This window comes from Pseudoflavonifractor phocaeensis, from assembly GCF_016901735.1.
In the GTDB taxonomy this organism is placed as follows: domain Bacteria; phylum Bacillota; class Clostridia; order Oscillospirales; family Oscillospiraceae; genus Pseudoflavonifractor_A.
The window spans coordinates 1-43,277 of the sequence record NZ_JACLZC010000020.1; the positions used below are offsets into that span (position 1 = coordinate 1).

A 43,277-nucleotide genomic window follows, 5' to 3' on the forward strand; every position below is an offset into this window, starting at 1 on the left:
GCCCACCCCCAGCGGCGTTTATGACGCCAGCGACTACGGCCTCACCCAGCACACCGCCACCCCCGCGCCGGTGCAGACGCCCGTCCCCAATCGGGGTAACTCCCCCTACACCGATTACGGCACGTCTCCGTATACCGACTATGGGACCTCGCCCTATACGGATTACGGCAACAGCGGGTACAGCCCCTATACGGACTACGGCAACAGCGGGTACAGCCCCTATACCGACTACGGCAACAGCGGATACAGTCCCTACACCGATTACGGAAGATAATGAGACGGGAGGAACGCCATGCGCGCCGTTCTGCCAGAGGCAAGGGCCATGCGCCATGAGTGGAAGCACCAGATCCATCTGGGAGAGGATCTGGTGCTGTCCCGGCGGCTGCGGCGGCTGTTTCCCCACGACAGCCACGCCGGGCCGGATGGGAGCTACCGGGTGACCAGCCTTTATTTTGATACGCCCTACGACCAGGCGCTGCGGGAAAAGCTGGACGGCGTGGACCGGCGGGAGAAGTTCCGTCTGCGCTATTACGGCTGTGACACCGGCTTTCTCCGCTTGGAAAAGAAGTATAAGGTCAACGGCCTGTGCGGCAAGCGGAGCGTCTCCATAACGGCGGAGGAGGCGCGGCTACTGCTGGCCGGCGAGGACGATTTTTTGCTGGCCTCCGGTGAGCCCCTGCGGATGGAGTTATACAGCAAGATACGGGGCAAGGGGCTGCGGCCCAGGACCATCGTCCGCTATGACCGGGAGGCCTTTTGCTACGGACCGGGCAATGTGCGCCTGACGCTGGACCGGCGGGTCCGCACCGGCCTGTGCAGTACGGCCTTTCTGGACCCTGACCGCTTCTGCCTGCCGGTTTTGGAGGGGATTACGGTGCTGGAGGTCAAATACGACGCCTTTTTGCCCGATCTGGTCCGCATGGCGGTGCAGGTGCCCGGCAGACAGGCGGCGGCCTGCTCCAAATACGCCCTTTGCCGGATGGGACTCTTTCTCTTTTTCGTCTACAAGAGGAGTTACAGCGGGGTGATGTACTCCCCCAGCTTTGGGGTGACCCTGGTGGCCCTGTGCCTCATCACCACGCTGCTCATCATGACGGTCATCAGCAACGTGGTCCTCTCTTTGGGCATGGTGGGCGCGCTGTCCATCGTGCGCTTCCGTACTGCCATCAAGGAGCCCATGGACATCGCCTTTCTCTTCTGGGCCATTGCGGTGGGGATCGTGCTGGCGGCGGGATTTTTGCCCCTGGCCGTGCTGGGCAGTCTCTTTATCGGCGGAGTATTGCTCCTCTTTTCCCGGCGGAAGGCGGTGGATTTTCCCTACATCCTGGTGGTCCACTGCCAGGACGCTCAGACAGAGGAGGAGGTGCGCGCCGTGGTGGAGACGCAGGTCCGGCGGATGGTACTCAAGAGCAAGAGCGTGGACAGCCAGTGTGTGGAGCTCAACTATGAGGTCCGGCTGCGGGAGGGCGAGAGCGGCTTTGTCAATGAGCTGGCCGGGATGGAGGGAGTCAGCCATGTGACGCTGGTCTCCTACAACGGCGACTATATGGGATGAGAGTATGATCCAGCATAAATACATCGACGGGATATGTCTGGGCGGCGGGATCGGGGCGGCGGCGCTGGTGATATGGCTCCTTCTCTTCGGACGGCAGGTGATTCCCGCCGCCACCGCCGCGCCGGGCTATGTGAGCCGCCTTTTTGACGAGAGCCGGGTCCACACCATTGACATCCGGGTGGAGGACTGGGGGGCCTTTGTGGCCCGGGCGGAGGAAAAGGAATATGTACCCTGTACGGTGGAGATCGACGGGACGGAGTTTTACCAGGTGGGGCTCCGGGCCAAGGGGAGCAATTCCCTCCGGCTGATCGGGGAGTATGGTCTGAGCCGTTACAGCATGGTGCTGGAATTTGACCACTATCTGGAGGGCGGAAACTATTATGGCCTGGACAAGCTGTCCCTGGATACCTCCTTTCAGGACAACAGCTATCTCAAGGCCTATCTCGCCTACGATATGATGGACTTTATGGGGGTGCCCGCGCCGCTGTGCAGCTATACCTGGGTGACGGTCAACGGGACGGACTGGGGTCTGTTTCTGGCCACCGAGGAGCCGGAGGAGGCCTTTGCCCGCCGGAATTTCGGGGCGGAGTACGGACAGCTCTACAAGCCGGACTACCGCTCCCTCAGCGCGGAAAACGCCGACGTGGCCCTGCGCTACATCGACGACGACCCGGACAGCTACCCAAATCTCTTTGATAACGCCCGCTTTTCTCCCACCGAAGAGGACAAAAAACGGCTGATCGCCGCATTGAAAACCCTTTCCACCGGAGAAAACCTGGAAACGGCGGTGGATGTGGACCAGGTACTGCGCTATTTTACGGTACAGGTCTTTGTAATGAACTGGGACAGCTATCTGGGCCATACGGGACACAATTATTTTTTGTATGAACAGGACGGGATCATTAGCATCCTGCCCTGGGACTATAATCTGGCCTTTGGGACCTATGCGCTGGGGATGCCCAACCCCATCCGGGACCCCAACATCATCATCAACTACCCCATCAACACGCCGGCGGAGGGGAGCGTCATGCTCAACCGGCCGCTTTACCATAACCTCATGCAGAACGAAACCTATTTTCAGCGGTATCACGCCTATTTTGACCAGCTGCTTTCCGACTATTTTGAGAGCGGACGGTTTGAGACGCTGGTCCGGCAGGTGGAAAAAAGGATCGCGCCCTATGCGGAACAGGACCCCACGGCCTTTTGCTCGGCGCAGGACCACCGGCAGGCGGTGGACACCCTGGTGGAGCTGTGCCTGCTGCGGGCCGACAGCATCCGGGGACAGCTGGACGGGACCATACCGGCCACCCTCCGGGAACAGGAGGAGCGGCCGGGCGTGGGGGTGGACGCCTCGGCGGTGGCGCTGGAGGATCTGGGGGATTTCGACGACCTGCGGGCCGCCAGGGAAAAGCAGGAGGCGGCTTTGGAGGCGGTGCTGTCCGAGGCCGGGAATTGAATAAGGAACGGGAAGTCAGGCGTAGCAATACCCTGACTTCTTTTTTGCCCAGAATGGGGAAATGTTTGAGAAATCTTTAGAATTAGGACCATATATTCTTAAAAACGGCATTGCATACTAAGCTTAAGAATCGTTAAGGACCTCTCCCATAAACCGTTAAGAAAGGCAAGGTAGAATCATAGCCATCAGGAACACCTCCCATCCCCGGTCAGGGCGGAAGGAAAGGCTTCCCTGAAAATTGCTTAACGGAAGGAAGTACTTAAACGATGAAACCGACAGTAAAAAACAAGCTGAAAAGCGTGGCGGCCCTGGCTTTGGCGCTGGTGATGTCCGTTTCGGCCATGACAGGCTGCGCCGCCCAAAAAAGCCACGGGAAGGACAGCCCCCGTACCGCCCAGACCCAAAGCAAAGACGCCGGAGCCAAGGAGATTTCCCTGAAGAAAAATACCGGCAGAAAGAGCGCCGGTAAGAAGAGTACCGGCAGAAAGAATACTGGTAAGCAGGGCGCCAGCAAGAAGGAAACCGGCAAGAAGAACACCGGTAAGCAGGGCGCCAGCAAGAAGGAAACCGGCAAGAAGAACACCGGTAAGCAGGGCGCCAGCAAGAAGGAAACCGGCAAGAAAAACACCGGCAAGCAGGGCGCCAGCAAGAAGGAAACCGGCAAAAAAAACACCGGCAAGAAGAATACCGGCAGAAAGAACACCACCGGCCGGAAAACCACGCCTGGCAAAAAGCACACCATGCCCAGAAAGCGTCTGCCCGGTAAAAAGAGCACCATGCCCAAGCAGAACGTCCCCACCCGGAAGAGCGCCGCGCCCCAAGGCGGCACGATGAAAAAGACCGCTTGACGGCATAAAAAACCGAGGTCCCTCCCGCAAACCGGCGCGGGAGGGACTCGGAGCAGAAAAAGGAGGCTGGAAACTGTGGATGTGCAGACCATTTTGATCGTCGATGACGACGCCGACATCCGGGAAGGACTTCGCATTTTGCTGAGCGGCGAGCATTATATGATCCTGGAGGCCGACAGCGGCGCACAGGCGCTGGCGCGTATGTCCGATACGGTGGATCTGGTGATTTTGGATATCATGATGCCGGGGATGTCCGGCCTCCACGTCTGCGAGGAGATCCGCAAGCGGTCCGCCGTCCCCATCCTGTTTCTCACCGCCAAGGCCCAGGAATCAGATAAGCTGGTGGGGCTTGTGGCCGGCGGGGACGACTATCTGGCCAAGCCCTTCTCGTACGCCGAATTGATGGGGCGGGTCAAGGCCCTGCTGCGCCGCTACTGCGTTTACCGGGGCAAGGCCCAGGCCGGCGCCCTCAGCCGGGACAATATGCTCTCCGCCCGCGGAATCAAGATCAGTCTGGACTATAATCAGGTGTGGGTCCGGGGAAAGGAGGTGGAGCTGACCGACCTGGAATATAAGATCCTGCGCCTGCTGATGCAAAACCCCCAGCGTATTTTTTCCACCCAGAACATCTATGAAAGCGTATGGGGAGAGCCCTATTTCTATATTTCCAACGGCACCGTAATGGTGCACATCCGGAAGCTGCGGGTCAAGATCGAAGCGGACCCCCAGAATCCGCGCTGCCTGAAAACGGTATGGGGAAAGGGGTATCGCTTTGAGATCAACGGAACGGAAGACGCGCAGGCATAGTCTGACCACCCAATTCAGCGCCTTGCTCTGTCTGGCGGGTCTGGCCAGCGCCGCCCTCTTTCTGACGCTTCAGATAGGGGGCGGGATGCTGCTCAATCTCTATCTGGACACGTCGGATTTTGAAACCCGATACATTGAGAAAAAGCTCCGGTCCCTCCAGGACTATGTGACCCAGCATCACCTTTCCACCCAGGATACCGGGGCGCTCAGCGGCTGGCTGGAGAAAAATCCCCTTGTGCTGGTGGAGCTTTACCGCGCCAACCGGCTGATCTATACCTCTCTCGCGCCGGAAGAATCCGGGGAAAACCGGGAAGAGGCCCCCTATTACGACTGGGTGACCTACTATTCCCTGTCTTTTTCCGACGGAGAGGTCCAGGCGGTTTTATATACCGCAGAGAGCTATCAGTGGTTTGCAGGTCTGATGATTGTCAGCCTGCTGCTGTCAGCCCTGCTGTTCCTTCTTGTCTTTCTCCTGGGAAGCCGGCGGATGGTGGACTATATTTGCCGGCTCAGCGGGCAGATCCAGGCCATGGAGGGGGGAGACCTGGACCAGCCCATCCTGGTGGAGGGGAACAACGAGCTGTCCCGGCTGGCTCAGGGGCTGGACGCCATGCGCCTCTCCTTTCGGGAGCAGCGCAGGCGGGAGAGCGCGCTGTTCCGGGCCAACCAGACCATGATTACCCAGATGTCCCACGATTTGCGCACCCCTCTGACGGCGCTGCAGATCTATACCGACATCCTCCGCTACCGGAAATTTGAGGATGCCCGGCAGGCCGAGCTCTATTTGAGCCGGATTGACGCCAAGGTGGCCCAGATCAAGCAGCTTTCCGAGCATATTTTTCAATATTCCCTGATTTCCGGAGAGCAGCCGGTCCGGCTGGAGCCGCCCAGACCGGCCCGGGAGGTGTTCCACGACGCCCTTTCCGAGTTGACCGGATATCTGGAGCAGCAGGGCTTTTCCTGCGTGCCGGCGCTCTGCTGGCCGGAAGCCGGCATCGAGGTCTCCACCCCCTACATCAACCGCCTTCTGGACAATGTGGGCTCCAATCTCCTCAAATACGCCGACCCGTCCGCCCCCGTGCGGGTGGGCCTTCGGACCGAGGGGGAAGCCCTCCTCCTGACCTTCTGCAACGCCGTCCGGCCGGACCGGGCAAGGCGGGACAGCAGCGGCGTGGGGCTTTCCAACATGGAAGCCATGATGTCCAAAATGGGGGGCCGACTTTTGGTGGAAAGTACCCCGGAGGAGTTCCGGGTGACCCTGGCCTTTCCCCTTGCCGACCAGGGCGCTTAGCGCCCGCCGCGATTGACAGGCAGACAGTTTGTGATAAAATAAGATCACATACTGTCTGCTTTTTTGCGGAGCATAAGGAGGGGAAAGGATGGGGTTCTTTGATTTTTTTCGTAAAAAGAAGCTGAGCCACACGGAAAAAGCCGCTGCCGCCTGTCAGAGCTGCGGCCCTGAAGCGGCGGAGCGCTGGTTCCCGGGCGGACCGGAAGAGGCGGCGGACATCCTTTCCTCCCTGGCAAATATCTGCCAGGTGGATCTGGACCGGTGCGGCGTCCGGGAATACGGTCAGCTTTTGCGCGCGTACACGGACCTTGCCGACCGAGAGACGGAAGGGAAGCCGGAGGACGGCGGGACGGCCAAGGAGCCGGCGGAGTTCTCAAATCCCTTCGTGCGCACCCCCAAGACGGCCCGGGAGGTACTGGAATATACCGCCATCCACCTGCGGGACCGGAGCTTTTCGGTATCCGGCGAGGAGGAGCTGCGTTTTCTGCGGGGGCGGGTCGCGGCGGCGGAGAAACAGTCCCGCCCCGGCGAACATCTGGAGCTGTGCTTTTATTTTGAAACCGCGGCGGAATGGCTCACCTGCTGGCGTCTGCTGGGCGAGCGGCCCATCAGCTGGCAGCAGGGGGACGCCTATCTGGAGCGGTACCGGCGGGGACGCCGGTTTATGGAGGAGGGCCGGTTCCGGTGGGCGATTCAGACCTTACGGGGCAGCTTGTGCCTCAATCCCGTGGGGATCAGCGCCAGATTTGCCCTGTGTGAGTGCTATTTCCGCCTTAAGGAATGCTCGTCGGCCCGGCGGTGTTTGAATGAAACGGCCCGGTTTCTGACGGCGTCCGGGGAGATCGCCAGATTTTACAGACAGATGGGCCATATTGAGTATGAGGGAGGCAATTACCTGGGGGCCATGGCCTGCTATGCGTACAGTCTGAAATTTGCCGATGACTCGGCGGTGGAGGGGACTCTGGAGCAGATCCGGGTCCATATGGGAGAGGCCGGCGACCAGGTGTGTCGGGACCCGGTCTCGGTGCTGAAGCGGCGTAACATTACCGTGCTGAAAACAGATAAAAGAGGATAAAAAACCGGTTATCCAAAAGGATAACCGGTTTTTTTGAATAAAAGGGAGAAATTACACGCCGGAATAGGCGGAGAAGCCCGCGTCGATGGGCAGGACCACGCCGGTGATGGCGCTGGCGGCCTTGTCATCGCACAGGAAGAAGAGACCGCCCAGCAGCTCCTCGCTGTCCACAAAGCGGCCGGTGGGGGTGCCGCCCAGGATCTTGGCGGTACGGGCGGTGGGGGTGCCGTCCTCGTTGAAGAGGAGCTTCCGGTTCTGGTTGGACACCAGGAAGCCGGGGGCGATGGCGTTGCAGCGGATGCCGGTGCCGGCAAAGTGGGTGGCCAGCCACTGGGTGAAGTTGGAGATGGCGGCCTTGGCGCCGGAGTAGGCGGGGATCTTGGTCAGCGGGATGTAGGCGTTCATGGAGGAGATGTTCAGGATGCAGCCGGACTTGCGGGCCACCATGTCCTTGGCAAAGGTCTGGGTGGGCAGCAGGGTGCCCTGGAAATTCAGGCGGAAAACGAAGTCCACGCCGCTGGCATCCAGATCAAAGAAGGTTTTCTGACCCTCCTTGGCCTCATGCTGGTACTCGTTGTCGGTGGTGGCTCTGGGGTTGTTGCCGCCGGCACCGTTCACCAGGATGTCGCAGGGGCCCAGATCCTTCAGCACCTGCTGATGGACCTCTTCCAGGGCCTCGGGCTCCAGCACGTTGGCCTTGTAGCCCTCACAGATGAAGCCCTCGGCCTTGCACTCCTCGGCCAGAGCCTTGACGGCCTCCTCGTTCAGGTCCAGCGCGGCCACCTTGGCGCCCGCCTGGGCAAAGGCACGGGCCATGGTGCTGCACAGCACGCCGCCGGCGCCGGTCACCACGACGACTTTACCGGTAAAATCTACATTCAAAGGCAGATCGATCATGATTGGTTCCTCCTAATTACTTTTGCTCCAGTTTGTCCATCATTTCCCAGGCGCCCAGCATGTACATGATGCCCAGGGCGCGGTCGTAAAGGCCGTAGCCCGGACGGACGGTGCCGGGGCCCTCGCCCCACAGATGACGGCCGTGGTCGGGGCGGATGTAGCCCTCGTAGCCGCAGTCGTGATAAGCTCTCAGGATCTCCAGGATGCCGGTCTCGCCGTCGCAGTCCCGGTGGCTGGCCTCGGAGAAGTCGCCGTTGGGGAAGTGCTTGATGTTGCGGATGTGGGCGAAGGCGATGCGGTCGCAGTGCTTGCGCACGATGTCGGCCACGTTGTTGTCGGGGTTGGCGTTGAGGCTGCCGGAGCAGAGAGTCAGGCAGTTATAGGGATCGTCCACCATGGAGAGGAACCGGTCAATGGAGGCCTCGTCCACCATCAGGCGGGGCAGGCCGAAGATATCCCAGGGGGGATCGTCCATGTGGATGGCCATTTTGATGTCGCACTCCCGGCAGGTGGGCATGATGGCTTCCAGGAAGTACTTGAGGTTCTCCCACAGCTTCTCCTTGGTGACGGGGGCATAGGCCTTGAAGAGCTCGTCCAGCTTGGCCATGCGCTCCGGCTCCCAGCCGGGGAAAGTCATATTGTACTTTTCGGTAAAGGACATGATGTACTCGGCCATGGCCTTGTAATCGCTCTGGATCATGTCCTTCTGATAATAGAGGGCGGTGGAGCCGTCTCCCACGGGGTGGAAAAGGTCGCTGCGGGTCCAGTCAAAGATGGGCATGAAGTTGTAGCAGATGACCTTTACGCCAAAGGGGGCCAGGTTGCGGATGGTCTGCTTGTAGTTTTCGATGTACTGGTCCCGGGTGGGCAGGCCGATCTTGATGTCGTCGTGGACGTTGACCGACTCCACCACGTCCATGTTGAAGCCGTAGGGCTCCAGCTGCTTTTGGACGTTGGCGATCTCCTCGGGCTGCCAGATTTCGCCGGGCAGCTTATCGTGGAGGGCCCAGACGATGCCCTCCACGCCGGGGATCTGCTTGATGTCGGAGAGCTTGATGTGATCGTTGCCCTCACCGTACCAGCGCCAAGTCATTTTCATAGATGCTTCGCCTCCAGATGATTATTTTTCAGCCAGGGAGACACCCTCCCGGCGCAAAATGGCCAGGATCTGCTCGCTTTGCTCCTTGGAGGCTTCCTCCATGGGGAAGGTGCAGGTTCCGGAGGAGACAAAGCCGCGCAGACGGGCGGCTTCCTTGATGATGGGAATAAAAAGCGGGCTCACGGCATAGATGGACATGAGCCGGTCAATGGTCTGCTGTCCGGCGGCAATGCCGGGCAGATCGTCGGACCGCATGGCCTGTGCCCAGGCGGCGCAGAGTTCAGGCACCACGTTGGAAAGCCCGCCGATACAGCCGTCCCCGCCGGCCAGCACGTTGTGGGCGGCGTTCTCGTCGAAGCCGGAATAGACTTCAAAGTTGGGGAAAGCGCTTTTGACCACGGTAATGAGTTCCCGTGTGTGGTCCATACCGGAGATGGTATCCTTGATACCCGCCAGATTGGAGTGGCGGCTGGCCAGCTTCAGGACCAGAGACGGGGGAATGGTGTAGCCGGTGCGGTCCGGGAAGTTATAGAGATAGACAGGGCCGTGAATCCGCTCCAAGAGATTGTCATAAAAACGCTCCAGTGCCTCGCCCTCCATCCGAAAATAGTAGGGCGGCACGATCATGACCGCGTCGGCCCCCCATTTGAGGCACTGGTTGGAGAAGGGGACGATCTCCTCCGGGAGCATACTGGCCGTACCGATGATGGTTTTGACCCGGTGCCCGATGGAGCGAATGGAAAATTCCGCCAGAGTGCGGCGGCGCTCGGTGGTGAGGGCAAAAAATTCCCCGATGCTGCCCTGCACCAGGATACCGTCCACACCGCCGCGGATCAGGTGTTCGTAAAGACGCCCCTGGCTGTCAAAATCGAACATGCCGTCCGGCCGGAACAACGTAAGGGCGGGGGTAATATAAGATGCGTTCATTTGGGTTTTTCCTCCTGGGAAACCTCCATCTGACGCCGAATGGCTTCCAGCTTTTGCTGATTGTGCTCGATGTGCTCCCGCATCACCGTTTCGGAGCGCGCCCCGTCGCCGTCGGCGATGGCCTCGGCAATGAGGCGGTGCTCTTTGATGGTATAGGAGCGAAGGCTTCTCCTGGTGAGGGAGCCGAAGAGACTGACAGAGTGGAGAATGAGGGGCATCAGCTTGGGCACCGCCTGGTTATGGGTACACTTGGCAATGCTGAGATGAAACTCCATATCCAGGGGCAGGTGGTCCCGGCCGGCTTCAATCTCCTGCTCCACCAGAACGCGGTACGCCTGTACCCGTTCCAGCTCTTCAGAAGTGCGCCGCTGGGCGGCCAGCTTGGCCACCCAGGGCTCCACCTGCAGCCGGACCTCCATCAGATCGAAGGCCAGCTGGATCTGGTCCGGAACAAAGGCAAAACCCAGAGGGTCCTCCATCTCACCGGGATTGTTGGCGATGTAGGTCCCCTTGCCCCGGCGGATGACCAGGACGTTGCGGGCCACCAGAAGCTTGACCGCCTCCCGGACCGTACCGCGGCCCACATTGAGTTGGCTGGCCAGTTCAAATTCATTGGGCAGCTTGTCCTCGCTGGTCAGATGTTGGTCAATGATCAATTGGGCGATCTGGTCCGCCACCCGGTCGGGAAGGGAGGCGGTTTTGGTCTTGACAGATTCAAATTGGGAAGAGTCCATGGTTTTCCTTCCTTTCTGCCTGGGCGACGGACCAGATGAATGGACTTAGAGCAGACCTGGCAGGACGCCCTGGAAGAGACTCAAGATACAGACAAAGATCAGGATGGCAACGCCGGCCACAAAGCCGCCCAGCGTCCAACCACGGATGGTGTCGGTAACATCGATGTGGAAGAAACGGGAGATGGCCCAGAAACCGGAGTCATTGGGCAGGGACAGGCCGATGCCGCCGGCGCAGATGGCGATGGCGCACAGGATGGGAGAAACGCCGGAGGAGGCGGCGGCGGAGGCCATGATGGCGGAGGTGGTGGTCAGGGCCACGGTGGTGGAGCCCTGGGCGCAGCGCAGCACCTGGGAGATGACGAAGCAGAGCACCAGGATGGGAATGTTGAAGTTGCCGAAGAAGCCAGTGATAAAGTCGGCGATGCCGGAGGCCTGGAGGATACCGCCGTAAGCGCCGCCGGCGCCGGTGATGAGAAGGATCAGGCCGACCTTGTCAGCGCCGTCAGACATGATGTCGGTGATGGAGCGGGGCAGATAACGGCGGGAGATGATGGCGCCGTAGAGCACGCCGATGGTCATGGACACGTTCTTGGAGCCCAGGAAGCTCAGAAGATCCAGGACGAAGCCCTCACCCATAAAGAGGGGCGCGAAGCTGCCCAGCAGGATGAGGATGATGGGGACCAGCAGGATGGACAGGGCCTTCATGGCGCCCATCTTGGGACGGTCGTTCTTGCCGGTCTCTTCCGCGGCGGCCTTGATCTCAGCGTCCATGTCGGAGAAGTCCCAGGTCTTGCCTCTCTTGTGGTCGATCTTATTGAGGATGCCGCCGTAGATGATGCCGCCCACGATCATGCCCACAAAGGCGGAGATGAGGGCGTAGAAGAAAAAGATACCAACGGAGATGCCCATGTTTTCCGCCACGGCCAGAGGAGGCGCGGTGGGCAGCACCAGGGCGAAGGTACAGGTGGTGGCCACGGAGATGGCACAGGCATAGCCGGTCATGGAGTAGCCGGTGCGCTTGGAGAGCACCCGGAGCATGGGGGCGAACATGATGTACACCACGTCGCCGAACACGGGGATGCCGGTGATAAAGCCGGAGACGGCCACGGCGAACTGGGAACGGTTGTCGCCCAGCTTCTTGAGGATGCCGTTGGCGATGTTGTCGATACCGCCGGACTCATACATAAACATACCCAGCATGACGCCCAGGCCGGTGACGATACCGATGCCGCCCAGGGTGCTGCCGAATTTGTCTGTGACTACGTTCGTTACGTCGAGAAGGGACATCTGGCACAGGATACCGGTGCCGTAGGCGGTGACCAGCAGGGCCACGAAGGCGTTGAGCTTGAGCTTGATGATACAGAACAGCAGAACCGCGATGGAGAGAAGGAAGATGAACATCAACATAAATGTTGGCCTCCTAGTTTTGATTTCTCCCGCCGTCCGCCGGCGTCCCGACGGACGGCGGGAGCATTGCGGCCGGTACGGTTCCCGACATACCGGGCCGCTGTCTCCCCACGCATTCAGCATAACAAATAGGACGTCTGATGTCAAAGGGGGAAATCCCGTTTCGGATATTTTTGGATAGGTGTACAGAATGGTTTATAGTTTTTTGTGTAAAAGTCAAAAATAGACTGGAAAAGGTGGAATGCACCGAGGAATGTTGCACAAGAAGAACGGGCGAAAATCGGCGGTTCTGTCAATTTACAACGTACGACGTATGATGTATGATGTTTTAAGCGAGCGGAACGGGCCACCCAGCGCCCCACATCGTCTCCCCACGGTTCCCGACGCGGCTCCACGTTCCCGGAGGCCGCCCCCGTGCCGCTTCTTCGGTCCATACGTTAATTTTTGTGAAGAAATGAAAAGGGGAACATTATTATGAAAGCGATCAAACTGGACGAGCCCTGGAAGGTAGCATGCATCGAAGCCGAAAAGCCCGTACCCGGCCCCGGCGAGGCCCTCATCCGTATCATCACCGCCGGCATCTGCGGCAGCGACATCGGCGCGTTCCGCGGCACCAACGGCCTGGTCTCCTACCCCCGTGTCATCGGCCATGAGCTGGCCGGCATCGTGGAGTCCATCCCGGAGGACAACCCCAAGGGCATCAAAGTGGGAGACAAGGTCATCATTGACCCCTACCTCTACTGCGGACACTGCTACCCCTGCTCCATCGGCCGTACCAACTGCTGCACCGATCTGCACGTCCTGGGCGTTCATGTGGACGGCGGCATGGCCGAGTACTTCTGCCATCCGGCCGACATGCTGGTGAAGATGCCGGAGAACATGGACTGGGTCCTGGCCGCCATGGCCGAGCCCCTCACCATCTCCCTCCACGGTGTCCACCGCGGCGGCCTGAAGGCCGGGGAGTATGTGGCCATCTACGGCGCCGGCCCCATCGGCCTGCTGGCCGGCATGGTGGCCGAGGCCTACGGCGCCCACGCCATCGTCATCGACCTGGTCCAGGAGCGGCTGGACTTCGCCAAGAGCGTGGGCATTGAGTATGTCATCAACTCCGGCAAGGAGGACGTGGTGGCCGAGGTGGCCAAGATCACCGACGGCAACATGGCTCAGCTGGTCATGGAGTGCACCGGCGCCAACGTCTGCATCCGCAACTCTCTGGACCTGGTGTCCAACGCCGGCCGCATCACCTTTACCGGCTGGCCCAAGACCGAGACCTCTCTTCCCACTGACCTGTTTACCAAGAAGGAGATCGACATCCGCGGCGCCCGCACCAGCGCCGGCGAGTTTGAGGAGGCCATCGACCTCATCTGCTCCGGCAAGGTGGACGTCAAGCGCATCCTGACCAAGCTGGTCTCCATGGACGAGGCCGCCGACACCATCATCGACATCGAGAAGAACCCCGGCAACTACATGAAGGTGGTCGTGCAGGTAGGGGAAGCGTAATGGAAGAACTGTATTTGACCGAAGAACAGCGGGGAATCTCCTCCGCACAGCTGGAAGCGCAGCTGGACGGCCTGCTGCGCCAGTGGCCGGGTGTGAAAAAGGTCCTCATCATTCCCCCGGACTACACCCGCTGCTATTCCTATGCCGGTGAGATCACCCAGATCCTCTACCGGAAGCTCAGCCCCGCCGCCACGGTCCATGTGATGCCCGCCCTGGGCACCCATATGGCCATGGACGAGGAGGAACTGGACAAGTTTTTTGGCGACGTGGTGCCCCGGGAGGCCATCCTGGTCCATCACTGGCAGAGCGACACGGTGCGCCTGGGCTACGTCCCGGCGGAGGTCTGCGCCGAGATCAGTAACGGGCTCTTCCCCGAGCAGATCGACGTGGAGGTGAACCACCTGCTGGTGGACGGCGGCTATGACCTCATCCTCTCGGTGGGCCAGGTGGTCCCCCACGAGGTGGTGGGCATGGCCAACTACTCCAAAAACATTTTCGTGGGCACCGGCGGCCGGGAGATGATCAACAAATCCCATATGCTCAGCGCCATCTGCGGCATGGAGAAAGCGCTGGGTGTCATTGACAGCCCCGCCCGCAAGGTTTATGATTACGCCCAGAAGCACTTTATTGACGGCAAGCTGCCGCTGGTCTACCTCCAGACCGTCACCACCCGGGAGGGCGAGGAGGTCAAGCTTCACGGCCTGTACATCGGCCAGTCCCGCCGGCCCTTCGAGCTGGCGGCCCAGCTGTCCCAGAAGCTGAACATCTGCCACGTGGAGCGCCGGGCCAAAAAAGTGGTGACCTATCTGGAGCCCACCGAGCTCAAGACCACCTGGGTGGGCAACAAGGGCATCTACCGCACCCGCATGACGGTGGCCGACGGCGGCGAGCTGCTCATTCTGGCCCCCGGCGTCAAGGCCTTTGGCGAGAACGAAGAGATGGACGCCATGACCCGAAAGTATGGCTACACCGGTACGGAGCATATCCTGGACCTCTACCGCCAGGGGGCCTTTGAGGGCCGCCTCATGAGCGCGGCGCACCTGATCCAGGGCTCCAGCGACGGCCGCTTCCGCATCACCTACGCCACCCGTCCCGAAAACCTCTCCAAGGAGGAGATCGAGAGCGTGGGCTACCAGTGGGCCGACTATGAGGAGACCGCCCGCCGTTATGACCCCCACGCCTTGAAGGAAGGGTGGAACACCCTGCCCGACGGGGAAGAGATCTACTTTGTGGGCACCCCTGCGCTGGGGCTCTGGAAGGTAGACGAGGAATAGAAAGGACGATTTGATATGTTGATCAGCCAGGAAATGCGCAAACTCGCGCCCGAGATGGACCCCCTGCGTCTGGGTACCGGCTGGACGGTGGAGGATCTGGCCAAGCCTCAGATCTTCGTGGAGAGCACCTTCGGCGACAGCCACCCCGGCTCCGGACACCTGGACAAGCTGGTGGCGGCGGCCTGTGAGGGCATCGCGGCGGCCGGCGGCCATGGCGCCCGCTATTTCTGCACCGATATGTGCGACGGCGAAAGCCAGGGTACCGACGGCATCAACTACTCCCTGGTGAGCCGCGAGATGATCGCCAACATGATCGAGATCCAGGCCAACGCCACCCCCTTTGACGCCGGCGTCTATATGGCCAGCTGCGACAAGGGTCTGCCCGGCAACCTGATGGGCCTGGCCCGTGTGAACATCCCCGCGGTGGTGGTGACCGGCGGCACCATGGCGGCCGGCCCCAACATGCTGACCCTGGAGCAGCTGGGCATGTACTCCGCCCAGTATGAGCGCGGCGAGATCGACGAGGCCAAGCTCCAGTGGGCCAAGCAGAACGCCTGCCCCAGCTGCGGCGCCTGTTCCTTCATCGGCACCGCCTCCACCATGCAGATCATGGCCGAGGCCCTGGGCCTCAGCCTGCCCGGCAGCGCCCTGCTGCCCGCCACCAGCCCCGACCTCATCGACTACGCCAGAAGAGCCGGCGAGCAGGCCGTGAAGCTGGCCCATATGGAGGGGATGCGTCCCCGGGACATCGTGACCCTCAAGAGCTTTGAGAACGCCATTTTGGTCCATGCCGCCGTGTCCGGCTCCACCAACTGCCTGCTCCACCTGCCCGCCATCGCCCATGAGTACGGCATCGAGATCACCGGCGAGACCTTCGACCGCCTCCATCGCGGCGCCCGCTACCTGCTGGACGTCCGGCCCGCCGGCCGCTGGCCCGCGGAGTTCTTCTACTATGCCGGCGGCGTCCCCGCCATCATGGAGGAGATCAAGGAGCACCTCCACCTGGATGTGATGACCATTACCGGCAAGACTCTGGGCGAGAACCTGGAGGAGCTCAAGCGCAACGGCTTCTATGAGCGCTGCCAGCACTGGCTGGACCAGGCCAACCAGCGCTGCGGCACCCACATCACCAAAGAGGACATCATCCGGCCCTATGACAAGGCCATCGGCACCGACGGCTCCATCGCCATCCTGAAGGGCAATCTGGCCCCCGAGGGCGCGGTCATCAAGCACACCGCCTGCCCCAAGGAGATGTTCTCCGCCGTCCTCAACGCCCGTCCCTTCGACAGCGAGGAGGCGTGCATCGACGCGGTGCTCCACCACAAGGTGAAGCCCGGCGACGCGGTGTTCATCCGCTACGAGGGCCCCAAGGGCTCCGGTATGCCCGAGATGTTCTACACCTCCGAGGCCATTTCCTCCGATAAGGAGCTGGGCCGCAGCATCGCCCTCATCACCGACGGCCGCTTCTCCGGCGCCTCCACCGGCCCTGTCATCGGCCACTGCAGCCCCGAGGCTCAGGCCGGCGGTCCCATCGCCCTGGTGGAAGAGGGCGACCTGATCCAGCTGGACGTGAAGGAGCGTATTCTGGCCATCGTGGGCGTGAAGGGGGAGCGCAAGACCCCCGAGGAGATGGACGCCATTCTGGCCGAGCGCAAGAAGAGCTGGAAGCCCAAGGCCGCCAAGTACCCCAGCGGCGTGCTCCGCCTCTTCTCCGAGCTGGCTGAGTCCCCCATGAAGGGCGCGTATCTCTCTTACGATAAGAAGTAAACAAGCAGCAGCAGACACCGGTCTTTTGACGCCAGCCGTCAGGGACCGGTGTCTTTTTTCGTTTCAGGGCAAAAGAAAAGGGACGGCGAGCGTTTTCGCTCACCGTCCCCGCGGACGTGTTTCAACGGTTATCCCTCTTGGAATTCCTTGAGGTAATAGGCTTTTTTCAGGCTCTTTTCCTCCTGGTAGGTCTCCTCCACCTCTTTGGCCAGGCTATCGTCCTTGCCGGCCTGCTTGAGCAGATCCCGCAGGGTGGAGACCACTTCCGCCACCTTGGCGTCGCACTCCTTCTCCAGCGCGGTCAGCTCTTCCACCTTGCCGTACACCACCGCCGTCCGGTTTTCGGGGGTATGCTCGCCGGCGACGTACTCGTCGATGGCGGACTGTACGATGGCCTCCAGCTGGGCCACATAGGTGGCTTGGAGCACATACATTTTGGCGATCTGCTGGCGGATCTGCTGGTCGATGGTGTTGGAGGTACTGCTGGCCGCCGGTTTGCTGGTGCCGGACGGCGTACTGGGGGTGGAAGTAGGGGTACTGGTTGCGGCGGCGGAATCGCCGGTGTCTGTACTGCCGTCCGGCGTGTCCTCGGTGGGGGCGGGAGAGGCCGTTTCACCGGCCAGCAGCTTTTCTGCCGCCTCGTCGGCGGTGAGGCTGCCGTCCATCAGCGCGGCCAGTTCGTCCTCGCTGAAGGCATAGTCGCTGATGTCATAATCCTTCATGGCCTTGGTCAGGGTCTTGCTGTTTTCCTCCAGGCGGCTGCTGATGGTGTCGCCGTCCATGGTCATCATATAGCGGGCGGCCTTGATGTTGTTCCACTGCCAGGCAGCCAGCGCGGCGCCGGCCACGATGAGCACGCCCACCACACCAATGGCAATTTTGACTCCTTTTTTCATGAATCCTCCTTTACGCGCCGATCGCGTTATAATCGGTCTCTTGCTGCTGGGAACCTTCCCCCATCTGCTGGCGCACCTGCTCTTCGGCCTGGCGGTTGACCTCCTCCGGGTCCTTGAAGGTGGGGACCAGCTGATGCAGGATCTCAAAAATATGGGAACGGGCGCCCTGTTCCAGCGCCTCGGAGAGGGCGTTGAGCCAGGCGGAGAGCTGGTCATAGGGCAGAGGCTGCCGCTGCTCCACAAAAATCTTTTCATTTTCGGTGCGGCTCAGGTTGGCGTTTTTGGTCAGCAGCTCCTCATAGAGCTTTTCGCCGGGGCGCAGGCCTACCTCCTTGATTTTGATGTCCACATAGGGGGTATAGCCGGAGAGGCGGATCAGATTTTCCGCCAGGTCCAGGATATGGACCGGCTGTCCCATATCCAGCACAAACACCTCGCCGCTGTGGGCCAGAGAGCCGGCCTCCAGCACCAGGGACACCGCTTCCGGGATGGTCATGAAGTAACGTACGATCCGCTTGTCGGTGATGGTCACCGGTCCGCCGTAGGCGATCTGCTTTTGGAAGAGGGGGATCACCGAGCCGTTGGAGCCCAGCACGTTGCCGAAGCGGACGGCGGCAAATTCGGTCTGTCCCCGTTCCCGCAGGCCCTGGAGGACCTGTTCACAGAGGTATTTGGTGGCGCCCATGATGTTTGTGGGATTGACCGCCTTATCGGTGGAAATGAGAACGAACTTTTCCACATGGTATTTCTGGGCGGCCAGGGCGGTATGGTAGGTGCCGAAGACGTTGTTTTTGATGGCCTCCTCGGGGCAGTGCTCCATCAGGGGCACATGCTTGTGAGCGGCGGCGTGGAACACCAGGTTGGGGCGGTAGTAGGCAAAGAGACGGTCGATCTTATTATAATCCCGGACGGAGCCGATCTCAATCACCAAATCCAGCTTGCTGCCAAACCGGTGGATCAGGTCCTGCTGCAAGTCGTAGACGGAGTTTTCCGCGATGTCCAGGACAATGAGCCGCTTGGGTCCATACTGGGCGATCTGCCGGCACAGCTCCGAACCGATGGAGCCGCCGCCGCCGGTGACCAGGATGGTCTTGTCCCGCAGGAAGGTGGAGATGCGGGGGTTGTCCAGCCGCACGGCGGGCCGGCCCAGCAGGTCCTCAATGCGCACCTGGCGCATACTGCCCGCCAAAGAGGCGTTGGGACGCTCCAGCTGCATGAGGGGATCGTCCAGAATGTGAAGGCGGCAGTTGGTTTTGGCGCATACCTTCAAGATCTCCGCCCGGCGCTCGGGGGAGAGGGTGGGGATGGCCAGAATGATCTCGGTGACGTTGGTGTCGGCCAGCAGCTCCGGCAGGCGGTCGATGGGGCCCTTTACCGGGACGCCGAACACGCTCTTGCCGATTTTGTCCTCGGCGTCGTCAAAAAGGCAGAAGGGAATATAGTGGCCGTTGCTGTTATGTACCAGCTCGTGGAGGAGAGACACGCCGGCGGTGCCGGTGCCGATAATGGCCACCTGACTGCGTCCCGCACCGCTGTATCGGGTAAAGCGAAAGCGGTAGAGGCGGTAGACAAAGCGCAGGGTGAGCATGGCCATCAGGGCCAGGAGCATACCGAAGAGGCCCCGCACAATCCAGATGGAGTTGGTGTCCAGGACCAGGTTAATGGCGGTATAGACCAGATAGCCGCAGCCGGCGCCGCCCAAAAGCACCAGATATTCCCGGCTTTCGGCGTAGCGCCAGAGGCTGTCGTAGGTTTTGAAGCGCAGCTGGAAGAAGAATACGCATACGTTCAGCAAAATGATGTGCATCACCAGATTGAACATCTGGATATCACCGCTCAGGTAATTAGGCAGAAAGACCAGGATATTGCAGGTGAAAATCAAATAAACGTCGATTGCCAGCACGATCCAGGCACGATAATTTGAGAGTTTCATCTTGTCTCCATTCCCGTATAACTTCGATCTCTTCATACTTTTTCCTATTCTACCACCGATACCCCTGGAAGTCAAACCAGTTAGTTTTGGAAAAGTGCCAGAATTTATAAGGAAGCCGCTCCTTTTTCTCATTTTATTTGTCATGACTGTTGTCATATCAACAATTCTTTTTTCAAAATGGGACTTGATATTTTGGAAAAAAGGGATAAAATTAAGCATAAGATTAAAGGATAAATATTTGCTTATGAAATGGAGGGCTGCCCATGACTCAGCGGGAACGCCAGATCCTGCGGTGGATCGAGGAAAACCCCATGATCTCTCAGCAGGAGCTGGCCGAAAAAGCGGGGATCGCCCGCTCTTCGGTGGGAGTGCATATCTCCAACCTGATGAAAAAGGGCTGTATCCTGGGCAAGGGATACATCGTCCATACCGCCCCGTACGCGGTGGTGGTGGGGGGCGTGAATATGGACATCGGAGGGCGGCCTGCCGCGCCCCTGGTGGCTCAGGACTCCAATCCCGGGCAGGTGCGTATGAGCCTGGGGGGCGTGGGGCGCAATATTGCGCACAATATGAGCCTGCTGGGCATCGACACCCGGATGCTCACCGCCTTTGGAGACGACCTCTACGCCCAGCGCATCGCCGCCTCCTGCGGAGAGCTGGGCATCGACATCTCCCAGGCCCTTCAGGTGCCCGGCGGGGCCACCTCTACCTATCTGTTCATCTCCGACCAGCGGGGCGACATGGCCCTTGCCATCTCCGACATGGCCATTTATGACCATCTGACCCCCGCCTTCCTTCGTACCCGCCAAAATTTGCTGGATCACGCCCAGCTCATCGTGCTGGATACCAACCTGCCCGCTTCCTCCATTACCTATTTGGCGGAAAACAGCAAGGTCCCCCTCTTTGCCGACCCGGTCTCCACCGCCAAGGCGGTCAAGCTCAAGCCGGTGCTGGGACGGATTCACACCCTGAAGCCCAACCGGCTGGAGGCGGAGCTCCTCTCCGGCGTGCCTATCACCGACGAGGCCAGCCTTCACCGGGCGGCGGACGTGCTCTTGTCCACCGGCCTGCGGCGGGTGCTCATCAGCCTGGGGAGCGACGGTATGTTTGCCGCTGACCACCAGGAGCGCTTCCATCTGCCCTGTCTGCCGGGCCATATGGTCAACACCACCGGCTGCGGCGACGCCGCCATGGCCGCCGTGGCCTGGGCCTATCTGGAGGGGACGGATTTGAAGCATACCGCCCTGGCCGCCCTGGCCGCCGGCGCCATTGCCATGGAGAGCGCCGAGACCATCAACCCGGAGCTCCGGGTGGAGACCCTGAAAGCCCGCGCCGCACAATAAACGTTATCCGTCGTAAAGTTTCATATCATAGTTTGGAGGTATATTAAGATGAATTTCAACAAGTATCTGGACGTAGCCCCCGAAGTTGCCCAGGCTGTGGCCGCCGGCCGGCCGGTGGTGGCCCTGGAGTCCACCATCATCTCCCACGGTATGCCCTATCCCCAGAATGTGGAGACCGCCCTGCGGGTAGAGGCCATCATTCGGGAAAACGGCGCGGTGCCCGCCACCATCGCCATCATCAACGGCCGCCTCAAGGCGGGCTGCACCAAGGAAGAGATTGAGTATCTGGGCAAGCAGGGACCTAAGGTCAACAAGGCCAGCCGCCGGGACCTGGCGGTGCTGGTCTCCAAGGGAGCCGACGGCGCCACCACCGTGACCACCACCATGATCATCGCCCATATGGCGGGCATCAAGATCTTTGCCACCGGCGGCATCGGCGGCGTCCACCGGGGCGCCGAGACCACCATGGACATCTCCGCCGACCTGGAGGAGCTGGCCCATACCCCGGTGATGGTGGTCTGTGCCGGGGCCAAGTCCATCCTGGACCTGGGCCTCACCCTGGAATATCTGGAGACCCACGGCGTGCCCGTCATCGGTTACGGCACCAAGGAGCTGCCCGCCTTCTACACCCGCAAGAGCGGTTTTTCCGTGGATTACCGGCTGGACACCCCCGAAGAGCTGGCCGCCGCCTTCCGTACCAGCCTGGCGCTGGGCTTTGAGGGCGGTATGCTGGTGACCAACCCCATCCCGGAGGAGTTCTCCATGGACCCGGCGGTCATCAACCGCGCCATTGACGCCGCCCTGGCCGAGGCCAAGGAGCAGGGCATCCACGGCAAGGAGACTACCCCCTTCCTCCTGGCCAAGGTCAAGGAGCTGACCGGCGGTGACAGCCTGGACTCCAACATCCAGCTGGTGTTCAATAACGCCCGCCTGGCGGCTCAGACCGCCTGCGCCATGTGCGAAGATAAGTGATGAAAGATAAGAGATAAGAGATAGGGAAACGTGAAAAGACCCTGGACCGGCTGCAAACATCGGTCCAGGGTCTTTTTCGTCATGCAAGAGGCGCTGTCTTTGTGCGCTGCCGTATTGCACAAAGACGGTAGGGGCGGCCCTTGTGGTCGCCCCCAGAACGCCAGGCCGGCGCTCAGCCGCAGAGGCGGGCGATGGCCAGGGTAAAGATTTTGCAGGCGGTGAGCAGCTGCTCCACGCTGGCCTGCTCGTCGGCGGCGTGCATTTTGGGGTCAAAGCCGGGGAATTCGCAGCCAAAGGCCACGCCGCCGGGGATGTCATGGACATAGGTGCCGCCGCCGATGGCCAGGGGCTTGGCGTCGGTGTCGCCGGTGTAGCTCCGGTAACAGTCCAGAAGGGTGCGCACCAGCGGGGTATCGGCGGGGACATGGTGGGGAGGCACCATGCCGGCGTCGCCGGTGACGGCAATACCGTAGCGGGCCAGGCTGGCCTCACAGGCGTTTTTGCAGTTTTCCTCGTTGGCGCACAGGGGGAAGCGCACGTCAAACTTGGCGGTAAAGCCGGTGCCGGTCAGCGTCATGAGCGCCAGGTTCAGGGTGAGGGGACCGCTCTCCTCATCCGCCTGTCCGATGCCCAGGGCCTGGCCCCGGTTGTCGCCGAAGGGGAAGAGGGTGTGCATGGCCTGAATGGCGCGGGTGCTCTCGCAGTCGGCCAGAGGCAGGCGGGCCAGCAGGGCCAGCAGGGCGGAAATGGCGTTCAATCCGTCGTCGGGGGAGGCGGCGTGGGCGTTGCGTCCGGCACAGTGGATGGACAGACCGCCGTCCGCCTCGGCCAGCGTAAAGACCGCGCCGGTCTCCGCCTGTACCTGGCGGGCTTCCACGGCACAGTCAATGGGAGAGATGCCTGCCACCACACACTGGGCTTCCGGCGGCACCACGTTGGTGCGGAAGCCGCCTTGCAGTCCGGTCACCCGGGGCAGGACGGTTTCCGCCTCCCAGGTCTTGCCGAAATCGGGGTGATAGTGCCCCTTCTCAATGTTGATGAGGGGGAAATTGGCGTCGGGGGTAAAGGTGTAGGGGGCATAGGGATGGTTGGCGTAATACCAGGCCAGGTCGGAGGAGCCGCTCTCCTCGTCGCCGCCCATGATGAGCTTGACGTTGCGGGACAGGGGGAGCGCCAGGTCCCGGACGGCCTGCATGGCCATCAGGGCGCACATCACCGGGCCCTTGTCGTCCGACACGCCCCGGCCGTAGAGCATCCCGTCCCGTTCCACGCAGGTATACGGGTCGGTGGACCAGCCCTTGCCCTCGCCCACCACGTCCAGGTGGCCCAGGATGTGAAGGGCGGTTTCTTTGTCGTTCAGGTCGGCGGTGGCCACATAGTTTTCCAGGTTTTCCGCCCGGAACCCCATCTCACGGGCCAGGGCCACGCCCTCGTCCAGCGCGGCGGCGGGACCGGGGCCGTAGGGCTGGCCGGGGGCCGCCGCTTCCCGGACGCTCTTTACCGCCACCAGGCGGGAAATGCCCGCGATCAGCTGTGCCCGGCGGTCCGGGTGGTCAAAATAGGCGTCAATACGCGCTTTCATGTGCAAAACTCCTTCAAAAGTCTGATGATTCCTTGGAAAAAGCCTCGTCCTCTTCCCCGTGGCGGGCCAGCTCCCCCAGGTATTTGTAGACGGTATACCGGGACACTTGCAGCCGCTTAGAGACAAAGGGTACCGATTTCCGGAAGGAAAAGGCGTTTTTCTGGTCCAGCAGGGCGATGATCTTCATGCGGTCCTTTTTGGTCAGGGCGCCCACCGGCTTGCCCACCGCGGCCAGACACTCTTCAAAGATCTCTCCCAGGCGGCTGTCGCCCCCCTGCCACATGGCGCTTTGCAGGTCGGCCTCGGCGTTCATCAGGTCCACTAGGATGCGGTTGGCGTAGACCAGGGAGGTGTAATCAAAGTTGATGCCCAAGGCCAGGTTATAGCCGTCGCCGATGAGATGGAAGGTGCTGCTCTTGATCTGCTGTCCGGCGGGAGTGGTGGCGTAGAGATTGACAAAATCGGTGACCAGGCCGGTGGCGTCCAGCTCCTTGGCGGTGCCCAGGATATCCATGGTGGAGCCCACCGAGCGGCCGGAGACGTGGCCGTTGTAGATGGACAAAATGGGGTGCTTCGGGTCCCCCATATCGTGTACCAGCGTCTCGCAGGACGCGCCGAACATCTCGGCGATGCCCCGGGCGGTACGGTCCAAAAATTCAAATGCCTCTTCTCGCGTCAAAGCATAACGGCCTCCCTTCCTGCCGGCGGCAAGGACAGTTTACCGCGGCAAAGACCATTATAAGCGTCCCACGGAAAAAATGCAAGGCGGTGGGCCTTGACAGGCAAGTATTAAAGTGATATTATTTTGATATCATAAAGAACGGAGGGATCAGAGATGGAAGAAAAGCTTCTGTCCAATCGGAAAAACGGAATGCCCGTGCTGCTTCTGGTGCTGGTTCTCTATATCGCGGCGGCGCTGGGCTGCGTGCTGGGCGCGTCCATGACGGAGAGCGGCAGCGTGGGGACGGTATACGCCGGCATTGCCCTGCTGGTGGTGTGCATCGCCTGGCTGTCCCTGGGCTGGATTCTCCTCTGCGGGCTCAAGGTCTTAAAGCCCCAGGAGGCCCTGGTCCTCACGTTGTTTGGCAAGTACATCGGCACATTGAAAGGGGAGGGCTTTTACTTTGTCAACCCCTTCTGCTCGGCGGTGAACCCCGCCGCCAAAACCCGGCTCAACCAGAGCGGCGACGTCAACGGCGGCGGCAAAAATATGGAGCTCAAGGTGGACGCCGAGAGCATCAGCAAAAAGATCTCCCTGAAAATCATGACCCTCAACAACAACCGCCAAAAGATCAACGACTGTCTGGGCAACCCGGTGGAGATCGGGATCGCCGTCATGTGGCGGGTGGTGGACACCGCCAAGGCCGCCTTCAACGTGGACAACTATAAGGAGTACCTCTCCCTGCAATGTGACAGCGCCCTGCGCAACATCGTGCGCATTTACCCCTACGACGTGGCCCCCAATGTGGACACCACCGGCGACGGCATCGCCGACGAGGGCAGCCTCCGGGGCTCCAGCGAGGTGGTGGCCGCCCGCATCCGGGACGAGATCCAGTCCAAGGTGTCCGACGCCGGCCTGGAGATTCTGGAAGCCCGCATCACCTATCTGGCCTATGCGCCGGAGATCGCCGCCGTCATGCTCCAGCGCCAGCAGGCCAGCGCCATCATTGACGCCCGCAAGATGATCGTGGACGGCGCCGTGGGTATGGTGGAAATGGCCTTGGAACGGCTCAACGAGACCCAGGTGGTCCAGCTGGACGAGGAGCGCAAGGCGGCGATGGTGTCCAATCTGCTGGTGGTCCTGTGCGGCAACCACGACGCCCAGCCGGTGGTCAACTCCGGCAGCCTGTACTGACGCCATGGCCGAGGGAAAAAAGGACGGAAAGAAGCAGATCCCCCTGCGGCTTTCCCCCAAGCTCTACGCCGCCATTGCCGCCTGGGCGGAGGACGATTTCCGGTCGGTAAACGGACAGATCGAGTATCTGCTCACCGAGTGCGTCCGCCAGCGGAAGAAGAACGGCAAATATGTCTCCGACCAGATCGACATGCCGCCGGAGCTGGACCTGGAATAGCGCGCAAAAAGCCCCTGACGCGGATGCTTCCGCGTCAGGGGCTGGGGCGTTTGTCTCATTCCCAGCGCGCCCACACCTCGGGGCAGTAGCCCACGGTGGCCTGTTTTCCGTTGCGCACGATGGGGGTGCGCAGCAGAGTGGGGTCCTCCAGCAGCTTTTCCAGCTTGTCGGCGTCGTAGGCCAGGTAGCGGAGCAGGGGCGCGTCGGGGTGCTTGGGGTCGATGAGGGCCTCCAATCCCACCGCGTTTTTGACGCTGGTCAGCTCTCCCTTGCTCATGCCGTACTTTTTCAGGTCGATGGCCTGGAATTTGATGCGCCGCTCCTTGAAATAGCGCTCCGCCTTTTTGGTGTCAAAGCACTTGGATTTTCCGAAAATCTGAATGTTCATTCTCATTCCTCCCCGATATAGCGGAACCGGGGGCCGTGGTAGCCGTCCCGGTGGACCTCCTCGCTCCACATGGCGGCGGGACGCACCCAGAAGCCCCCCGCCCCGTACAGCGGCGTATAGACCACCATGGTCTCGCCGGTCTCCGAGTGGGTGGCGGTAAAGAGCACCCGGTATTCTCCGCCCTTGAAATGCCGGTAGCGGCCCGGCTGAATGGTTTCCATTGTAACGCCTCCTGAAAAAGCGGCGCGTCCCGGCTTTGGGACGCGCCGCGTATTTATGCTCAGACTTCCATAATCACGGGCAGGATCATGGGGTTGCGCTTGGTCTTTTTATAAAGGTAGTTGGACAGATCGTTTTTCATCTCGGCCTTGATGGCGGACCAGTCGGTGCAGTGCTCCACCGAGCAGTGGTCCAGGGCGTGAACGGCCACCGCCTTCAGCTCTTCCATCAGACCCTCCGACTCCTTCACATAGACAAAGCCGCGGGTGATGATGTCGGGGCCGGAGACCACGCTGCCGTCCAGGCTGGACATGGACACCACCACCACGATCATGCCGTCCTCGGCCAGGTGCTTGCGGTCCCGCAGCACCACGCTGCCCACGTCGCCCACGCCGTAGCCGTCCACAAAGACCTTGCCGGCGGGGACGGTGCCGTTGATCTTGGCGGAATTGGGGGTGAGCTCCATCACCTTGCCGATGTCGCTGATGAGGATGCGCCGGGGGTCCATCCCCATCTCCTGGGCCAGCTTGGAGTGGGTTTTCAGCATCCGCTGCTCGCCGTGGACCGGAATGAAGAACTTGGGTTTCACCAGAGCGTGGATGATCTTCAGCTCCTCCTGGCAGGCGTGGCCCGACACGTGGAGGGGGCGGTTGCGCTCGTTGATGACCTCGGCGTCCTTGCGGTAGAGCTCGTTGATGACGTTCCCGATGGCGTTCTCGTTGCCGGGGATGGCGGAGGCCGAGATGATGACCCGGTCGCCGGCCCGGATCTCCACCTGCCGGTGGGTGTTGAAGGCCATGCGGGTGAGGGCGGACATGGTCTCGCCCTGGCTGCCGGTGGTGATGATGCAGATTTTGTTGTTGGGCAGGCCCTTGATCTGGTTGATGTCCACCAGCACCCCGTCGGGGATGCTCATATAGCCCAGCTCCACCGACACCTTCATGGCGTTTTCCATGGAACGGCCGGTCACCGCCACCTTACGGCCATAACGGGCGGCCACGTTGATGACCTGCTGGATGCGGTCCACGTTGGAGGCGAAGGTGGTGACGATGATGCGGCTCTCGCAGCCCCGGAAGAGGGCGTCGAAGGACTCGCCCACGCACCGCTCGCTCTTGGTAAAGCCGGGACGCTCCACGTTGGTGGAGTCGGCCAGCAGGGCCAGCACGCCCTTTTTGCCCAGCTCGCCCAGCCGGGCCAGGTCGGTCATGCCGCCCTGGATGGGGGTGGGGTCGATCTTGAAGTCGCCAGTGTGGATGACGGTGCCCACCGGGGACTTGATGGCAAAGGCCACCGCGTCGGCGATGGAGTGGTTCACATGGATGAACTCCACCGAGAATTTGCCCGCCTTGATGACGTTGCCCGCCTCACAGGTGATGAGCTGGGCCTTGTCCAGCAGGCGGTGCTCCTCCAGCTTGAGCTTGACCAGCCCGGCGGTCATGCGGGTGGCGTAGATGGGGGCCGAGACGCTCCGCAGAAGGTAGGGGATGGAGCCGATGTGGTCCTCATGGCCGTGGGTGAGGAAGATGCCCCGGATCTTGCTCTGGTTTTTGATGAGATAGGTAAAATCGGGGATGACCACGTCGATACCGTACATATCGTCATCCGGGAAGCCCATACCCACGTCAACGATGATGATATCGCCGCCGTATTCGTAGACGGTAAGGTTTTTACCGATTTCGTTGAGACCGCCCAGGGAAATGATTTTCAGTTTTTCTGCCAATTCGTGTAACACTCCTTTTCAATGATTGGTAGGTGGAAGGGTGGGAGGGCATGGAGTTTTCTGCACGACAAAAGAGCGGTCGAAGGTCCCGCCCTTTCCGGCCCTGCCTCGCCGGAAAAAGGGGATGCCGTCCGTCCGTTCACACCAGATTCAGACCATGCCTTCTATTCAGTGCCCGCAGCACAGAACATCGTATCCATGCGCCGGAGCCCCCGGGCTCCGTTACGCAGATGTACATAGTATAACACACATATGGTGAAATGTATACCTCCAATTTCCACAGCCTTTCTCTGAATACCGGGCAAAAAAGGTATAAAAATCCCCTGTATTTCCACAAAAAAGGGAAATACAGGGGAAAGTATTTCAGGAAAGCAGGATGCGGTCCTCGTCCAGGCCGGCGCCCACGTTTTCCCGGAATTTGCGCAGCAGATCCTCCACGGTAAGACCGCTGCGCGCCTGGCCCTTGAGATCCAGCACAATGCGTCCGCCGTCCATCATCAGCGTCCGGTTGCCCAGTTCCAGCGCGCTCTGGAGGTTGTGGGTAATCATCAGACAGGTGATGCGGGACTGGGACACGATCTCCCGGGTGAGCCGTAAAACCTTTTCCGCCGTCTCCGGGTCCAGGGCGGCGGTGTGCTCATCCAGCAGGAGGAGCTTGGGCGGGACCGTGGTGGCCATGAGCAGGGTCAGGGCCTGGCGCTGACCGCCGGAGAGGAGCCCCACCGGCTGGCGCATCCGGTCCTCCAGGCCCATATCCAGCTTGGCCAGCTGGTCCCGGAAGCGGGCCTTGTCGGCCTTGGAGACCCGGCTGAAAAAGGCCCGTCGGCTCTTGCCCGCCCGCAGGTAGGCCAGCGCCATATTCTCCTCGATGCTCATGTGGGGGGCGGTGCCCCGCATGGGGTCCTGGAAGAGCCGGCCGATCACCCGGCTGCGGCGGTAGGCCGGCTGAAAGGTGATGTCCTGCCCGTCCAGCCGGATGGAGCCGCTGTCCACGTAGAAATCACCGGCGATGGCGTTGAAGAGGGTGGACTTGCCCGCGCCGTTGGAGCCCACGATGGTGACGAAATCCCCGTGTTCCAGGGTGAGGCTCAGGTTGGAAAGGGCAGTCTTTTCGTTGACCGTGCCCGGATTGAAGGTCTTGGAGACAGAGGTGAGAGTCAGCATATCAGCGGTGCTCCTTTCTGGCGGACCGGGCCCGGCACTGGAAGGCCCACCACTGCTTCAGGGTGGGCGCGGCAATGGCCAGGGCCACCACCACGGCGGTTACCAGCTTGAGGCAGTCGATGGGGATGGGGGAGCGGAGCACCAGGGCATAGACGAAGCGGTAGATCACGCTGCCCACCACCACGGCAATGGCGCCCCGCAGCATGGAGCCGCGGCCGATGACCGTCTCGCCGATGATGAGGCAGGCCAGACCGATGACCACGATGCCGGTGCCGCCGTTGATGTCGGCGGTTTTCTGGGCCTGGCCCACCACCGCGCCGGACAGGGCGGTCATGGCGTTGGCCAGACACAGGCCGACGGTGATGGTAAAGGTGGGGTTGATGGAGGAGGCCCGCACCATATCCCGGTTGTCGCCGGTGGCCCGGATGGAGAGGCCCAGCCGGGTGCCCAGAAAGAGGACCAGAAGGGCGCCCATCACCAGGGTCACGGCGGCGGAGAGGAGAATGGCGTACCAGTCGCCGCCGATGCCGGTGTCCCGGAAGAGGGTAAAAATGGTATCCTGCCGCAGCAGGCTCTGGTTGGCCTTCCAGCCCATGGCCATCAGGTTGACGGTGTACAGCCCCGTGTTGGTGACAATGCCCGCCAGGATGGAGGGCACCCCCAGCTTTGTCTGGAGAAAGGCGGTGACAAAGCCGGCGGCGGCGCCGGAGAGCATGGCGGCGGGAATGGCCAAAAAGGGATGACCGGCGGCGGTGAGGGTGACCGATACGGCGCAGCCCAGCACAAAGCAGCCGTCGGTGGTCAGGTCGGCGATGTCCAGCACCCGATAGCTCAGAAAGAGGGCCATGGCCACCAGCGCGTACTGAAAGCCCAACTCCAGTGCGGTTTGCAGCACATAGAGCACAGAAAAACACTCCTTTCACAGACCAAAGCCCCCGGCCGGCGGCCGGGGGAGCTGGTACTTCGGTTCGCTTACTCCTGGGAGGTGGTCACTTCCACCACCTCGCCCATGCCCTCAAAGACGGCGGGGTCGATGCCCAGGGCGGCGGCGGTCTCGGAGTTGACGGTGATGATGCCGCCGGTGACCTGGTAGAAATCGTCCATACCGTCCATGCCGGCGGTCATGGCCTCATAGGCCAGGTCGGCGGTCTGGGCCCCCAGGTCGGTATAGTTGACGCCGCAGGTGGCGAAAGCGCCGTTGCGGACAAAGGAGTCCGCGCCGGTGTAGTGGGGGATGCCGGCCTCGATCAGGTCCTCATAAATGGCCAGCTCGGCGGCCATAATGACATTGTCGGTGGGGGTAAAGACGGCGTCCACCCCGGAGGCGATGAGGGAGCTGGCGGCGGCGATGACTTCGTCGTTGGTGTTGGCGGTGGCCTCCTCATAGGCGATGCCCTTTTCCTCCAGATAGGCCTTGGCGTCAGCGATGGGGGTGGCGGAGTTGGGCTCGGAGAGGGAGTAGAGCAGGCCCACCTTGGACAGGTCCGGATTTTGGGCCACCATCATCTCCAGGATGAGGTCGGTGTCCAGGGCGTCGCTGGTGCCGGTGACGTAGTCGATGCCGGTCAGGTCGGCGGCGGCCGGGTCGGAGATGGCGGCAAAGATCACGGGGGTCTGGCTCTCCTCGGCGCAGACCGTCATGACCTGGGCGGCGGTGGTGGCGATGGGGATGATGGCGTCCACGCCGTCGGCGATGGCCTGGTCGCCGATCTGGCGCAGGGTGGTCTGGTCGTTCTGGCCGGAAGAGACGGTATACTGGATGGTGACCCCCTCCTCGGCGGCGATCTCGTCCAGCCGGGCGGTGATGGCGTCGGCGATTTCGTCCAGGGAGGCGTGGTCCATCTGCTTGACCACGGCCACGGTGTAGACCTGGTCCCCGTCGCCGCCGGAGGGCGCATCGGAAGCGCCGCCGGGGGTGGTGGCGGTGCCGCTGGAGCAGGCGGCCAGGGAGAGGGACAGGGCGGCGGCGGTGGTCAGGGCAAAGAGAGAGTTGAGAGACAGCTTTTTCATGGTTGGTTCCTCCACATAAATAAAATAGATATTTGGTTTGGGTGGGTGATGGAGGCGTCCGTGCCAAGGACATTTGGGAGAAACAAATAGACGCTTTCGTCCCCACACTGGGACAAAAGCGTCAGCTCCTGCGGTACCACCCAAAATTGACGTCTGTGACGTCCGCTCACTTCACGTACCATCATACGCGCCCAATGGATAACGGGTAGGGGTCCCGTCGGCGCCTACTGGGTCATAGACTGTTCAGGCCGCCCTCTAAAGACCATTCACCGGCTGCCGCGCATCCCGCTTCCACCGTCCGGGACTCTCTATGCCTTGGCTGTGACCGGCTACTTCTCTTCATCACAGGTGTATACTCTTTAATTGTTGTATGCAGTATACGCCAAAGCAAGGGACTTTGTCAATCCCCATTTTGTCAAAAAGGAAAAACACCGGCCCGCCGCCGTCTTGACGGAGGAATGGGAACCGGTGTAGAATAATCGGGATTTTTCTTTTGGTAAGGAGGCGCAGCCCATGAACATCCGTCCCGCCGGTCCGGCGGACGAAGCCCCTTTTTGCTCTCTTTGGCAGCGGGCCTTTGGAGACAGCGAGGCGTTCGCACACTTTGTATTCACCCGTTACGCCGGCTGCCGGCATATCCACATTGCCCAGGAGGACGGAAAGTTTGCCGCCATGCTCTGCGCCATTCCCGGTATGATCGGCCAGCGCCGGGGGGTCTACCTCTACGGTCTGGCCACTGAACCGGCGTACCGGGGCCGGGGCGTCATGACCGCCCTCATGGACTGTGCCTGCCATGCGGAGCGCACCAAGGGAGGGCAGTTTGCTCTCCTGGTGCCCAACGGCGGCCCCCTCTTTACCTACTACGCCAAGCGGGGGTTTCAGACCGCCTTTTACCGCTGCGTGGAGACCATTCCCCGCCCGGCCCGGCCCGCGCCGGTCTATACCCTCCGTCCCCCCAGAGCCGCCGCCTATTTTGACCTCCAGGAGAGCCTGCTGCCCGCCGGGCGCTTCCTTTTCAACCCCGGTCCCAGACGTGCGGTCATCAGCGCCCTGGCCACCGACGGCGCCCAGGTGGTGGAGACCGCCGCCGGCTTTGCCCTCTTCGCCCCCGACGAAGAGGGGCATATGACCTGCTGGGAGCTGGGGGCCCCGGGGCCGGAGGAGGCCGCCGGTATCCTGGCCGCGGCGGCGGATGCCCTGGACCTGCCCATGCTGCCCTGCCGCCTGCCCTGGCCCAGTCCCGCCGCGCCTCACGCGCCCCCCCGGCCCTTTGCCATGGTCCGCTTCCTGGACGCGCCCTTTGACCTGGGGGAGGCCCCGTATCTGGCCCTGGACCTGGGGATCTAACCGTCCTCCCAGTCCCAGTTGGGAAAGTCCAGCAAACCCGCCTGATAGCCCCGCAGAAAGTAATACCGGCTCCGGCGGCGGATATAGTCCTCCGCCTCCCGCCGGAAGGCCGTATAGCGGGCCTTGCCCGCCTCGTCCAGGCCGCGGCACAGGGCGGCTTCCAGCTCCCGCAGCCGGGTGAGGTTGCGCAGGTCCCCCGCCGTAAAGGGCGGATGTCCCGTGCAATAGTCCGGGCACCGGCGATAAGCCTCCATATCCAATGTGTCATTCCATTCCGGCAGCATAAAAAATTTCCCCCTCAGTTTGTCATACAGTTGTCTTACATACTTATATCACGACCTGCATTACATTGTAAAGTACATTATGTAATACATGGAGTGATACCATGGGAAAGTTTAAGCTGCCGGCGGTTCCTGACACCACGCCCAAGTCCATTCGGTTTCCCAATGATGTGATTGAGCGGGTGGAGGAGGCGATTCGGGGAACCAACGTGAGTTTTTCGCGCTTTGTGATCGAGGCCACCCGGGCGGCGCTGGACAGTCTGGAAGAAGAGGAATAACGGGGCGCGGGTGAGATGCCCCCGTCCAAACAAAAAAGGCACGCTGAGGAGGAGTTTTCCACAGCGTGCCTTATTTTGTGGATTACTGCCGCTGAAGCTGGAGCCTTGCGCCCACTTCCCCGGCAAAGACGATCCAGCCGTTCTCCGGCAGGGTGACGGAGGTGTCGCCGAAGAGATAGGTGGAGGCGGCCAGGGAGCCGTCGGCGTTGTAGACATAGCAGCCGCCCTTACCGGTGACGGTGAGGGCCAGGGTCTGCCCGGCGGCGCTCCCCACCTGGAACCAGCGGGCGTAGCCGTCGGTCTGGATGGAGCAGGCGGCCCCCGCGCCGGTGTAAATGGAGGAGACGCCGGTAAGCGCCATGCACAGATAGCCGTTCATCTCCAGGTATTCCACCCCGTTTTGGGTGGTGAAGGTCAGATCGGCGCCGTTGCGGGAGCCGTTGCCCGGAATGGTGAGGTATTGGACGGCGTGATTGGCGTCGGTGATGCGGTAGAGGGTGGCATAGCCGGGGCACTCGGCCAGCACCGGCACGGAGGAGAAGAGGCTGGTGGCGTTGGCGTAGAGCTCGGAGGTGTATTTCTCATTGAGCGGCAGGTAGAGCATACTGCTCCGCCCCGCCCAGACCTGGGCGTCCGCCTGAGAGAGGGGATTTTCCTCCATTTTCTGGAGGACATACTGGGCCTGGCAGACCGGCGGCAGGCCGGGCAGCGTGGAGTATCCCTTCTGGTAGAAGTAGGTCTGTCCGTCGGTCTCCTCCACCAGCTTGACCATGACGCTGTTGGAGGCGTCCCGGTAGGAGCCGTCGCTGTAATAGGTGAGCCGCTGGGCCTCGCCGCCCAGAATAGCGGCAGGGGTGAGGACCATCTCATTGCCCGCAAAGGCCACCGTCATCACCGAGCCAAGACCGGCGTAAGTCCCGGCCTTTTCCAGCTCGGAAGCGGGGAGGGCGGCGGGCTGGGCGTCCGGCAGGGCGGTGTCCGCCGTGACGGTGATTCCGTCCTCCGCCAGGGCGTCCATGAGGATCTGGGCCCCGGCCAGCTGGTTATAGGTGCTCAGACCGCCGGAGGAGAGCACCGCCACCGCCATGTCGTACTCGGGCAGCACGATGAGACCGGCGTGGTAGTAGAGGCTGTCGCCTCCCTTGACCAGGGCGGTGATGCCGTTTTGGTTGAAGGGGAACATGTGGACGCTGTCCCAGCCCAGACCGAAGGCCAGCAGGTCGTCCTCGCTGTCCGCCGGCCAGAGGCCCTCCACGGCGTGGTCCACGGCCATGGCGTCCAGGGAGTCCTGGTCCAAAAGGCCGGGCGCACAAAGGGAGCCGCCGAAGGCGGCCAGGTCGGAGGCGGTGGCGTAGAAGCCGCCGGCGCCGATGATGTTCAGGGTGTCCACCGGCAGGGCGCGGGTGTCTCCGTCCAGGTAGATGCGGGCCAGGCGGTCGGTGTCAAAGGCATCGGCAGAGGTGAAGGTGTCGTCCAGCCCGGCGGGGGTCAGCAGGGCGGTGCGCACATAGTCGGTAAAGGTCTGGCCGGTCACTGCCTCCACCACCAGCTCGGCCAGGGTGAAGCCGTCGTTGCAGTAGACGCTGTACGCCCCCGGGTTGGCCTTGAGGCGCTGGGTGGACAGCCGCTCCAGAAGGGTATCGGTGGCGGCGGGGTCGGCGTCGCCGAAGAGGAAAGCGCTGCGGGTGGAGTCCCCCATCAGGCCGGAGGAGTGGTCCAGCAGCATTTCCACCGTAATGTCGGTGTAGCGCGGGTCGGCCATGGTAAAATCGGTGAGATAGCGGGTGACGGGGGCGTCCAGCTCCACCTTGCCCTCCTCCGCCAGGGAAAGCAGGGCGGCGGTGGTGTAGATTTTGGACACCGAGCCGATGCCGTAGAGGGTATCGTCGGTCAGGGCCCGGTTTTCCGTCCGGGAGAAGGTGCCGGCGTGGCCGGTCATGGTGATCTCGCCGTCCTCCCAGAGGGCATACTGAATGCTGGTTGCGCCGCCGTAGGTCATGGCCTGGGTAATGGCGGCCTGGGCGCTTTCGGCCCTGGTATCCCCGGCGGCCAGCGCGGCGGGAGAGAAGGCGCTGAGTGTCAGCACCCCGGCCAGCGCCAGGGCACAGATCCGTTTGCCGTTCATCAGGAAAAAACCTCCTTTTTCATTGTGTGTTTCAGTGTACCTTATTTTCTCCCCGCTGGCAAGGGGGGCGTCCGCTTGAAGGCGGGGGCGGAATGTGGTAGACTAAACAAACATGGACGGAAGAGGGGAGGGGCATCATGGGGCTGACGTTGGAAAGCAGCGTGCGGGCGCTGCCCGGCGTGGGGGAGGCCCGCGCCAAGGGGCTGGAAAAGCTGGGCCTGGCCACGGTGGGGGATCTTTTGACCTACTACCCCCGGGACTATGAGGACCGGCGGCAGATCTGCGCCATCCGGGAAGCGCCGGAAGGGCGGGCGGTGTGCATCCGGGCCATGGTGGCCGAGACGCCCCGTCACAGCTATATCCGCACGGGTCTGGAGCTGACCAAGGTGCGGGCGGTGGACCAGTGGGCCACCCTGGAGCTGACCTTTTTCAACCAGAGCTATGTGAAAAACAGCCTGGAGCCGGGGGAGACCTACCTCTTCTACGGCGTGGCCCAGGGGCTGGGCAGCCGGCGCACCATGACCAATCCCGCCTTTGAGCGGGAGGACCGGCAGCGCTTTACCGGGCGCATCATGCCCATCTATCCCCTCACCGCCGGCATTTCCAATAACCTTCTGGCCGGTCTGGCGCTGCGCTGCGTGGAGGAATGCGCCCAGCTGCTGCCCGAGACCCTGCCGCCCAAGGTGCGGCAGGACCATGCCCTGGCGGCGGTGGAGTTTTCCTGTAAAAACATCCACTTTCCCACCTCCGAGGAGGCCCTGGACCTGGCCCGGCGGCGGCTCATTTTCGAGGAGCTTTTTTATCTGGCCTGCGGTCTGGCCCTGCTGCGGGAGCGGCGGGAGGTCCGGCCGGGCCGTGTCCTCCAGCCCGAGCCGGCGTCGGACTTTTTGCGGGCGTTACCCTTTGCCCCCACCGGAGCCCAGCGGCGGGTGATGGAGGAGATCATGGCCGATCTCACCTCCGGACGGCCCATGAACCGCCTGGTCCAGGGGGACGTGGGCTCCGGCAAAACCATGGTGGCCGCCTTTGCCGCCTGGCAGGCCGCCCAAAACGGGATACAAAGCGCCCTCATGGCCCCCACCGAGCTGCTGGCCCAGCAGCATCTGGAGACCATGACCGGCTTCTTGCCCGGCCTGCGGGTGGCGCTGCTCACCGGCTCCATGAAGGCCGCCGAGAAGCGAAAGGTCAAGGACGCCTTGGCCGGCGGCACGGTGGACCTGGTGGTGGGCACCCACGCGGTACTCTCCCAGGGGGTGGGGTTTGCCAACCTGGGCCTGGTCATCACCGACGAGCAGCACCGCTTCGGCGTGGAGCAGCGGGCCCAGCTGGCCGGCAAAGGGGAGCGGGACGGAACGCCGCCCCATGTGCTGGTCATGTCGGCCACTCCCATCCCCCGGACCCTGGCCCTCATCATCTACGGCGACCTGGACGTGTCGGTCATCGACGAGCTGCCCCCCGGCCGGACGCCGGTGGAGACCTTCCTGGTGGGGGAGGACAAGCGCCAGCGGATCTATGCCTTTATCCGCCGCCAGGTGGAGAGCGGGCGGCAGGTATACATCGTCTGTCCGGCGGTGGAGGAGCACCAGGACGGAGCGGAGGACCACCCCATCCGTCTGGGAGAGAAGGCGGGGCAGCCGGTCTCCCCTCCCGGCTTTGCCGACCTCAAGGCGGTGACCGCCTACGCAAAAGAGCTGCAAGAGCGGGTTTTTCCCGACCTGCGGGTGGATTTCGTCCACGGAAAGCGGAAAGCAAAGGAAAAAGAGGCCGCTATGGCCGCCTTTGCCGCCGGTGAGACCGATATTCTAGTGGCCACCACCGTCATCGAGGTGGGGGTGGACGTGCCCAACGCCAACCTGATTTTAGTTGAGAACGCGGACCGCTTTGGACTTTCTCAACTGCACCAGCTCCGGGGCCGGGTGGGGCGGGGCAAATGGCAGTCCTACTGCATCCTGATGACCGCCAACCGGAACCCGGAGACCCGGGCCCGGCTGAAGGTGCTGACCCAGACCACCGACGGCTTCCGCATCTCGGAGGAGGACTTGAAGCTGCGGGGCCCCGGCGACTTTTTCGGCAAGCGGCAGCACGGCTTACCCCAGCTCCGCATGGCCGACCTAGCGGGAGACACCCGCCTGCTGCGGGAGGCCCAGGACGCGGCCAAAGAGCTGCTGGCGGAGGACCCGGCCCTGGAACGGGGAGAAAACCGGCCGGTGCTGGAGCGGGTGCAGGCCCTCTTTACGCGGCACGGCGACAGCATGAATTGATAGATAATTTTTGAAAAGGAAAGGATTCGATATTATGTTTTCCATCCGTGACATGACGGGACAGGACCGGGACGCGGTCATGTCCATGGTGCTGGAATTTTACCACAGTCCGGCGGTGGAGCATGAAGTGGACGCCGCCACCCTGGAAAAGACCTTTTGGGACGCGGTGGACCCGGCGGAGGGGCTGCTCCGCGGCCTCCTGCTGGAGGAGGACGGAGAGGCGGTGGGCTACGCCTATGTGACCTTCTGCTACTCCGGCGAGATGGGAGGACGGGTGGTGTTTTTTGACGAGCTGTACTTCCGGCCCCAGTGTAGGGGCAAGGGGTACGGGACCCAGGTGTTCCGCTGGCTGAAGCGGGAGTATCCCGATTATCCCCGCTTTCGGCTGGAGGTCACCGAGGCCAACGAAAAAGCGGCCCGGCTCTATGCGCGTCTGGGCTTCCGGACGCTGGAATACCGGCAGATGGTGCTGGACGGCGATCTGGCACAGGGAGAAAGGAAGGAGAACCTGGAATGACACATATGGAAGAGGCAAAGCTGCTGCGGGAGGACCCCAACGTCCATTATAACTGCGCCCAGTCGGTGCTGATCCCCTTTCGGGAGGCGTGCGGCCTGAGCCGTGAGGCGGCCAACCAGCTGGGGGCCAACTTCGGCAGCGGGATGCGCCACGGCGGGGCCTGCGGCGCCCTTACCGGCGCGCTGATGGTGCTGGGCCTGGCGGGAAAAGAGGCGTCGGCGGCCAATGAACTGATGCGCCGGTTCCGCACGGAAAATAATGATGTCAACTGTTCCGACCTGCTGCGGCAGGCTCAGGAGCGGGGGGAGCCCAGAAAGGCCCACTGTGACCGGATGGTCTACCAGGCCATTGCCCTCTTGGACGAGCTGATGGGAGAGAAAGAAGAAAACTAAAGCGCAAAAACGCCGGCCCCGGACCAAAGAGCGGTCCGGGGCCGGTTTGCTTGCCGCGCGGCGGCATCAGAGTGAGGGTTACTTCTTTTCTACGGGCAGATCCAGAGTGGTGCAGATGCGGCCCTGCCGCTGGCCGATGTCGTCGATGATGGCGTCCCGCTTCTCCGGGTCCTTCTCGATGCCGGTGGCCGCCTTGACCATGTTCTGCAGGTGCTTCCAGTCGGTGAAGCTGCGGGCCATGACGGTGGAGGCCTCCTGGTTGCCGCCGCCGTGGAGGGCCATGGCCGACCAGTTGGAGCCGCGGACCATGTGCTCAATGAAGCGGGTGGCCCGCAGGCGGTCAAAGGCGTCGTACTCGGGATTGCCGGGATTGTACGCCTTCTGGCAGATCTCGCCCACCCCTTCGGAGCGCATATCCAGCTCGGACGGGGCCGTCTCGCCGAAGCCGGCGATGATGTCGCGGGCGTAACGCATGGCCTCAAAGGGCGCCTTGGTACAGGTGTACTTACAGGTGTGAGAGAGCAGGGGGTTGGGGATCCAGAAGCCGCTGGGATGATGGAAGCCCTCCACGCCGGAGGCCAGGGACAGGCCGTACACCGTCTCGGCGGTCATGGCCATTTCGGTCAGCTTGGTACGGATGTGGCCCGCTTTGCCCACACCCACCATGTCGGCGATGAGGCTGGCGGCGCCGCACAGGGCCGAGCAGCCGCCCGCCTTACAGCCGCCGGCGGTGAGGCGGTGAACGGCGGTAAAGTAGCTCAGCAGACGGCCCACATACTTGGTCTCGCCGCACAGGAACACCCGCTCATTGGGGACGAACACCTTGTCGAAGTAGACCATGGCCTGGTGGTCGGCGTAGGGCTTGCCCAGGTCGATGCCCTCGATGTCGCCGCCCACCTCGAAGAAGCGCTTGTCCTGGGGGGTGCGGCCCAGAATGAAGGTCATGCCGGGCGCGTCGGCGGGGATGGCGCAGGCCAGGGCGAAGTCCTTGTCCTCCGGCTTCATGTTGGTGGTGGGGACGATGACCACCTCGTGGGCGAAGAGGATGCCGGTCTGGTTGCACTTGAAGCCGCTGATGATGATACCGTCCTCTCGGATCTCGTCCACGTGGACGTAGCTGTCCCGGTTGGGCTGCTGGTGCGGGGGAATGGTGCGCAGGCCCTTGGTATCGGTGACGGTGACGGTACAGCTCAGGTCGTTGTCCTGGACGTAGCGCAGGAAATTCATAAAGCGCTCAAAGTAGTGGGTGCCCAGGTCCTGGTCCATATCGTAGGTACAGGGGCCCAGACCGGCGAAGGCCTCGGAGCCGGTGCAGCGGTGGGTACAGCAGCCGATGACCTCAGCCAGGGCGCGGGCAGCCCGGGTTTTTTGGTTGGCGTCGGCGGCGCAGGTCAGGGGGGCGTTATAGATGCTCACCGGATCGCCGCTCAGGTGGGATTTGGTGGTGATGAGGGGAGCCCACTTGGGATTGTGCTGGAGCTCATAGATTTTGGAAATGGCGTTGAAGCTGGCGGCCAGGGGAGGATAGGTGGTAAGGTCCTCGATCTTCTCACCCAGGAACCAGACGTTCATCGGTTTACGGGCGCGGATACTGTCCTGATATTGTTCTTTCGTCATAAGGGCCATGATCATTTCCTCCTTCTGTAATCCATAAGGTTGCAGTGTTTTATCTTCTGCCCTTAATAGATGCAAACCGTGTGCCAAGACGCAAAGCCTTGCGGCGCGGGAGGAGGGGAAAAAAGGACTGCCCGGACGATGCAAAACTGCATCGTCCGGGCAGGTAAGAGGGGGATCAAAGCGTTGGGGCGGAAGGGGTTTGGGGGATATGCGGTTTTGCATCACTGATGCAGGAGCTGCTGCATCTTGCGGGAGACGGTGGACTGATCCACCTGGAGAAGCCGGGCCATTTCCCGGGTGGAGGAACACTGGGCCTGGGCGTTGGCCAGGAGCTGCCGCTCCACCTGCCGCACGGCCTCCTTCAGAGGGAGGACCCCCTGCACCCGGACCTGTGCGCCCTGCCCCACCTCGGTCTCCCGGCGGTAGCGGTCGGGCAGGTCCTTGGGGAGGAGCACGTCGTCCTGGACCAGCACCACCATATTTTCAATGAGATTTTCCAGCTCCCGGATGTTGCCCACCCAGGTGAGGCCCCGGAGGATCTTGCCCAGCTCCATGGACAGCTCCTTTTGCTTGTGATACTTTTCGTTATATTTATGCAAAAAATGACGGGCCAGGGGGATAATATCGTCCCGGCGGCGGCGGAGCGGCGGGATCTCGATGTTGATGACGTTGAGCCGGTAGTAGAGGTCCTGCCGGAATTTGCCCTCCTGGGTCATCTGCCACAGGTCCCGGTTGGTGGCGGCGATGAGGCGCACATCCACATGGATGGTACGGGTGCCGCCGATGCGGGTGATCTCTCCCTCCTGAATGACCCGCAGGAGCTTGACCTGCAATTCCGGGTCCAGCTCGCCGATCTCGTCCAAAAAGAGGGTGCCCTCGTGAGCCAGCTCGAAAAAGCCCGCCTTGCCCTTGCGCCGTGCGCCGGTGAAGGCCCCGTCCTCATATCCGAACATCTCCGACTCAAAGAGCTGGGCGGGGATGGCGCAGCAGTTGATCTTGATGAGGGGCTTGTGGCTGCGGATGCCGGAGCGGAAAATCTGATTGACCACCACCTCCTTGCCGGTGCCCGACTCGCCGGTGATGAGGACGGTGGAGTCCACCTGGGAGATGGCCTGGATGGTGTCGCTGATCTGCTGCATTTCCCGGCTGCACACCACGAAATCCTTACTGCCGCCGTTCTGCTGGCGGCGGAGGGCCTGGCTGTACGCCTCAGCCACCATCTGCTGGCGCTGGAGGTCGTTTTTCAGCTCGTTGAGTTCGGTCATGTCCCGGATGTTGACCACCACCGAGGTGAACGCGCCGCAGGGGTCAAAAACCGGCGTGCCGGTGGCGATGAGGGTCTTGGAGGCCACCTCGATGCAGACGGTGGCGGTCTGGCGGGTCTCCATGACCTTGAGGGCGGCGGACTGGCTGTAAAGACCGTCGGCCATCAAGTCGCGGACGTTGCGGCCCAGCACATCCCGGCGGGAGATGGAAAAGGCCCGCTCAAAGGCGGCGTTGACCCGGATGACGGCGCCGGTGTTGTCGGTGACCAGGATACCGTCGTGGGAGGACTCCACGAAAATATTGATCTCGTGGAGGAGGTTATTGGTGACGTCCATCTCCTGGATGATGCAATTGGCGTGCATGGACTCGTGGAGGATGAGGATGGTGCCCTGCCGGACCTGGCCCTTTCTCCAGGCGTGGACGTTGCACACGATGCGGTGCTCGTCCAGCTCCACCTGGTAGCGGCCGGTGCCCCGGCGCAGGTCCACCTTTTCGGAGAGCAGGGCGGTAAAGGGGGCGAAGTCCGTGGACAGATACTGGGACAGGACCAGGCCCATATCGCCGAAAATGGTGTCTGCCGCCCGGTTGTAGTGGATGAGAAGTCCGGAAGAGTCAAAGATCAGGATGCCGCAGAAGATGCTGTCCAATGCGGTGCGGTAGCTGTCCTCCAGGGCGTCCATATAGGCGGAAGGGGAGGGGATAAGCTCTGACACGGTATATGCCTCCTTCTTTGCGGTTTGCTCTGGCAGTATCATACCACAAACCGACAAAAAAGACCACCGTCAGCCGTCCTCCTCCAGCTCCGCCCGGAGGGAGGCCAGAAAGGCCGCGTCCTTTTCGTCCAGATCCCGCAGCCCGGCCAGGCCCTCCATATGGTGGGTGAACTCATGGGCCAGGGTGGCGTACAGTTCCTCCTCCCAGTCCTGCCGGGACCAGTCCTCCTGCCGGGCCAGGGCGGCGAAGGAGCCGTAATAGAGGTTGATATACCGGCCCATCATGTCGTTGCAGTATTCGCCCAAAATGTACAGGTCCTCTTGGGGAAACTCCGGGTCGGGCAGGGCCTCCGGCAGGAGGGAAATGCCGCCGTTCAGGTTCCGGTAAAAGGCCGGGGGGAAGGATTCGGCCATCTGGTCCAGCAGCGCGCCGGTCTCGTCGAAGGATAAGAGCATGGAATGGACTCCTTTCAGGGTATGGTAAGGGTGAGGGTGAGGGAGGCGTCCACCGGCTCCCCGTTGGTGGCGAAGTACTCCAGATTGCCCATGGGTTCCAGCCCCGTGCCCTCCAGCTGGGCGCTCACCGTATAGCCGCCGTCCAACTCCACCGTCTCGCCGGGGAGCAGCTCCTCCAGCTTCTGGTTTGCGGCGTCAATGGCAAACGCATAGGAGAAAAGCCCGTGCCGGGCCGCCACCACCGCGTCCACAAGGGTGGCAAAGCTGCCGTAGGAGAAGAGATAGAGGCCGCCGCCCTCCTCCGGGGGAATGGCCTCCCAGGTGAGGGAAAGCGCGGTGAGGTGCCCGGTGTCGTCCACGGTATAGGTAGGGACGGGGTCGTCCCAATTGCTCAGGTTCACCACAAATTGGGTGGGATCGGCAGGGGGGACGATCCGCTGCCCCTGGTCGTCCAGGTGGGACAGATTCAGATGGAAGAAGGTGACAATGTGGTTATAGTTGCGAGATAACTCCGCCACCGTCAGATCCCCCCGGCAGGGCGGGCGAAGTGCCGCGAAGGTCATCGAAACCGCCGTAAAGAGAACCAGGAGCACGGCCGCCGTCCAGCGCACGCCGTGGAAGGTACAGAAGGGCGCGGCGGTGTAGGCCACGTCGTCGGCCAAGCTGGTGGTCTCATCCTGGTCCCAGGGCAGAGGCTCCAACTCCGCGCAGATGCGGAAGCTCTTGTAATGGCGGTAGAGATTGTAAATTGGGATGTTGTAGCCATAGCCCTTGGAAAAGAGGAGCCGGCTGCGCCTCAGCGCCCGGGCCAGGGAGAGTTTCTTTCCCTGCCGGTCCCGGAGGGAGAGGCCCAGCAGCCACTTGCCCGGCGTGGTGCCCCAGAGGTGGAGGAGCACCGCTTCCACCGCCAGCATGGGCAGCAGGATGAGATAGCCGCCCAGCCAGTCCAGAATGGCGCTGTCACTGCTGGGATTCTGAAAGACAAAGAGCTGGATGGCGAGGACTACCAGTGCCATCAGATTATAATCCAGCGTACGGGCCAGAAAGCGGCGGATGGGGTGGGGGGCCACCGGCAGATCGGGGATGGC

General features: G+C 62.0%; 40 protein-coding genes. 19 read left to right on the forward strand and 21 right to left on the reverse strand.

Annotated features, from left to right (window positions below):
• The 7 genes from H7U37_RS06085 to H7U37_RS06115 form a co-directional block, all read left to right on the forward strand.
• The coding region (locus H7U37_RS06085; protein WP_420875795.1) for a hypothetical protein at positions 1-274 on the forward strand (274 nt) is incomplete at its 5' end.
• An 18-nt stretch (positions 275-292) separates the two neighbouring features.
• Positions 293-1,555: a VTC domain-containing protein gene (locus H7U37_RS16190; protein WP_338049792.1), complete on the forward strand. Its 1,263-nt coding sequence runs from the start codon at positions 293-295 to the stop codon at positions 1,553-1,555.
• 4 nt (positions 1,556-1,559) lie between these two features.
• On the forward strand, positions 1,560-3,011 hold the full coding sequence (locus tag H7U37_RS06095) for a CotH kinase family protein (protein ID WP_204874439.1): 1,452 nt from the start codon (positions 1,560-1,562) through the stop codon (positions 3,009-3,011).
• A gap of 266 nt (positions 3,012-3,277) precedes the next feature.
• Positions 3,278-3,859: a hypothetical protein gene (locus H7U37_RS06100; protein ID WP_204874441.1), complete on the forward strand. Its 582-nt coding sequence runs from the start codon at positions 3,278-3,280 to the stop codon at positions 3,857-3,859.
• Between the two features lie 81 nt (positions 3,860-3,940).
• On the forward strand, positions 3,941-4,666 hold the full coding sequence (locus tag H7U37_RS06105) for a response regulator transcription factor (RefSeq protein WP_420875796.1): 726 nt from the start codon (positions 3,941-3,943) through the stop codon (positions 4,664-4,666).
• A gap of 22 nt (positions 4,667-4,688) precedes the next feature.
• Entirely contained in the window at positions 4,689-5,957 is a 1,269-nt protein-coding gene (locus tag H7U37_RS06110; RefSeq protein ID WP_204874445.1) for a HAMP domain-containing sensor histidine kinase, read from the forward strand.
• Positions 5,958-6,045: 88 nt separating this feature from the next.
• The gene (locus H7U37_RS06115) at positions 6,046-7,032 is read left to right on the forward strand and encodes a tetratricopeptide repeat protein (RefSeq protein ID WP_204874446.1); all 987 of its coding nucleotides are present in this window, start codon (positions 6,046-6,048) and stop codon (positions 7,030-7,032) included.
• Positions 7,033-7,083: 51 nt separating this feature from the next.
• Here H7U37_RS06115 and H7U37_RS06120 read toward each other — a convergent pair whose 3' ends face one another.
• The 5 genes from H7U37_RS06120 to H7U37_RS06140 are packed head-to-tail and all read right to left on the reverse strand — an operon-like array spanning position 7,084 to position 12,096.
• Positions 7,084-7,929, reverse strand: coding sequence for an SDR family oxidoreductase (locus tag H7U37_RS06120; protein ID WP_204874447.1), 846 nt, complete (start codon positions 7,927-7,929; stop codon positions 7,084-7,086).
• A 16-nt stretch (positions 7,930-7,945) separates the two neighbouring features.
• Entirely contained in the window at positions 7,946-9,028 is a 1,083-nt protein-coding gene (gene uxuA, locus H7U37_RS06125; protein ID WP_204874448.1) for a mannonate dehydratase, read from the reverse strand.
• A gap of 21 nt (positions 9,029-9,049) precedes the next feature.
• Positions 9,050-9,955: a dihydrodipicolinate synthase family protein gene (locus H7U37_RS06130; protein WP_204874449.1), complete on the reverse strand. Its 906-nt coding sequence runs from the start codon at positions 9,953-9,955 to the stop codon at positions 9,050-9,052.
• Complete coding sequence (locus H7U37_RS06135; protein WP_204874450.1) at positions 9,952-10,689, reverse strand: FadR/GntR family transcriptional regulator; 738 nt, start codon at positions 10,687-10,689, stop codon at positions 9,952-9,954. The genes H7U37_RS06130 and H7U37_RS06135 overlap by 4 nt, the downstream gene beginning before the upstream one ends.
• A gap of 45 nt (positions 10,690-10,734) precedes the next feature.
• A complete protein-coding gene (locus H7U37_RS06140) occupies positions 10,735-12,096 on the reverse strand; it encodes a GntP family permease (RefSeq protein ID WP_204874451.1) in 1,362 nt (453 codons plus the stop codon).
• Positions 12,097-12,570: 474 nt separating this feature from the next.
• Here H7U37_RS06140 and H7U37_RS06145 point away from each other — a divergent pair, with 474 nt between their 5' ends.
• The 3 genes from H7U37_RS06145 to ilvD are packed head-to-tail and all read left to right on the forward strand — an operon-like array spanning position 12,571 to position 16,637.
• A complete protein-coding gene (locus H7U37_RS06145) occupies positions 12,571-13,596 on the forward strand; it encodes a zinc-binding alcohol dehydrogenase family protein (protein ID WP_204874452.1) in 1,026 nt (341 codons plus the stop codon).
• On the forward strand, positions 13,596-14,870 hold the full coding sequence (locus tag H7U37_RS06150; protein WP_204874454.1) for a nickel-dependent putative hexonate epimerase: 1,275 nt from the start codon (positions 13,596-13,598) through the stop codon (positions 14,868-14,870). The genes H7U37_RS06145 and H7U37_RS06150 overlap by 1 nt, the downstream gene beginning before the upstream one ends.
• 18 nt (positions 14,871-14,888) lie before the next feature.
• Positions 14,889-16,637: a dihydroxy-acid dehydratase gene (gene ilvD, locus H7U37_RS06155; protein WP_338049794.1), complete on the forward strand. Its 1,749-nt coding sequence runs from the start codon at positions 14,889-14,891 to the stop codon at positions 16,635-16,637.
• 128 nt (positions 16,638-16,765) lie between these two features.
• On the opposite strand, the gene H7U37_RS06160 is transcribed toward ilvD, so the two are convergent.
• Both H7U37_RS06160 and H7U37_RS06165 read right to left on the reverse strand, forming a co-directional pair.
• Positions 16,766-17,533 carry a hypothetical protein gene (locus H7U37_RS06160; protein WP_204874456.1) on the reverse strand — a complete coding sequence of 256 codons (768 nt, stop codon included), beginning with the start codon at positions 17,531-17,533 and terminating at the stop codon, positions 16,766-16,768.
• A gap of 10 nt (positions 17,534-17,543) precedes the next feature.
• On the reverse strand, positions 17,544-19,466 hold the full coding sequence (locus H7U37_RS06165; protein ID WP_243414256.1) for a polysaccharide biosynthesis protein: 1,923 nt from the start codon (positions 19,464-19,466) through the stop codon (positions 17,544-17,546).
• A 263-nt stretch (positions 19,467-19,729) separates the two neighbouring features.
• On the opposite strand from H7U37_RS06165, the gene H7U37_RS06170 reads away from it, so the two are divergent.
• Positions 19,730-20,809: a PfkB family carbohydrate kinase gene (locus H7U37_RS06170; protein WP_204874461.1), complete on the forward strand. Its 1,080-nt coding sequence runs from the start codon at positions 19,730-19,732 to the stop codon at positions 20,807-20,809.
• A 48-nt stretch (positions 20,810-20,857) separates the two neighbouring features.
• Complete coding sequence (locus H7U37_RS06175; RefSeq protein ID WP_204874463.1) at positions 20,858-21,781, forward strand: pseudouridine-5'-phosphate glycosidase; 924 nt, start codon at positions 20,858-20,860, stop codon at positions 21,779-21,781.
• 172 nt (positions 21,782-21,953) lie between these two features.
• Here H7U37_RS06175 and H7U37_RS06180 read toward each other — a convergent pair whose 3' ends face one another.
• Together H7U37_RS06180 and H7U37_RS06185 are read right to left on the reverse strand one after the other, a co-directional pair.
• Positions 21,954-23,363: a Sapep family Mn(2+)-dependent dipeptidase gene (locus tag H7U37_RS06180; RefSeq protein ID WP_204874464.1), complete on the reverse strand. Its 1,410-nt coding sequence runs from the start codon at positions 23,361-23,363 to the stop codon at positions 21,954-21,956.
• Positions 23,364-23,376: 13 nt separating this feature from the next.
• On the reverse strand, positions 23,377-24,042 hold the full coding sequence (locus H7U37_RS06185) for a helix-turn-helix transcriptional regulator (RefSeq protein ID WP_204874465.1): 666 nt from the start codon (positions 24,040-24,042) through the stop codon (positions 23,377-23,379).
• A gap of 156 nt (positions 24,043-24,198) precedes the next feature.
• Between H7U37_RS06185 and H7U37_RS06190 the strand changes: the two genes are divergently transcribed.
• Positions 24,199-25,218: an SPFH domain-containing protein gene (locus H7U37_RS06190; RefSeq protein WP_204874466.1), complete on the forward strand. Its 1,020-nt coding sequence runs from the start codon at positions 24,199-24,201 to the stop codon at positions 25,216-25,218.
• 4 nt (positions 25,219-25,222) lie between these two features.
• On the forward strand, positions 25,223-25,435 hold the full coding sequence (locus H7U37_RS06195; protein ID WP_204874467.1) for a type II toxin-antitoxin system antitoxin: 213 nt from the start codon (positions 25,223-25,225) through the stop codon (positions 25,433-25,435).
• Between the two features lie 55 nt (positions 25,436-25,490).
• Here H7U37_RS06195 and H7U37_RS06200 read toward each other — a convergent pair whose 3' ends face one another.
• From H7U37_RS06200 to H7U37_RS06225, 6 genes are all read right to left on the reverse strand, one after another.
• The gene (locus H7U37_RS06200; RefSeq protein WP_204874468.1) at positions 25,491-25,823 is read right to left on the reverse strand and encodes an arsenate reductase family protein; all 333 of its coding nucleotides are present in this window, start codon (positions 25,821-25,823) and stop codon (positions 25,491-25,493) included.
• 2 nt (positions 25,824-25,825) lie between these two features.
• Positions 25,826-26,044, reverse strand: coding sequence for a DUF1653 domain-containing protein (locus H7U37_RS06205; RefSeq protein ID WP_204874469.1), 219 nt, complete (start codon positions 26,042-26,044; stop codon positions 25,826-25,828).
• A 59-nt stretch (positions 26,045-26,103) separates the two neighbouring features.
• The gene (locus H7U37_RS06210; RefSeq protein WP_204874470.1) at positions 26,104-27,762 is read right to left on the reverse strand and encodes a ribonuclease J; all 1,659 of its coding nucleotides are present in this window, start codon (positions 27,760-27,762) and stop codon (positions 26,104-26,106) included.
• A 363-nt stretch (positions 27,763-28,125) separates the two neighbouring features.
• Positions 28,126-28,926: an ABC transporter ATP-binding protein gene (locus H7U37_RS06215; protein WP_204874472.1), complete on the reverse strand. Its 801-nt coding sequence runs from the start codon at positions 28,924-28,926 to the stop codon at positions 28,126-28,128.
• Position 28,927: 1 nt separating this feature from the next.
• Positions 28,928-29,830 (reverse strand): ABC transporter permease subunit, encoded by a 903-nt coding sequence (locus tag H7U37_RS06220; protein WP_204874474.1) that lies wholly within the window; start codon positions 29,828-29,830, stop codon positions 28,928-28,930.
• Between the two features lie 68 nt (positions 29,831-29,898).
• Positions 29,899-30,936, reverse strand: a complete 1,038-nt coding sequence (locus tag H7U37_RS06225) for an ABC transporter substrate-binding protein (RefSeq protein WP_204874476.1) — start codon at positions 30,934-30,936, stop codon at positions 29,899-29,901.
• A gap of 513 nt (positions 30,937-31,449) precedes the next feature.
• On the opposite strand from H7U37_RS06225, the gene H7U37_RS06230 reads away from it, so the two are divergent.
• Positions 31,450-32,283 carry a GNAT family N-acetyltransferase gene (locus tag H7U37_RS06230; protein WP_204874477.1) on the forward strand — a complete coding sequence of 278 codons (834 nt, stop codon included), beginning with the start codon at positions 31,450-31,452 and terminating at the stop codon, positions 32,281-32,283.
• Here the strand turns inward: H7U37_RS06230 and H7U37_RS06235 are convergent.
• Positions 32,280-32,567, reverse strand: coding sequence for a hypothetical protein (locus H7U37_RS06235; protein WP_204874478.1), 288 nt, complete (start codon positions 32,565-32,567; stop codon positions 32,280-32,282). The genes H7U37_RS06230 and H7U37_RS06235 overlap by 4 nt on opposite strands.
• Before the next feature lie 101 nt (positions 32,568-32,668).
• On the opposite strand from H7U37_RS06235, the gene H7U37_RS06240 reads away from it, so the two are divergent.
• The gene (locus tag H7U37_RS06240) at positions 32,669-32,842 is read left to right on the forward strand and encodes a YlcI/YnfO family protein (protein ID WP_204874479.1); all 174 of its coding nucleotides are present in this window, start codon (positions 32,669-32,671) and stop codon (positions 32,840-32,842) included.
• A gap of 82 nt (positions 32,843-32,924) precedes the next feature.
• Here H7U37_RS06240 and H7U37_RS06245 read toward each other — a convergent pair whose 3' ends face one another.
• On the reverse strand, positions 32,925-34,967 hold the full coding sequence (locus H7U37_RS06245) for a serine hydrolase domain-containing protein (protein ID WP_204874480.1): 2,043 nt from the start codon (positions 34,965-34,967) through the stop codon (positions 32,925-32,927).
• 137 nt (positions 34,968-35,104) lie between these two features.
• Here H7U37_RS06245 and recG point away from each other — a divergent pair, with 137 nt between their 5' ends.
• The 3 genes from recG to H7U37_RS06260 are packed head-to-tail and all read left to right on the forward strand — an operon-like array spanning position 35,105 to position 38,137.
• Positions 35,105-37,228 (forward strand): ATP-dependent DNA helicase RecG, encoded by a 2,124-nt coding sequence (recG, locus tag H7U37_RS06250; RefSeq protein ID WP_204874481.1) that lies wholly within the window; start codon positions 35,105-35,107, stop codon positions 37,226-37,228.
• A 34-nt stretch (positions 37,229-37,262) separates the two neighbouring features.
• Positions 37,263-37,745 carry a GNAT family N-acetyltransferase gene (locus H7U37_RS06255; protein ID WP_204874482.1) on the forward strand — a complete coding sequence of 161 codons (483 nt, stop codon included), beginning with the start codon at positions 37,263-37,265 and terminating at the stop codon, positions 37,743-37,745.
• Entirely contained in the window at positions 37,742-38,137 is a 396-nt protein-coding gene (locus tag H7U37_RS06260; protein ID WP_204874483.1) for a C-GCAxxG-C-C family protein, read from the forward strand. Before H7U37_RS06255 ends, H7U37_RS06260 begins: the two co-directional genes overlap by 4 nt.
• Before the next feature lie 78 nt (positions 38,138-38,215).
• Here H7U37_RS06260 and H7U37_RS06265 read toward each other — a convergent pair whose 3' ends face one another.
• From H7U37_RS06265 to H7U37_RS06280, 4 genes are all read right to left on the reverse strand, one after another.
• Positions 38,216-39,763 (reverse strand): 4-hydroxyphenylacetate 3-hydroxylase N-terminal domain-containing protein, encoded by a 1,548-nt coding sequence (locus H7U37_RS06265; RefSeq protein ID WP_204874485.1) that lies wholly within the window; start codon positions 39,761-39,763, stop codon positions 38,216-38,218.
• A gap of 212 nt (positions 39,764-39,975) precedes the next feature.
• Positions 39,976-41,733, reverse strand: coding sequence for a sigma 54-interacting transcriptional regulator (locus H7U37_RS06270; RefSeq protein ID WP_204874487.1), 1,758 nt, complete (start codon positions 41,731-41,733; stop codon positions 39,976-39,978).
• 69 nt (positions 41,734-41,802) lie between these two features.
• Positions 41,803-42,189, reverse strand: coding sequence for a metallopeptidase family protein (locus H7U37_RS06275; RefSeq protein ID WP_204874488.1), 387 nt, complete (start codon positions 42,187-42,189; stop codon positions 41,803-41,805).
• A 14-nt stretch (positions 42,190-42,203) separates the two neighbouring features.
• The coding region (locus H7U37_RS06280) for an RDD family protein (protein WP_204874489.1) at positions 42,204-43,277 on the reverse strand (1,074 nt) is incomplete at its 5' end.

Excerpts from the sequence above, each read along its gene's own strand:
- H7U37_RS06240 (WP_204874479.1), top strand. The coding sequence starts at position 32,669 with ATGGGAAAGTTTAAGCTGCCGGCGGTTCCTGACACCACGCCCAAGTCC.
- H7U37_RS06130 (WP_204874449.1), bottom strand. The coding sequence starts at position 9,955 with ATGAACGCATCTTATATTACCCCCGCCCTTACGTTGTTCCGGCCGGAC.
- H7U37_RS06205 (WP_204874469.1), bottom strand. The coding sequence starts at position 26,044 with ATGGAAACCATTCAGCCGGGCCGCTACCGGCATTTCAAGGGCGGAGAA.
- H7U37_RS06195 (WP_204874467.1), top strand. The coding sequence starts at position 25,223 with ATGGCCGAGGGAAAAAAGGACGGAAAGAAGCAGATCCCCCTGCGGCTT.
- H7U37_RS06235 (WP_204874478.1), bottom strand. The coding sequence starts at position 32,567 with ATGCTGCCGGAATGGAATGACACATTGGATATGGAGGCTTATCGCCGG.
- H7U37_RS06230 (WP_204874477.1), top strand. The coding sequence starts at position 31,450 with ATGAACATCCGTCCCGCCGGTCCGGCGGACGAAGCCCCTTTTTGCTCT.
- H7U37_RS06100 (WP_204874441.1), top strand. The coding sequence starts at position 3,278 with ATGAAACCGACAGTAAAAAACAAGCTGAAAAGCGTGGCGGCCCTGGCT.
- H7U37_RS06215 (WP_204874472.1), bottom strand. The coding sequence starts at position 28,926 with ATGCTGACTCTCACCTCTGTCTCCAAGACCTTCAATCCGGGCACGGTC.
- H7U37_RS06170 (WP_204874461.1), top strand. The coding sequence starts at position 19,730 with ATGACTCAGCGGGAACGCCAGATCCTGCGGTGGATCGAGGAAAACCCC.
- H7U37_RS06225 (WP_204874476.1), bottom strand. The coding sequence starts at position 30,936 with ATGAAAAAGCTGTCTCTCAACTCTCTCTTTGCCCTGACCACCGCCGCC.
- H7U37_RS06260 (WP_204874483.1), top strand. The coding sequence starts at position 37,742 with ATGACACATATGGAAGAGGCAAAGCTGCTGCGGGAGGACCCCAACGTC.
- recG (WP_204874481.1), top strand. The coding sequence starts at position 35,105 with ATGGGGCTGACGTTGGAAAGCAGCGTGCGGGCGCTGCCCGGCGTGGGG.
- H7U37_RS06145 (WP_204874452.1), top strand. The coding sequence starts at position 12,571 with ATGAAAGCGATCAAACTGGACGAGCCCTGGAAGGTAGCATGCATCGAA.
- H7U37_RS06150 (WP_204874454.1), top strand. The coding sequence starts at position 13,596 with ATGGAAGAACTGTATTTGACCGAAGAACAGCGGGGAATCTCCTCCGCA.
- H7U37_RS06200 (WP_204874468.1), bottom strand. The coding sequence starts at position 25,823 with ATGAACATTCAGATTTTCGGAAAATCCAAGTGCTTTGACACCAAAAAG.
- H7U37_RS06265 (WP_204874485.1), bottom strand. The coding sequence starts at position 39,763 with ATGGCCCTTATGACGAAAGAACAATATCAGGACAGTATCCGCGCCCGT.
- H7U37_RS06095 (WP_204874439.1), top strand. The coding sequence starts at position 1,560 with ATGATCCAGCATAAATACATCGACGGGATATGTCTGGGCGGCGGGATC.
- H7U37_RS06245 (WP_204874480.1), bottom strand. The coding sequence starts at position 34,967 with ATGAACGGCAAACGGATCTGTGCCCTGGCGCTGGCCGGGGTGCTGACA.
- H7U37_RS06175 (WP_204874463.1), top strand. The coding sequence starts at position 20,858 with ATGAATTTCAACAAGTATCTGGACGTAGCCCCCGAAGTTGCCCAGGCT.
- H7U37_RS06160 (WP_204874456.1), bottom strand. The coding sequence starts at position 17,533 with ATGAAAAAAGGAGTCAAAATTGCCATTGGTGTGGTGGGCGTGCTCATC.
- H7U37_RS06135 (WP_204874450.1), bottom strand. The coding sequence starts at position 10,689 with ATGGACTCTTCCCAATTTGAATCTGTCAAGACCAAAACCGCCTCCCTT.
- H7U37_RS06180 (WP_204874464.1), bottom strand. The coding sequence starts at position 23,363 with ATGAAAGCGCGTATTGACGCCTATTTTGACCACCCGGACCGCCGGGCA.
- H7U37_RS06165 (WP_243414256.1), bottom strand. The coding sequence starts at position 19,466 with ATGAAACTCTCAAATTATCGTGCCTGGATCGTGCTGGCAATCGACGTT.
- H7U37_RS06255 (WP_204874482.1), top strand. The coding sequence starts at position 37,263 with ATGTTTTCCATCCGTGACATGACGGGACAGGACCGGGACGCGGTCATG.
- H7U37_RS06190 (WP_204874466.1), top strand. The coding sequence starts at position 24,199 with ATGGAAGAAAAGCTTCTGTCCAATCGGAAAAACGGAATGCCCGTGCTG.
- H7U37_RS06120 (WP_204874447.1), bottom strand. The coding sequence starts at position 7,929 with ATGATCGATCTGCCTTTGAATGTAGATTTTACCGGTAAAGTCGTCGTG.
- H7U37_RS06275 (WP_204874488.1), bottom strand. The coding sequence starts at position 42,189 with ATGCTCTTATCCTTCGACGAGACCGGCGCGCTGCTGGACCAGATGGCC.
- H7U37_RS06115 (WP_204874446.1), top strand. The coding sequence starts at position 6,046 with ATGGGGTTCTTTGATTTTTTTCGTAAAAAGAAGCTGAGCCACACGGAA.
- uxuA (WP_204874448.1), bottom strand. The coding sequence starts at position 9,028 with ATGAAAATGACTTGGCGCTGGTACGGTGAGGGCAACGATCACATCAAG.
- H7U37_RS06140 (WP_204874451.1), bottom strand. The coding sequence starts at position 12,096 with ATGTTGATGTTCATCTTCCTTCTCTCCATCGCGGTTCTGCTGTTCTGT.
- H7U37_RS16190 (WP_338049792.1), top strand. The coding sequence starts at position 293 with ATGCGCGCCGTTCTGCCAGAGGCAAGGGCCATGCGCCATGAGTGGAAG.